This is a genomic window from Yinghuangia soli (assembly GCF_021502675.1).
GTDB lineage: Bacteria > Actinomycetota > Actinomycetes > Streptomycetales > Streptomycetaceae > Yinghuangia > Yinghuangia soli.
In genome coordinates this window covers 788,698-846,368 of record NZ_JAKFHA010000001.1, presented here as the reverse complement: position 1 = coordinate 846,368, position 57,671 = coordinate 788,698, and the positions used below count along the sequence as shown (strand labels likewise).

Here is a 57,671-nt window from a genome sequence, read left to right as displayed (position 1 = left end):
CCAATCCCGCGACGGTGTGGTGGGAGGCCTTCCCCAATACGCCCGTCCACCCGAACAACAGCACCGCGACGCAGAAGCGCATCATCGACATCGGCATCAACTCGCCGTCCACCGGCGCCCCGGTCAAGTGGGTGCGCGTGCTGCTGCCGGTCGGCTGGTCGAAGACCGCGACCCGCACCTGGCCCACGCTGTGGATGCTGCACGGCGGCGGCGACAACCACACGAGCTACACCGACAAGTCCAGCATCCAGCAGATGGTCCTGGACAAGGACGTCATGGTCGTCATGCCGGAGACCAGCCCCTGCAGCAGTTACTCGAACTGGTACAACGGCAACAACGAGGCGCTGGCTCCCGACTGGGAGGACTACATCATCGAGGAGGTCAGCCAGATCCTCGAGTCCCAGTACCGGGCGAGCGGCGACCGCGCCGTACTCGGCATCTCGATGGGCGGCGGCGGTGCGATGACGCTGGCCGGCAAGCACCCGGGCCACTTCAAGTCGGTGGCGTCGCTGAGCGGCGCGGTGAACATGCTGTGGCACCCCGGCGACACGTCGGAGCCGATCCTCGGCCCGTCCATCGTCTGGGCCAGCGGTCCGCTGTGCGCGCCCGGCGGCGTGGACTGGAAGCGCATCTGGGGCGAGCCGGGCTACCCGTTCTTCACCAACGACCCGACCGACCTGCGGCAGCGCAACTACTGGCTGGCGAATAGTGCCATCCACAACGCCGAGGGCCTGCGCGGGACTCCGCTGTATCTGTACTACGGCAACGGCTCCGACACCTCGGCCACCCAGCCGCCGGCCCTCGACCCGGTCACCGGAAAGCCGGTCCCGGACGGCGACATCACCGGCGCCGGCTGGGCGTGGGGCCAACTCGACGCCGCCGGGAACCAGGTGCAGCCGAACCCCCAGCGCTGCCTCGCGAGCCCGCCCACCGGCAAGCCCAGCCCTGCCGTGATCGACGCGGCGATGCTGGAGCGCGTGGACGGCAAGATGAACCAGAGCTTCGCCGACCGCCTGCGGGAGTTGGGCATCCCGTTCACCGAGTGCGCTGCGTACGGGCTGCACTCGTGGCCCTATTGGGACCGCGAGATCTACGCAGCGCTGCCCATGCTGCTGGGGTCGCTCGGGCTCTGACCGGCCGTCCGGTCGGTGCGGTGGTCCGTACGGCTGAATCCGGTGCGCGCGGCACGCGTCGCGCGCACCGGCGCCGGCCGGCCTCCGGCAGTGTTCGGTTCCGGGCGCCCGACCGGGGCGTCCGGGGCCGGCCGGAGGTTCGGGGACCGTGCTGAGGAAGAGACTTGCCGGCGTAGTGCTGGCGCTGGCGTTGACCGCCGGATCGCCCGCGGTCGCCGAAGCCGCGGCTGCCGACGGCGGTTCCGCGGCGTCGGTTCTGTGGGAGGCGTACCCGGAGTCCGCGGTGCACCCCGGGAACGGCGCCGGCGACCCGCGGGTCATGGACGTCGCGGTCGATGCCCCCTCGACCGGCGAACTCCTCACCACCGTACGCCTGTTGCTGCCACGCGGGTGGTCCAGGGACGCGCGGCGCACGTGGCCCACGCTGTGGATGCTGCACGGCGGAGGCGGCGACCACAAGCAGTACACCGAGTCGTCGCACATCGCCGAGATGGCCGCGGAGCGCGACGTCATCGTCGTGATGCCGGAGACCAGCCCCTGCAGCAGCTACACCGACTGGTACAACGGCGGCCGCGGCGGCACACCGCGCTGGGAGGAGTACCTCACGCGCGATCTGCCCCGGCTCCTGGAGAGCCGCTACCGCGCAGGCACCGAACGCGCAGTGCTCGGGCTGTCGATGGGCGGCGGCGGGGCGCTTTCGCTGGCCGCCCGCAATCCCGGCCACTTCCGGGCCGTCGCGGCGCTTTCGCCGGAGTCGCACACGCTCTACAAGGCACCCGGACTCGGCTTCAGCGGGCCCGACTTCGTGAAGCTCGGCGCTCTCGCGTGCAGCAAGGGCGGGGAGAAGACCGACTGGCGCCGGATCTGGGGCGAGCCCGGGTACCCGTTCGACACCTTCGATCCGGCCGATGTGCGGCAGCGAGCGGTGTGGGCGGCGAGCAATCCGTACGACATCGCCGAAGGACTGCGCGGCACACGCCTCTACCTGACCTACGGCAACGGCGACGGCTCCGCCGGACCCGGCTGGGACTGGAACGGCGGCAACCCGCCGCCGGTGCCCGCCTCGCGGTGCAGCGACCCGACCGCGGCCGGGACCGACGACCTCGGCGTGGAGAAGGCGTTCTGGGCGATGAACAACCTCTTCCGCGCGCGGCTGGCCGGACTCGGCATCCCCGCCGAGGTCTGCTCGGCGACGGGAACGCACAGCTGGCCGTACTGGGACCGCGAGATCCACTACGCACTGCCCATGCTCGTCGGGGCCCTGGACCAGGCCGGATAGCGGCCGCGCCGGGGCCGGAGCCGGGCGCCGCGCGATATCTCCACAATCCTCGCACCGGATCTCCGGCAGCGCGGCGGCGCGCGCCACCCGACTTCGGCTTCGCTGGGAGGACAGCCGGCAGTCCGGCCCGCGCGGGGCGTCCCGCGCAGGCCGGACGCCCCCTCGCCGGCCCCAGGAAGGGATCCGCCATGCGCGTCACGATGATCCTCCCGGCCCTCACCGAGGCCACCGGACCGGCCCGGCGCCCGGTGAAATACGCGCTGTTCCCGCCGCTCGGCCTGGCCACCTTGGCGGGCTACCTCGCCGCAGACGACGAAGTGGCGCTGTACGACGAGCACGTCGAGGCCTTGGACCTGCCCGCGATGCTGGACGCCCGCCCGGACCTGGTGGTGATCCAGCCCTACATAACCTCGGCGCGCCGCGCCTACGCCCTGGCCGACGCGTTCCGTGCGCAGGGCGCCTACGTCGCCCTCGGCGGGCTGCACGTGACCTCGCTGCCGGACGAGGCGGCGGCTCACGCGGACAGCATCTTCCTCGGCCCCGGCGAGGACATATGGCCGGTGTTCCTCAAGGAGTTCCGCGACGGCCATCCCGCACCGCGGTACACGTCCACCACCCGCACCCTCGCCGGACTCCCGCCGATCCGCCGGGACCTGATCAAGCGCGGCCGCTACCTGGTGCCGAACTCGATCGTCGTCTCGCGCGGCTGCCCGCACCACTGCGACTTCTGCTACAAGGACGCCTTCTTCGAGGGCGGCAAGAGCTTCTACACGCAGGCCGTCGACGACGCGCTCGCCGAGATCGAGCGCCTGCCCGGCCGCCACCTGTACTTCCTGGACGACCACCTGCTCGGCAACCGGCGCTTCGCGGAAGCCCTGTTCGACGGCATGCGCGGCATGGGCCGGGTCTGGCAGGCCGCCTCGACGGTCAAGTCGGTGCTGGAACCGGGCCTGCTGGAGCGCGCCCGCGACGCCGGCCTGCGCAGCCTGTTCGTCGGTTTCGAGTCGGTCAACGGCGGCAACCTCCCCGACACCCTCAAGATCCAGAACGTCGGCCGCGACTACAACCGCGTGGTGCGGCGCATCCACGACTGCGGCGTCATGGTCAACGGCAGCTTCGTCTTCGGGCTCGACCACGACCGCCCGGACGTCTTCGCGCGGACCGTCGACTGGGCGGTCGGCGCGGGCGTCGAGACGGCCACCTTCCACATCCTGACCCCGTACCCGGGCACCGGGCAGTTCCGGCGCATGGAGGCCGCCGACCGCATCGTGCACCGCGACTGGGACCTCTACGACACCCGGCACGTCGTCTACCGGCCGCACGGCATGACGCCGCGGCAGCTCGAAGACGGCTACTGGCAGGCGTACCGCGACTTCTACGCCTGGCGGAACATCTACCGCGGCGCGAACGCCCACGACCTGCCCCGCGAAAAGCTGCGGCACCTCGCGTACGCGGGCGGCTGGAAGAAGTTCGAGGGCGCCTGGGACCTGCTGATCCGGCGCGGCCACGTGCTCGACGCGCTGCCGCTGCTGGAGCGCACGCTGACCGCGTTCGGCCGCCACGCCGCGTCCTGACCGGGGTCGGTCCGGACCGGGACGGGCGTGGCGGCGTCCGCGGGGCCCTTGCGGGGAAGCCGGCCCGGGCCTACAGGCCCGGGATACGGCCGTTCCGGAACAGGTCCACGAAGATCGCGTGGTCGGCGCGCGTGCGGGCCGCATAGCCGTGCGCGAACTCGACGATGTGCGCGACGAATTGCTCTTCGTCCGGCTCGATCGCATCGCGGATCGCGTGCTCGGTGGAGAACGGCACGAGCGAGTGCCCGCTGCTGCCCTCGTCGGCGACCGCGTGCATGGTCGCGGTCGCCCGGGCCAGGTACTCGACCACGTCGCGGATGTCGTCGGCCTCGTTGAGTGCGGACCAGTCCAGGTCGTTCGCGTACGGCGAGACCTCGGCGACCAGCTGGCCGATGCCGTCGATGTCGGTGTAGCCGAGCCACGGATCGGCGTCGGCCTGCAGGGCGCGCTGCGAGATCACCGTGCGGTGGCCCTCGTGCGTGAAGTAGGCCCGCACCGCCGGGTCGGTCACGTGCCGGCTGGCGGCAGGGGTCTGGCCCTGCTTCATGTACAGGATCACGTCGTTCTCGAGGGCCTCGGTGTTGCCCTCGATCAGCAGGTTGTACGAGGGCAGCCCGGCGCTGCCGATGCCCACGCCGCGGCGGCCGACCACGTCCTTGACGTCGTACGTCTCGGGCCGCGACCGGGTGGTCTCCGTGGTGGTGGCCAGGTAGCGGCCGAAGGCCTCCAGCACGGTCTTGCGGGTGTCGTCGTCGAGGGCGAACGCACCGCCGGACAGCGCGAAGCGGCGGTCGTAGCCCTCGATCACGGTCTGCTCGTCGAGCAGCCCGACGCGGGTCTGCAGGCGCGCCCGGTGCAGCACGTCGAGCAGCGGGCCGGACGCGGTGGCCAGCGTCACCGCGGTCTGCGCGGCCGCCGGGTCGGTGGTGAGCAGCAGGATCTGGGTGCGGTACGCGCGGGCGTAGGCCGCGACGAGCTCGCCGATCAGGTCGTCGCTGAGCGCCTTGGCGTAGCCGATCAGGGCCAGGCTGGCGGCGAAGCGCTGCACGTCCCAGATGAACGGGCCGACGTAGGCCTCGTCGAAGTCGTTGACGTTGAAGACCAGCTTGCCGTCCGCGTTGAGGTACGTGCCGAAGTTCTCAGCGTGCAGGTCGCCGTGGATCCAGACGCGGCCGGTGCGGTCGTCGATGTACGGGTTGGCCAGGTTGTCGACGTCCGCGTAGTAGAGGCACGCGGTGCCGCGGTAGAAGGCGAACGCCGACGCCGCCATCTTGCGGAACTTCACCCGGAACGCCCCCGGGTCGCCGGCGATGAGCTCGCCGAACGCCCCGCCGAACACGTCGAGGATCCGCGCGCCGCGCTCCTCCTGGTCGATCTGCTCGAACACCCCACCGACTCCTTTGTCGCGCTTGTTGCTGTGCTGCCCTGCTTGCTCCGCAGCATGTCAGGCCGCCGGTAAAGGCCGGATGTGGGCCAGGGGAAGGGCAGGGAAAAGGGGATGGACGGCTGCGGACGGTCCCGGTCGGTCCCGGACGGCAGGAGGCCCGCCGCCCGGGGGGACGGGCGGCGGGCCTGGTGTGCTCAGTTGTCCTGCGCGGGGCGCGGTCAGCCCTTGCCGGTGCCCGTTCCCGAGCCCCAGCCGGTGCCGCTCGGAGCCGTGGTCGCGGTGGGGGCGCCGACGTTCTCCGGAACCGCGCCGTTCCCGGCGCCCTGCGCGGGCGTCGCCTGGCGGGTGGGCAGCGAGCCGGGGACGGCCAGGGACTGCCAGACCGGCGCCGAGGTGATCGCCTGCTGCTGCTCCAGCGTGAGCACCGCCGCCGGGCGGCCGGTGGTGCCGGACTTGTCGGTGGGGGTGCTGGTCGAGTACATGGTCACGCCGAAGCCGTTGGCGAGGCGGAGGTTCGCCGCGTGGGTCCACGCGCCGCGGCCTTCGGAGCCGGCTTTGCCGTCGTCCGTGGTGGCGCTCACCGGGTACTCGCGGTCCTTGCGCAGCTCGATCAGCAGCCCGCCGGCCAGGTCGGCCCGGGAGCAGGTCGCCACCGTGCCCGTGTAGTCGGGGCACTCATAGGCCGCCAGGTCGGAGGTCGGCTTGATCGAGAAGGAGACTTCGCCGGCGCCCTTGCCGTCCGGGTCGAAGACGAAGCTCACGCCGGCCGCGGACTGCATCTTGTGCGGGTTGTCGTCCCACACCGGCTCGTGGAGCTGGACGTTCGTGATGCTGCCGGGCGGCAGCAGCGGCTTGAGGGCCTCCCAGACCTGCTGGGCGGACAGCCGCGGCACGTTCGGAACCGGGGCGGTCGGCGAGGCGACGGTCACGGTCGGCTGCCTCCCGACCGTGGCGGCCGGGCCGCTGCCCCCGTCGGCCGCGGTCAGCGCGAGCGTGCCGCCCGCCGCCGCGACGACGACGGCCAGTGAGGCGCCTACGATCTGCATGCGGCGCACCGCGCGCATCCGGCGGCCGCGGGCGAGGCCGCCCTGGACGAGGCCGGCCGGTGCCTGGACACCGGTCGCGGCGGTGCGCATCGCGTCGGACAGCGCCTCCGCGTCGGGCGCGCCGGCCGTGCCGAGGTGGTCGGAGTTCATCGGTTCACCGTCTCCTGGATGAGTCCGGGGCCTGCATGGGCCCGGGGAGTGAAGGCACGGGGCCGTACGGGACCTGCCGGGCCTGGGTCGGTGGTGCCGGGTCTGTGTCGGGCCCGCCGTACGGCCGTGCCGGCGGTCCGTCCCCGGAAAGTGCGGTGGTGTGCGGGCCCGGTCATCAGGCCGCCGTGAGCAGGTGCAGTTCGCCGCCCAGGACCGTGCGCAGCTTGGCCAGCGCGCGCAGCGAGCGGTTCCGGACCGCCCCGGCGGAGCAGCCCATCTGCTGCGCGGTCTGCTCGACGCTGAGGTCCTCCCAGTACCGCAGCACGAGGACCGCGCGGTCCTTGGGCGGCAGTTCGGCGAGGCCCTTGAGCAGCGTGAGGCGCAGCGCCGGGTCGATCTCGCGGCCCGCCGAGTCCGGCAGGCTGCCGTACGGCTGCTCGGTGCTGCTGCGTCGGCGCCGGTAGGACAGGTAGCTGCGGACCAGGACGGTCCGGGCATAGGCGTCCGGGCTGTCCGCCGAGCGGACCCGGCGCCACGAGCGGTACAGCTTGCCGAGCGTGGTCTGCACGAGGTCTTCCGCCAGGTGCCAGTCGCCGCAGAGCAGCCATGCCGTCCGGAAGAGCTGCGAGCTCCGTGCCGTGGCGAATTCCAGGAATTCGTCAGGGTCTGTTGCCATCTCCCCGCCCTCGTTGCGTGCGTGCGGTGCTTCCACCCGTACCGACGCGGCTCCGCGCGGGCGTGTCACACATTCGGCCGGGATTCTTTTCGCACCGGCTTATCAGGGCGCGACCGGGTGCAGACGTACCCTGGTGCCAGATTGATCACCTTTGATCGAGGAGCGACCGTGGGTACGGATGTCGACCGGGTCTGTGCGCGGACCAGGAGCTGGGTCAGCGAGGCGGTCCGCAAGGTCAATGCGGATGCGAACCGCTCGGCCGACACGCACCTCCTGGTCTACCCGCTGCCTCCCGAGTGGGGCATCGACCTGTACCTGAAGGACGAGTCGACGCACCCGACCGGCAGTCTCAAGCACCGCCTGGCCCGCTCGCTGTTCCTGTACGCGCTGTGCAACGGCTGGATCCGCGAGGGCACCACCGTCATCGAGGCGTCGTCCGGCTCCACCGCGGTCTCCGAGGCGTACTTCGCGCGCATGCTCGGGCTGCCGTTCATCGCCGTGATGAGCAAGCGCACCAGCCCGGAGAAGATCGAGCTGATCGAGTTCTACGGCGGCACCTGCCACCTGGTCGACGACCCGGCCACCGTGTACGACGTCTCGCGCCGCCTGGCCGCCGAGACCGGCGGGCACTACATGGACCAGTTCACCTACGCCGAACGGGCCACCGACTGGCGCGGCAACAACAACATCGCCGAGTCGATCTTCGAGCAGATGGCCCAGGAGCGGCACCCGGTGCCGGCCTGGATCGTGGTGAGCGCGGGCACCGGCGGCACCAGCGCGACCATCGGCCGCTACGTGCACTACCAGTGCCACGACACCTGCCTGATGGTCGTCGACCCCGAGAACTCCGCCTTCTTCGACGGCTGGACGCGCAACGACCCGGCGACCACCGTCAGCGCCGCGTCCCGCATCGAGGGCATCGGCCGCCCGCGCGTCGAGCCGAGCTTCATCCCCGAGGTCGTCGAGCGCATGGTGAAGGTGCCGGACGCCGCGTCCATCGCCGCCATGCGGCACCTGTACCGGCTCACCGGCCACAAGGCCGGCGGCTCGACCGGCACCAACCTGTGGGGGGCGCTCCAACTCGTCGCCGAGATGCGGGCGGCCGGGCGCACCGGGTCGATCGTCACCCTGCTGTGCGACGGCGGTGCCCGCTACGCGCACTCGTACTACTCGGACGACTGGCTCGCCGAACAGGGCCTGGACATCGAGCCGTTCACCGCGGCGATCGAACACCTCCACGACACCGGCGAATGGCGCGAGCCGGCCTCCTGACCCTGCCCGCACCGGAGTTCCGCACCGCGTGACCGGCGACTACGCTCGCGGGACATGAGTGCAAACGTCGTGTACGACAAGCGTGAGCAGTTCGAGAAGATCCAGAGCGGCCTCATGCCCAACGAGCAGATCATCGCCGTCTACGACGCGATCGGCGCGGGCACCGGCTTCATCGGCCTCACCGACCGGCGCGTGATCATCCAGGACAACTCGTTCGTGGGCAAGAAGATCGCCATAACGAGCGTGCCCTACTCCAAGATCAGCAGCGTCAGCATGGTGAGCAACAAGTCCTTCGCGGGCTCGTTCTTCTCGTCCGGCCACATAGCGATCAGCGTCGGCACGCACACCTACCAGGTGGAGTTCCGCGGCGAGGAGAAGAGCCGCCACGTCCACAACGTGATCCTGCACTACATCTCCAGCTGACCCGTCGGCTCAGTCGTCCGACGTGCTTGGCGTGTCCGGCGTTCCCGGAGTGGCGGTCGGGCGGGCTGCGGTCATGCGGTTCAGCAGGCCGGTGAGGTGGCGGCGGTCGTCGGGGGAGAGGGCGGCGAACCACGCGGACTCCCGTTCGGCGTGGGCCGCGAAGGCCTCGGCGACCGCGTCCGTGCCGCGCGGGGTCAGTGCGATCAGGACGGCGCGCTTGTCCTCCGGGGTGCGGCGGCGCTCGACCAGGCCGTCGCGTTCCAGGGTGTGCACCGCGTTGGTGAGCGCGGACCGGGACAGCACGGACAGTTCGGCGAGCCGGGCGGGCTGCGTCGGGCCCAGCACCCACAGCTTGAACATGATGCGGAAGCCGGGCACGGTCCAGCCGCGCGGCCGGTGCACCGTCGACTCCAGGTCGGCGAGCAGCAGGTACGACAGGTGCAGGAGCTGGTAGCCGAGCGCGAAGACGTCCGGGTCGGCGTCCGGGGCCAGGTCGGCGAGCCGGGTGCGGGCGTGCTCGGCGTACCGCACGTCGGGGAGGCGCCCGTCGTCGGGCAGCCCGGCGTCGCCCGGGAGGCCGTCCGTGCCGGGCCGGCCGCCGCCCGCGGGGCCGCGGCCGGATCGGCCGCCGGGCTGCTGCGTGTCGTGCGTCATCGCCCTGCCTCGTGTCGTCGTGCCGCCGGGCCGCGGCGCGGTCCGGCCCGGCGCCCATCCTGCCAACCCTTGCGCAATTCGGGCCGAGGCCCCACCATGAGCAAAATTGTTATGGCCATAACAATGTATTTCGCAACACCGCGCTCACCCCGGAAGCCGAGGAGGACCCGTGCACGTCGTCGTGGCCGGAGGAGGCATCGGCGGGCTCGCCACCGCGCTGTCGCTGCACGCGGCGGGCATACCGGGCGTCACCGTGCTGGAAGCCGCCCCGGAGATCCGCCCGCTCGGCGTCGGCATCAACCTGCTGCCGCACGCCGTCCGCGAGCTGACCGAGCTCGGCCTCGCCGACCGGCTGGCGGGTCTGGGCGTGCGCACCAGCGCGCTGGCCTACTACAGCAGGCACGGGCAGGGCATCTGGTCCGAGCCGCGCGGCGTCGCGGCCGGCTACCGGTGGCCGCAGTACTCGGTGCACCGCGGCAGCCTGCAGATGATGCTGTTCGACGCGGTCCGCGAGCGCCTCGGCGCCGGCGCGGTCCGCACCGGCGCGGCGGTCGCCTCGTACGAAGACCGCGGCGCGGGCGTGCGCGTGCACCTCGCGGACGGCTCGCACGTGGACGGCGACGTGCTGGTCGCCGCCGACGGCATCCGCTCGTCGATCCGCAAGCAGCTGTTCCCGAGCGAGGGTCCGCCGCCGTGGAACGGGCTGGTCCTGTGGCGCGGCACCACGCGCGTCGCGGCGCCGGCGTACCTCGACGGGCGCACCATGATCATGGCGGGCGACGGCACCGAGAAGTTCGTCGCGTACCCGCTCACCGACACCCCCGACGCGGACGGCACGGTCCTGCTCAACTGGATCGCCGAACGCCCGCTCGACACCCCGCCGCCGGCCCCCGGGGACTGGAACCGGCCCGCCGACCAGGCCGAGATCCTGCGGTACTTCGGGCACTGGAAGTTCGACTGGCTGGACGTCCCGGCCGTCATCGCGGCCGCCGACACGGTCTTCGAGTACCCGATGGTGGACCGCGACCCGCTGCCGCGCTGGACGCACGGCCGCACCACGCTGCTCGGCGACGCCGCGCACGCCATGTACCCGATCGGTTCGAACGGCGCCTCGCAGGCGATCCTCGACGCCCGGGTCCTGGCCCACGCGCTGGCCACCTGCGCCACCGCCGAGGAGGGGCTGGCCCGCTACGAGGCCGAGCGCCGCCCCCCGACCACCGCGATCCAGCAGGCCAACCGCGGGCTCGGCCCGGAGGTCGTGATGCGCACGGTCCACGAGCGCGCCCCCGAAGGCTTCGCGGACATCGACGAGGTCCTGTCGCTCGCCGAGCGCGAAGAGGTCGCGGCCGCCTACAAGCGCACCGCGGGCTTCGACCCCGAGACCCTCAACAGCCGCGCCTCGTACGACGCGACGTGGCAGCCCGCGGCGAACGCGGAACCCGGCCCGCAGCCGCAGCCGCAGCCGCAGCCGCAGCCGCCGCGGCCCGGGCTGGAGCCGCTGGCCCGCTTCCGGATCCGCGTCGACCCGATCCTGGACCTCGGCGAGACCCCCTGGGGCGCGCGCCGGATCATCCCGATCGTCGGAGGTTCGTTCGAAGGACCGCGCCTGACCGGCGAGATCCTCTCCGGCGGCGGCGACTGGCAGGTCGTGCACCCGGACGGCGCCGCGGACATCGACACCCGCTACACGCTGCAGACCGCGGACGGGGCGCTCATCCACCTCACCACCACCGGCCTGCGGCACGGGCCGCCCGAGGTCATGGGCCGCCTCGCCCGCGGCGAGGCGGTCGACCCGGCCGAGTACTACTTCCGGCTCTTCCTGCGCTTCGAGACCTCGGACGAGCGCTACGCGTGGCTCAACCGCACGATGGGCGTCGCCGCGGGCATGCGCACGCCCGACGCGGTCGTCTACGACGCGTACACCGTGGCGTAGCCGACTGCCGGTCACCGGTTCCTGCCGGCTCTACTCCCCGGCGGGAATCCGCTCGATGGTCACCGGCGCGGCACTGCCCGGCGCGGGCGCGTCCGGTGCGGCGTCCGGCTCGGGGCCCTCGTCGTCGGCCGCCGCCTCCGGACGCCAGCCGACCATGGCGAGCGCCACAAGCGTGCACACGGTCAGGCCGACCAGCAGCGGCGCCAGCAGATGCGTGCTGTCCGAGCCGGTCATGGCCGCGTCGTGCGCGTGCACTTCCACGGACACCGCGGTCATCCCGGTGTAGTGCATGCCGCCGACCGCCACTCCCATGGCCAGCGCGGCACCGGCCATCGAGCCCAGCGTCCGCACGTTGAGCGCCGCGTACAGCGCAAGCGTCGCGGCGATCACCGCCACGCACACCGACAGCACGACGGTGCTCGGCTCGTACGAGACGTGCCCGCGCATGCGCAGCGCCGCCATGCCCATGTAGTGCATCGTCGCGACCCCGCACCCGGTGACCGCGCCGCCCATCGCCAGGAACCGGAACCGCGAGGCGTCGTGCGCCGCGATGCTCAGGCCCGCGCCGACCACCACGATGGCCACCAGCATGCTGACGAGGGTGAGCACCGCGTCGTAGCGGATCGGGCTGCCCTCGACCGCGAAGCCCAGCATCGCGATGAAGTGCATGGCCCAGATGCCGGTCCCGCCTATCGCGAACGCCCCCAGGACGAACCAGCGGCGGCGCGCCCACCCGTGCGCACCGTGCGCGCGGGTGGTGCACACCAGGCCGAGGACGGACCCGATGCAGGACACCGCGTACGCGGCCACCGGCGTGGTCAGGCCGGCGGAGAATTGGTCGATCTGACCCATGGAAGGGCCCCTTCGGGGACGTCGCAGCGGACGCACGTGATGCGTCCATGAGTTCGAGACGCGGGGCGCGGCGCGGCAGTTCTCGCCGGCCCGTGCTGATCGCGCTAGTTGCCCGGTCAGGCGACGGGGGACATCTCGTCGTCGTGCGCCTTGCGGACCACCAGGACCGCCGCGTCGTCGCGCAGCCGCCCGCCGGTGTGGATGGTGACGTCCGTGATGAGCTCGTTGGCGATACGCTGCGCGCCGTGGTGCCCCCAGCGGATCAGGCGCTCCCCGAACGGGTAGAAGCGGCCTGCGGGGTCCCGGGCCTCGGTGACGCCGTCGGTGACCACCACCAGGACATCACCGGGCACGTAGCTGACCCGGTATTCGGCGTATTCGATGCGGTCGTACAGTCCCGCGGTGCCCAGCGGCGGCGCGTTGATCGGCAGTTCCAGCTCGACCGCGCGGCCGCTGCGCAGGTGCAGCGGCGGGGTGTGGCCGCAGGACAGCATGCGCAGGTGGGTGGGCTCGTCGAAGGCGAACAGCACCGCGGTGGCGAAGCGTTCGTCGGCGGGGCCGGCCCGCTCCTCGTCGATCTGCGCGATGCGCTCTTCGAGGCGGGCGGCGAGACCGGGCAGGCTCGGCTCGTAGTGCGCGGCCTCGCGGAAGCAGGCCATCAGCGTGGCGGCGGTGGTGACGGCACCGATGCCCTTGCCGCGCACGTCGCCCATCAGGACGCGCATGCCGTGCCGCGAGCGGACCACCGCGAACATGTCGCCGCCGACCTTCGTCTCCAGGTCCGCGGGCAGGTAGAGCGCGGAGACTTCGTAGCCGGGCAGGTCGGTGGGTATCGGCTCCAGGACCGTGCGCTGCAGGATGAGGGTGGCCGAACGCGCCTGGCCCAGCTGGATGCTGTGCCGCACGCGGGTGGCCGACGCCCACACGCCGACCACCCCGAGGCCGACCACCACGCCCAGGTGGATGGCTTTGGTGGCGGTGCCGGTGTTCTCGTACTCCATGGTCAGGTACGCCGCGAACACCGCCGCGGCGGCGGCCAGGCGGGCCACCGCCCACGGCGGGCACAGCGCGGCGAACGCGGCCGGGACGATGCCGAGCGCGACCGCGCCCGGTATCTCCGCGTCCACGAAGACGCCGACCAGGAACAGCCCGACGAGGATCGCGTACGCGGCCGCACCGGTCCCGACCGCGGACCGGTTGCGGCTCAGCCAGTCGAGCACGGGCGGCCGCCGCACCGAGCCGGAGGGACGCGGCTGTCTCCGCCCAGCTTCCGGCGTCGGCCGTTCCGCTGACGGTGCGTCATCAGTGCTCAGTCCGAGTTCTTGCCGCGTCACACCGTCACCCTATGTGCTGAACTCCGGGCGCTCGTCAGCCCCCGGCCTCCGCCTTGTCCGACTCCGGTGCGACGGCCTTGCCGCCCGCCGCGCTTGACTTGCCATCAGGCGACTTCATGGTGGCCGCGGCGTCCTTGTCCCTGATCAGCAGGGCGAACGCGATGCCCGCCAAGGCCATCAGCGCCGCGGCTCCGAAGGCCCAGTGGTACGCCGAGTATTCGGGCTGCACGCCCTGCGGGGTGACGGTGAAGACACCGACCCCCGCCAGCACGCTGCCGAGCACTGCGACGCCGACCGCCGCGCCGAGCTGCCGCTGCACGTTGAACAGCGTGGACGCATTGCCCATGCGCTCCATGGGGATTGCCCCGAACGCCGCGGTCTGGGCGGGCATGAAGACATGCGCCAGGAAGATCCCGGTGAGGAACAGGTCGAGGCGCACCCACCACAGGCTGGTGTCCGGGCCGATCCGGGTGAGCAGCGCGATCATGACGGTGGTGCCGGCCAGTCCGGCCGCGGTCAGCCGGCGCGGGCCGATCTTCGGGTAGTACCGGACCACGAGCTGCGTGGCCAGCGTGATGCCGATGGCGGTCGGGAAGGTGGTCAGGCCGCTGTCGGTGGCCTCCAGCCCGCGAGCCCGCTGGATCATGATGGGCAGCACGTAGATCGCGCCCAGGAAGCCCGCCGTGGACGTCACCGTCACCATCGAGCAGGTGAGGAAGAGCCGGTTGCGCATCAGGCTCAGGTCCAGCATCGGGTGCTCGGCGCGCGTCTCGGCCACCACCAGCAGGCCGAGCAGCAGCAGGCCGCCGATGCCGGTGCCGAGGATCAGCGGGGACGTCCAGCCCTCCTGGGCGCCCTCGGTCAGCGCGTACAGCACCGCGGCGAGGCCGCCGCCCGCGAGCAGGAAGCCGGGCACGTCGAACGGGCCGACGTCGGGCTGCTTCTGCTCGCGCAGGAACATCGCACCGAACGCCAGCGCGAAGACCCCGACGGGCAGGTTCAGGTAGAACACCCACTGCCACGACGCGTGGTCGACGATGAGTCCGCCGACGATCGGGCCGAGCGCGGGCGCCAGCGCGGTCGGGACGATGAGCACGCGCGAGGCGCGCATGCGCTCGGCGGGCGGGAACGTCCGCATCATCATCGCCATGCCGACCGGGGTGAGCAGGCCGCCGCCGATGCCCTGCAGCACCCGGAAGCCGACCAGCTGCGGAAGGTCCTGGGCCAGCCCGCACAGCGCGGACGCGGCGGTGAACAGGCCGAGGGCGAAGAGCAGCACGCGCTTCATGCCGAACCGGTCGCCGAGCCAGCCGGCCGCGGATATGCACACCGCGAGGCTCACCAGGTAGCCGACGTTGACCCCGCCGATGGAGTCCGGGGACTCGCCGTACTCGGCGGCGATGGCCGGGATGGCGACGTTGACGATCGTCGAGTCGAGCACGGTCACGAACATCGCGACCACGAAGACGATGCTGACGACGATCTTTTGTTCGAGGCGGCTGGGATGCAGAAGATCTGCGATGCGCATGGGACGGCCCCCGGGCTGTGGCTGATGTGCACGTGTCGACCAGCGCGGAAGCCGCGCCGACGGAAACACGTTCTACCTCAGTGGCGCCGCGTTGTCCGCCCCGAAAGCCGGACCAACCGGACAGGCGGCCGAATCGGGGCGAAGGTCCGTTCGGCCCCCGATATCCGTTCGGTCCCGGGCTGCGCCGGCCCGGTCCGGGGTGCCCGGCACTCAGCCGGTGCCGCGCAGCGGCAGCCCCGCCTTGCGGTAGACCGCATCGATCAGCCGCATCGTCTCGACCGCGTCCGAGGCCGGGGTGGCCGGCTCGGTGCCGTGCCGGATGGCATCCGCGAAGGCCTGCAGCTGGTACTGGTACGTGGACGTCTTGGCGGCCTGCCCGAAGTGCTCGCGGCGCTTGCGGCCGCCGGCCGTGACGGTGAACTTGTGCCGGTAATGCGGCGCGACGTAGTTCATGACCTGCATCTCGCCGCGCTCGCCGACCACCTTGGCGCTGATCCCGAAGACGTGCCGGGACAGCATCGAGCAGCGCACGGTCGCGGTGCCGCCGCCGGGCAGTGCCAGGCGGGCCTCCATGGACCGGTCCACCCGCGGGTCCCGGCGCAGCGTCTCGGCGTGCGCGGAGACCACCTCGATACGGGCCCCGGCGGCGTCCGGCGCGCCCGGGGCGGGCGCCGGGGCGAGGTGGCGCACCGCGTTCACCGCGTAGCAGCCCGCGTCCATGAGCGAGCCGCCGGCCAGCGCGTAGTTGTAGCGGATGTCACTGAGGACCGGCAGCGGGAAGCACATGGTCGCCGAGATGTGGCGTACCGGGCCGATCTCGTCCTCGTCGAGGATTTCGCGCATGCGCCGGGCCACCGGGTGGTATCGCCAGTGAAAGGCCTCCATGCACACCAGGCCGGTGCGCTTGGCGGCCTCGGCCACGTCCCGGGCCTCGGCCTCGTTGGCCGTCATCGGCTTCTCGCACAGCACGTGCTTGCCCGCCTCCAGGGCCCGGATGGTCCACTCGGCGTGCAGGCCGTTGGGCAGCGGGATGTAGACGGCGTCCAGATCGGGGTCGGCCAGCAGCTCGGCGTAGTCGCGGTGCACGGTGCGGATGCCCTGGCGGCGCGCGAAGGCCTCCGCCTTCTCCGGGTCGCGGGCCGCCACCGCGGCCGCGGTGACCTCCGGGATGAGCCGTGCGGGCCTGGTCAGCGCGGTCGGCGCGATCCGCGCCGCGCCGAGCACACCGATGCGGATCCGGTCCATGGCAGCCCCCCTGGTGGTGTGGCACGTTGCGCGCATCGTAGGGCGCTGCTCGGATGCAAAGAAGGCGTAGAGTAGAGTTCTCTCGACGTCAAGATAAACGTAGGGGCCCCGCCGCCTGGCCGCTCAGGATGCCGACCGGTGGAACCGAGATAGGAGCAGTCGTGTCCGCGAACAGCTTCGACGCCCGCACCACGCTGAACGTGGGTGACGAGTCGTACGAGATCTTCAAGCTGGACAAGGTGGAGGGCAGCGCCCGACTGCCCTACAGCCTCAAGATCCTGCTGGAGAACCTGCTCCGCACGGAGGACGGCGCGAACATCACCGCCGACCACATCCGGGCCCTCGGCGGCTGGGACCCCAACGCGGAGCCCAGCGAGGAGATCCAGTTCACCCCGGCCCGCGTGATCATGCAGGACTTCACCGGCGTGCCGTGCGTGGTCGACCTGGCCACCATGCGCGAGGCGGTCAAGGAGCTGGGCGGCGACCCCGGCAAGATCAACCCGCTGGCGCCGGCCGAGATGGTCATCGACCACTCGGTCATCGCGGACGTCTTCGGCCGCCAGGACGCCTTCGAGATCAACACCGACATCGAGTACGGCCGCAACAAGGAGCGCTACCAGTTCCTGCGCTGGGGCCAGACCGCGTTCAACGAGTTCGCCGTCGTGCCGCCCGGCACCGGCATCGTGCACCAGGTCAACATCGAGCGCCTCGCCCGCACCGTCATGGTCCGCAACGGCCAGGCCTACCCGGACACCTGCGTCGGCACCGACTCGCACACCACCATGGTCAACGGCCTGGGCGTGCTGGGCTGGGGCGTCGGCGGCATCGAGGCCGAGGCCGCGATGCTCGGCCAGCCGGTCTCGATGCTCATCCCGCGCGTCGTCGGCTTCAAGCTGACCGGCAAGCTGCAGCCCGGCGTGACCGCCACCGACCTGGTGCTCACCATCACCGACATGCTGCGCAAGCACGGTGTGGTCGGCAAGTTCGTGGAGTTCTACGGCGAGGGCGTCACCGCGGTGCCGCTGGCCAACCGCGCCACCCTCGGCAACATGTCGCCCGAGTTCGGCTCGACCTGCGCGATCTTCCCGATCGACGGCGAGACCATCAACTACCTGCGCCTGACCGGCCGCTCCGACCAGCAGCTCGCGCTCGTCGAGGCGTACGCCAAGGAGCAGGGCCTCTGGCACGACGCGGCGAGCGAGCCGGAGTACTCCGAGTACATCGAGCTCGACGTCTCGACCGTCGTCCCCTCCATTTCCGGCCCGAAGCGCCCGCAGGACCGCGTCGTCCTGTCCGAGGCCAAGGCCAAGTTCCGCGCCGCGCTGCCGGACTACGTCAAGGACGTCGACGAGGCGGGCAAGGAGTCCTTCCCGGCCTCCGACGCGCCGGCCAACGGCGTGCGCCCGTCGTCCCCGACGACCGTCACCGCCCCCGACGGCAAGACGTACGAGATCGACCACGGCGCGGTCGTGATCGCCTCGATCACCTCCTGCACCAACACCTCGAACCCGTCGGTGATGCTGGGCGCCGCCCTGCTCGCCAAGAAGGCCGTCGAGCGCGGCCTGACCGTCAAGCCGTGGGTCAAGACCACGCTGGCGCCCGGGTCCAAGGTCGTCATGGACTACTACGAGAAGGCCGGCCTCCTCCCGTACATGGAGAAGCTGGGCTTCAACCTGGTCGGCTACGGCTGCGTGACCTGCATCGGCAACTCGGGCCCGCTGCCCGAGGAGGTCTCCGCCGCGATCAACGCCGCGGACCTCGCCGCGGTCTCGGTGCTCTCCGGCAACCGCAACTTCGAGGGCCGGATCAACCCGGACGTCAAGATGAACTACCTGGCCTCGCCGCCGCTGGTCGTGGCCTACGCGATCGCCGGCTCGATGGACCTGGACATCACCACCGAGCCGCTCGGCGTCGACGCCGACGGCAAGGCCGTGTACCTGGCCGACATCTGGCCGTCCGACCAGGAGGTCGCGGACACCGTCGCGTCCTCGATCGACCAGGACATGTTCGCCAAGTCCTACGCCGACGTGTTCGCGGGCGACCACCGCTGGCAGTCGCTCGAGGTGCCGACCGGCGACACCTTCGAGTGGGACCCGAACTCGACCTACGTGCGCAAGCCCACGTACTTCGAGGGCATGACGATGGACCTGACCCCGGTCGCGGACATCGCCGGCGCCCGCGTGCTGGCCAAGCTGGGCGACTCGGTCACCACCGACCACATCTCCCCGGCCGGCAACATCAAGGCCGACAGCCCGGCCGGCAAGTACCTCGCCGACCACGGCGTGGAGCGCAAGGACTTCAACTCGTACGGCTCGCGCCGCGGCAACCACGAGGTGATGATCCGCGGCACGTTCGCGAACATCCGCCTGCGCAACCAGATCGCGCCGGGCACCGAGGGCGGCTTCACGAAGGACTTCACGCAGGCCTCCCAGGCTGCGGACGCGCCGGTGTCGACCATCTACGACGCCTCGGTCAACTACCAGGCCGCGGGCATCCCGCTCGTCGTCCTGGCGGGCAAGGAGTACGGCTCCGGCTCGTCCCGCGACTGGGCTGCCAAGGGCACCTCGCTGCTCGGCGTCAAGGCCGTCATCGCCGAGTCGTACGAGCGCATCCACCGCTCGAACCTGATCGGCATGGGCGTCATCCCGCTGCAGTTCCCGGCCGGCCAGACCGCCGACAGCCTGGGCCTGACCGGCGCCGAGACCTTCGCATTCACCGGTATCGAGGCGCTCAACGAGGGCACCACGCCGAAGACGGTCAAGGTCAGCACCGACACCGGCGTCGAGTTCGACGCGGTCGTCCGCATCGACACGCCGGGCGAGGCGGACTACTACCGCAACGGCGGCATCATGCAGTACGTGCTGCGCTCGCTCGTGGGCAAGTGACCCGCACGCGTTAGCCGTTGAACGAAGGATGGGCCGGTTCCCCGCGGGGGCCGGCCCGTCTTCGTGTGTACGCAAGAGCGTGCTGGTGCTGGTGCTGGTGCTGGTGCTGGTGCGCCGGGCCTAGGTTGCCGCGAGGGCGCGGACCCAGGCTGCCCACTCCTGCTCGAAGGCCAGGATGTCCTGGCCGATGACCGTCTTGAGCAGGCCGGCCAGTTCGTCGCCGCGGGTGGTGTTCACCGCGCCGGCCACGAAGCGCCGCAGCTGGTCGGTGCCGTACCGCTCCGCGATGAACTGCACGGCGAGCGCGCCGGCGTGGTCGCCGGGGAAGGCCCGGCTGTCGGAGAAGTACAGCAGCTGGGTGCCGACCAGGCGGGCGACGAAGAAGTCGGACCCCACCAGCACCCTGGCGCTGTTCGCGACCGCGTCGGGCCGCTCGGCCAGCTCCCAGGCCCGGGCGCGGGCATACCCGGTCACCGCCCACGACGAGCCGTCGCACGTCCGCGTGCAGAGCGGCACGAGCAGCGCCTCCGCGACGGCCTGGCGCAGCGCGGTCGCGGCGACGTCGGGCTGCGCGGCGAACGCCGGGTCGGCGGTGTTCACCACCAGCCGTGCCACGCCGGGCTGCTCGGGCGGGCAGCCGATCGGCCGGTCCTGGGAGAACGACATGACCCGGCAGACGGCCAGGCCCTCGTTTTCCCGCGGGAACGCGTACGTCCGGTCGAACGCCAGGCCGTCCGCGGCCGCGTACACCAGGAACCGCCGACCGGTCGGGCCCGGGCCTTGCCATGCGGCCACCTCGCGGGCCGCGATCGCCTCGGCGGTGTCCGCCCAGGCGCCGGCCCGGCCGCGCTCGGACTCCGGGGCCAGCAGCAGGACATGCGGCCGCGACTCGGCCACCAGCGGCTCCCGGTCCCACGGCGCCGGATTCCCGGCCGCCGGTCCTGAGCCGCCCACGTACACGATCTGCAAGGGCGCCCCGGCCGTCTCGCGCACGATGCGGTACTGGTAGCCCTCGTCGATCGGCGACGGGTCGATGCCCGCCACCTGGTGCCGGAAGGCCACCAGCAGGTTGACCTCCGCGACGTCGCCCGCGGCGGGGGCGCGCGCTTCGGGGACGGCCGGGGCCACGAACTTGGCCACGGTGAGCGGCAGCAGCTGCAGGTTGGCGAACAACTGCCGCCGCTCGGCGAGCACCCCGGACGCGGCGTTCTTGTACGGCGCCATGAAGGTGGCCTCGTCGCGGATGGCCAGGGCCCGCGTCTGCGCGTCGAGCAGGGCCTCCACTTCGGCCTTGGTGATCCGCGGCGGCCCGGTGGGCACGGCCGGCGAGGCGGACACCCCCGCGGCGCGCAGCCCGGCCTCCTGGTCGGCGGCCGCCTTCGCGTCCCCCGCCGCACCGTTCCCCTGGCAGCCGGCCGCCGCGACGGCCGCCAGCGCGGCCCAGAGGGCGCCGGCCCGCAGCGCTTTCCGCCCGCGCCGGAGCCGGTGCGGACCTTGCGAAGTGCCGTACATGCGACCTCGCTTCCCCTGGCCGCGGCGAGCTCGCGCCACCGCGGCCAAGCCAGGCTAAGGCGTGCCGGAACCCCCGGGACACCCTGCCGGTCAGGCCTTCGCCCGGACCCAGGCCGCCCAGTCCTTCTCGAATGCCGCGAGGTCCGTACCGGTGGTGCTCCGGAACAGCGCGGCGAACGCTGCGTCGTCGGGTGTGCCGAATGCCCCGGCGGCCACGGTGTGGGCCTTCTCCGCCCCGAACTTCTCGGTGAGGCGGTGCATCGCGAGTGCGGCGGCATAGCCGTCGGCGTCCAGGCTGAGCACCGAGCTGCCCGACCTGTCCAGGCTGGGCAGCTTGCCGGTGAACTCCCTTTGCTTGAAGAGCTCTTGGACGGTGCCCCGGACCATTCCGTCATCGTTCCCCAGGCCCCAGTCCTGCACCAGGGAGTACCCCTCCAGCACCCACGACGCGCGGCCCTTGCACGTCTCCTTGCACAGCGGGCTGAGGAGTGCGTCGGTCAGCGGGCCGACGAGCGCCTCCGCGGTCGCGGCCGGCTTTCCGGAGAAGTCCACGGTGAGGCGGGGGCTGCCGGCCACGGCAAGAGAGCAGGGCGTCGCCGCTCCGGCGGCCGTCGCGAGCCGGCAGTCGGTCGAGGCGTTCCGCGTGCCCTTCTCACCGCCGAACATCTTGGCGTAGCCGATCCTTTCGGCGGTCCCGTACACCAGGAAGCGGCTTGCGGTCCCGGCCGGGCCGCGCCACGTCGCGACGCCTGCCGCGGCCGCCGTCTCCGCGGTGTCCGCCCAGCCTTCGGCCTTGGCCTGGTCGGCCTTCGCGGCCAGCAGCAGGACATGCGGGCGCGCCACGACGGCCATCTCGCCCTGGTCCCAGGGAGCGGGGTACCCGACACTTCCGCCGCCGCCCTCGGCGTGCGCGATGCGCAGCGGCCCTCCGGGCGCGGTACGCACGATGCGGTACCGGTAGCCCTCCCCGACCGGCACGGCGTCGATCCCGGTGATCCGGTGCATGAACACCACCGGGACCTCGAGCTCGGCGGGCCCGCTCCCTTCCGCGGCCTTGACCTCGGGCGCGGTCGGCGCGGTGAACTCCACGCTGTCGAAAGGCACGAGGCGCAGGTTCGCGAAGGTCCGCCTGCGCTCGGCGAGCACCGCCGCGTCGGCGCCTTCGTACGCCGCCAGGAAGGCCGCCTCGTCGCCCGCCTTCAGCGCCTGCGTCTGGGCGTCGAGCAGCGCCTTCACCTCGGCCTTGGTGATCTGCGCGACCGCACCTTGCGCCCCGGCCGGGGCAGCCGCGGAGCCGGACGGCTTCACATCCTTCGCGTCCTTTGCATCGCCGCCCCCGCACCCCGCGGTGAGCACGGCCAGCGCCGCCACTCCGGCCAGACCGGGCAGCAGCCTCCCGGCGCGCCGCCTGCGGACGGCCCCGGACACGAACAAACCGACAGGCACGACGTTCTCCCTCGAGCGTGCGGGAGTACGCACCCCCACGTTGATTGCCCCGCATGATCAAGAACGCGGTGGCTCCCGCCCCGGGTTGACGCACCGGAAGAGAGAATTCCGCTCGGCCGGGCTGCTCCGCCCAGGCGGCTCGCTGCCGAGTCCGGTCGGTCAGCCGGTCTCCGAGACCCAGGCGGCCCATTGCGCCTGGAAAGCGCTGCGGTCCAGGCCGGTGAGGCGTTTGAGTGCGGCCTCGGTGCGGGCGTCGTCGGCCCAGGCGACCTCGGACACGAACTCCTGCGCCTTGGCGGTGCCGTACTTGGCCACGAGGTACTGGAAGGCGAGCGCGGACGACGCATACGCCACCTCGACGTCCTCTTCGGAGCTCCAGTCCAGGCTCCCCATGTCCGGGAGCTTTCCGGTGTAGGCGCGCGCCTGCAGGAGCGAACGGGCGCTGAGCCGGTGGGTGTTCGGCGCCGCTGCGTACTTCCACGCGAAGGCGGTGGCGAATCCGTAGAGGGCCCAGTCGGGGTCTTCGCACTTGCTGCCGCACAGCGGGCGCAGCATTGCCAGGGCCACGCCGAAGCGCATACCGATGTCGCCCTCTTCGGCGCGGAAACCGGGAGCGCCCGTGTCGAGCACGATCCGGGCGACCCCGCGGTAGCTGTCGGTGCAGGGGCGGTGCCTGCCGCTCATCTCCCACGAGACCCGGCACTCGACAGGCTCGCGCGCGGCGGTGGGGGTGCTCGGGTAGACCGCCAGGAAGTCCTGCCGGTTCGACGCCGCGTACACCAGGAAGCGCTTCCCGATGTCGGACGGCCCCTGCCACGCGGCGACGCTCTCGGCTGCGATGCTCTCGACCCGGTCGGCCCATGCCGCGGCCGCCTTCGCATCGGCCTGCCGGGTCAGCAGGACCACATGGGGGCGTTCCAGCACGGCCAACTCGCCGCCGTCCCAAGGCGACGGGTGGCCGCCCGACTCTCCGGCGCCGACGACCTCGGCGATCCGCAGCGGTGCCCCGGGGGCGGTCCGGGTCAGGCGGTAGCGGTACCACTCGGCGGCGTATGCCGTGTCGACGCCTTCGATCCGGTGGTGGAAAGCGACCGCGACACTTGCCTCGGCGGGGCCGGTCACGGCAGCGGGTTCGTTCACTATGTCCGCGGCGAACTTGGCATCGGAGAAGGGGATTTTCCGCAGATTCGCGAAGGTCCGGCGGCGCTCGGCCGCCATCTCGGCGGGCGCGCCTTCGTACGGTGCGAGGAACGCCGCCTCGTCGCCGGCCGCCAGCGCCCTGCTCTGCTCGGCGAGCAGGGCGTGGACGTCCTCCTTGGAGATCGACCGCTTGGGGGCCGACGGGTCGGCGGGCGACGCGGAAGGCGCGGGGGCGGTGCCGCGGGGCGCGGTGGAAGACGCCGGCTCCGGCCGCGCGTCCTGCTGCGACTCGGCCAACGGGCCGGCCACGGGTACGGCCGCGCAGCCGGAACCCGCCAACACCACCGCGAGCAGCCCGGCTATCGCCGCTGTTCTCCGCCGTGGACTTCCCCCACTGCGCCGCATGCGTCCTCTTCCGCCCCGACGGGGAGGCTCTGCCGCTCCCCGGGACGCGGAAGACTACCGGCCGGCCGCGGCCAAATGATCACTGCGGGGCGGGGGCGTGCCCGAAGGGCGCGGCGCTAGAGGCGCGGGGTCCAGCGGCGGCCGGTGAGGGCTTCTTCCACGAGGGAGACCTCGCGTTCGAGGGCGGCGGCGCGGGAGCCCTCGTATTCGTACATCCGCAGGACCGACTCGACGACGTGCACCTCGACGCGGTCGCGCAGGTCGACGCGGGCGGTGCCGTAGCCGTACCGGGCGGCCTGCAGGGCGGCGGCGACGTGCTGGCGGGCCATCCGGGCGAGCAGTTCGGGGTGCCGGCGCAGGACCTCGTGGCGGCGGTAGCCGGGCGGGACCAGGTCGTACAGCCAGCGCACCGCGGTCTCCTCCCAGCCCTCCACGCCGGGCGGCCGGACGCCGCGCGGCCAGCCGGGGGGAGCGACTCCGTCCTGCCCGCCCGCGGCGCGCTCGAAGCGGCCGGGGCGCTCCCAGGCGGGCCGGGCGGCGGAGTCGGATGCGGAGTCGCTCATATGTTCGATCATGGCACAGGGTCTGCGTATCCGGATACGCAGACCCTGCGGTTTCGTGCGGTCATCCAAATGGGGGTAATTCTGAGTAATTCTGACTATTTATAACTTTTTTCACTCTGACGTGGGCATGGAGGGACTCGGAAAGATCCAAGTGATGCAGGTTCATCCAGGAGGTCCCAGGTGCGGACGGCGCGGACGGTGCTTCGAGGCGTGGCGGCGGGCGCGGCCGCGGCGGTCCTGCTGTTCGGCGCGGCCGCCTGCGGCACGTCCGACGACACCGACAAGGCGGACAAGGCCGGGCAGGCCCAGGGCGGCACCGGGCTGACCGTGGCCCAGGGCTTCAAGGTCGGGCTGCTGCTGCCGGAGAACAAGACGGCCCGGTACGAGCGCTTCGACAAGCCGTTCTTCGAGGCCAGGGTGCGCGACCTGTGCCCCAAATGCGAGGTGCAGTACGCCAACGCCCACCAGCAGGCCGGCACCCAGCAGCAGCAGGCCGAGGCGATGCTCGCCGGCGGCGTGAACGTCCTGGTCCTGGACGCCGTGGACACCAAGGCCGCGGCGGCGACCGTGGCAGCGGCGAAGGCCAAGAACGTCCCGGTCATCGCGTACGACCGGCTCGCCGAGGGCCCGATCTCCGGATACGTCTCCTTCGACAACGAGGCGGTCGGCAAGCTCCAGGGCACCGCTCTGCTCGAAGCGCTCAAGAAGGGCGGCGACCCCAAGCGCGCGCCGATCATCATGGTCCACGGCTCGCCGACGGACCCCAATGCCGGGGAGTACAAGCGCGGCGTGCACCTCGCGCTGGACGGCCAGGTGATCATCGGCCGCGAGTACGACACCCCGGACTGGTCCGGCGACAAGGCCCAGAAGGCCACCGAGCAGGCCATCACCGCGCTCGGCGGCCCCGGCAAGGTCCTCGGGGTCTACGCCGCCAACGACGGCATGGCCGGCGGCTCGATCGCCTCCCTCAAGGCCGCGGGCTTCGCCCCGGTGCCGCCGGTGACCGGGCAGGACGCCGAACTCGCCGCGATCCAGCGGATCGTCGCGGGCGAGCAGTACATGACCGTGTTCAAGCCGTACCAGCCGCAGGCCGAGGCCGCCGCCGAGATGGCGGTCGCCGCGGCGGTCGGCAAGAAGTACGAGGACGCCACCGGCAAGAGGAACAACGGCACGGTCGAGGTCGACGCGACCATCCTGGCGCCGCTCCCGGTGACGAAGGCCGACGTCAAGGCCACCGTCGTGCGGAAGCCCTACTACACGGCCGCGGAGATCTGCACGCCCGAGTACGCGGCCGCCTGCAAGGCCGCCGGCCTGGGCTGACGGCCCGCCGCCCGCCCTGGTGATCTTTCTCGCGTTCGCCGCGGCGGGCCGCTGCCGCATGTGCCGTTCGCGACCGCCCGTACACCCGACTGCGCCGAGGCGAACCAGGAGACGCGTTCCGCGCGTCTAGACTCGATAAGTGCGTTTCCCGCCTGGGGGACGGGCGAGGACCGCGACAGACCGAAGAAGGAGGTACGGGTGGGCCTGCTGGAGAGCATTCGAGGACCCCGTGATCTCAAGGCGCTCTCTCCCGAGCAGCTCACCGTGCTCGCCGGCGAGATCCGCGAATTCCTGGTCGACTCCGTCTCCCGGACCGGCGGCCACCTCGGCCCCAATCTGGGCGTCGTCGAGCTGACCCTGGCGCTGCACCGGGTCTTCGACTCGCCACGCGACAAGATCCTGTGGGACACCGGGCACCAGTCGTACGTCCACAAGATCGTCACCGGCCGGCACGACTTCACCGCGCTCCGCCAGGAGGGCGGCATCTCGGGTTACCCGAGCCAGGCCGAGTCCGAGCACGACATCATCGAGAACTCGCACGCGTCGACCGTGCTGTCCTACGCGGACGGCTTCGCCAAGGCGTACCAGGTCCGCGGCCTCGACGACCGGCACGTGGTGGCGGTCATCGGCGACGGCGCGCTGACCGGCGGCATGGCCTGGGAGGCGCTCAACAACATCGCCGCGGCCAAGGACCGCCCGGTGATCATCGTGGTCAACGACAACGAGCGTTCGTACGCCCCGACCACCGGCGGCCTCGCGAACCACCTCTCCACGCTGCGCACCACGCGCGGCTACGAGCGGTTCCTCGACTGGGGCAAGGGCGTCCTCGGGCGCACCCCGGTGGTCGGCGGCCCGGTGTACGACATCCTGCACGGCGCCAAGAAGGGCCTGAAGGACTTCGTCGCGCCGCAAGGCCTCTTCGAGGACCTGGGCCTGAAGTACATCGGCCCGGTCGACGGCCACGACACCGAGCAGGTCGAGCAGGCGCTGCGCAAGGCCAAGGGCTTCGGCGGCCCGGTCATCGTGCACGCGCTGACCCAGAAGGGCCGCGGGTACGACCCGGCCCGCAACGACGAGGCCGACCAGTTCCACGCGGTCGGCGTGATCAACCCGGAGACCGGCCTGCCGGTCGCCAAGGCCGCCGGTGCGTCGTGGACCTCGGTCTTCGCCGACGAGATGGTCAAGGTCGGCGCCGAGCGGCAGGACGTGGTGGGCATCACCGCGGCCATGCTGATCCCGGTCGGCCTGCACAAGTTCGCGGCCGCGTACCCGGACCGCACCTTCGACGTCGGCATCGCCGAGCAGCACGCCGTCACCTCGGCGGCGGGTCTCGCGATGGGCGGCCTGCACCCGGTGGTCGCGGTCTACGCGACCTTCCTGAACCGCGCGTTCGACCAGGTCCTGATGGACTGCGCGCTGCACAAGTGCGGCGTCACGTTCGTGCTGGACCGGGCCGGCGTGACCGGCGACGACGGGGCCAGCCACAACGGCATGTGGGACATGTCGATCCTGCAGGTCGTGCCCGGCCTGCGGCTCGCCGCGCCGCGCGACGCCGCCCAGGTCCGCGCGCAGCTGCGCGAGGCCCTCGACGTCGACGACGCGCCGACCGTGGTGCGCTTCGCCAAGGGCATCGTCGGCCCCGAGATCGAAGCGGTCGGCCGGATCGGCGGCATGGACGTCCTGCGCCGCACCGGTCCGGAGCGCAACGGCGGCGGCGAGGGCGGCGACGTCCTCATCGTCACCGTCGGCACCATGGCCGAGGCCGGCATCGAGATCGCCGACCGGCTGGCCGACCAGGGCATCGTGTCCACGGTGGTGGACCCGCGCTGGGTCAAGCCGGTCGACCCGGAGCTGCCCGGCCTCGCGGCCCGGCACCGCCTGGTGGTCACCATCGAGAACAACGGCCGCGCGGGCGGCGTCGGCGCGGCCATCGCGCAGTCGCTGCGCGATGCGGGCGTGGACGTCCCGCTGCGCGACTTCGGCATCCCGCAGGAGTTCCTGGACCACGCCAAGCCGGGCGCGATCCTGTCCCGCATCGGGCTCAACGCGCAGGACATCTCCCGCAAGGTCGTCGAAGAGGTCGCCCGCCTGTCCGGCGACCCGGTGACCCCGGAGGACGAGGCAGCCCAGCAGGCTTCCTGACCTGACGGCCTGACGGCCTGACGGCCTGACGGCCTGACGAACAAACGATCGGACGGCCCCCTCCGCTTGTGCGGAGGGGGCCGTCCGCCGTTGCAAAGCCGCAGCCTCCCCGTCACCCGCACGAGCGACCACTCCCCGGAAACTCCCCGACCCCCGTCACCCGTTGTGGCCACACAGGGGGCCCACCCGCTTTGCCTCCACCAGACCCCGTTCTCCACCACCCGTGACCCGCCGCGCGCAGCCGCCCGCGGATTCACTCGTACGCGCTGCGCTCAAATCTGCGTGAGTTCGTACAAATCGGTTAATCATGAGCTGACGCCGAGTGAAGCGGGGGTCAGCCATGACCACGTCCAGTCCCTTCCGGACCAAAACGGTCGAGCAGTCGATCCGCGACACCGAGGATCCGGAGCACGGGCTCAAGCGCGCGCTGTCCGCGCTCGACCTCACCGTGTTCGGCGTCGGCGTCATCATCGGCACCGGCATCTTCGTGCTCACCGGCACCGTCGCGCGCGACACCGCCGGCCCGGCTGTCGCGCTCTCCTTCGTGGTCAGCGGCATCGTGTGCGCGCTCGCGGCGCTCTGCTACGCGGAGTTCGCCTCGACCGTCCCGGTGGCCGGCTCCGCGTACACCTTCGCGTACACCTCGATCGGCGAGCTGCCGGCCTGGATCATCGGCTGGGACCTCATCCTCGAACTGGCCCTGGGCGCCGCGGTCGTGGCGGTCGGCTGGTCCGGCTACGTGCAGTCCCTGCTGGCCTCCGCCGACATCACCCTGCCGAACGCGATCAACGGCGGCACCGACGACGACTGGGGCTTCAACCTCCCCGCCGCGCTCCTGGTCCTCCTCCTCACCCTGATCCTGGTGTACGGCGTCAAGCTCTCCTCGCGCTTCACCGCCGTCATCGTGTTCATCAAGGTCGCCGTCGTCCTCATCGTGATCTTCGCGGGGCTCTTCTTCATCAAGGGCTCGAACTACTCGCCGTTCATCCCGCCGAAGCAGAACCCCGGGGGAGAGGACGACGGCCTCAAGCAGCCCCTCATCGAGTGGATGAGCGGCTTCGAACCCTCGTCCTTCGGCGTGATGGGCATCTTCTTCGGCGCCGCGACCGTCTTCTTCGCCTACATCGGCTTCGACATCGTGGCCAGCGCCGCCGAGGAGACCAAGAAGCCGCAGCGCGACCTGCCCATCGGCATCCTCGGCTCGCTCGCCATCTGCACGGTCCTGTACGTCGCGGTCTCCATCGTCGTCACCGGCATGCAGAAGTACACCGAACTCTCGATCTCCGCCCCGCTGTCCGACGCCTTCAAAGCCGTCGGCCACGGCGGCTGGGCCTGGGTGATCAACGTCGGCGCGGTGGCCGGACTCACCTCGGTCACCATGATCATGCTGCTCGGCCAGAGCCGCGTCTTCTTCGCGATGAGCCGCGACGGCCTGATCCCGCGCTTCTTCAGCGAGACCCACCCGACCTACCGCACCCCGTACCGCTCGACCATCGCGCTCGGCTTCGTGGTGGCCTTCGTCGCGGGCATCATCCCGCTCAAGGAACTCGCCGAACTGGTCAACATCGGCACGCTGTTCGCCTTCGTCGTGGTCTCCATCGGGGTCATCGTCCTGCGCCGCACCCGCCCCGACCTGCCCCGCTCGTTCCGCACCCCGTGGGTCCCGTACCTGCCGATCGCGTCGGTCCTCGCCTGCCTGTGGCTGATGATCAACCTGCCGGTGGAGACCTGGTGGCGGTTCCTGGTGTGGATGGCGCTCGGCTTCGTCATCTACTTCCTCTACAGCCGCAAGCGCAGCCGCCTGAGCATCGTGGAGACGGACCTCCCCGGCATCTCCCCGGTCGTCAACGAGCAACTCCCGCCGCTCCCCGGCGACCGCGACGACAAGAACTGACACACCGCGCGCGCCCCTTCGCCTCCGGTACGACCCGGACGCGAAGGGGCGCGCGGCGTTTCCTCAGCCCGCGGCGGCCGGAACCGGCGCTGTCGCTCGTGCCGCCTCTGCCGCCCCTGCCGGCATCGGAGGCGGCGGCGCGGCGGCTCCGCGGCGGAACTCGCCCGGGCGTACGCCGCGCAGCCGCGTGAACGCCGCGCTGAAGGCGTAGCCGTCGCTGTAGCCGACCTGGCGGGCGATCGCCGCGACGGTGCCGTCGGTACGCCGCAGCAGATCGGCGGCGAGCGACACCCGCCAGCCGGCCAGGTAGGCCATCGGCGGCTCGCCGACCACCTTCGCGAAGCGCTGCGCGAAACCGGCCCGGGACACCCCGACCCGGGCGGCCAGCTCGGCGACCGTCCAGGCATGCGCCGGGTCTTCGTGGATCAGCCGCAGCGCCCGGCCCGCCACCGGGTCGCCGAGTGCCTGGTACCAGGCGGGTGCGTCGGCGCCCTGGGCGTCGAACCAGCAGCGCAGCGACGACACGAGCAGCAGGTCGAGCAGCCGGTCCAGGAAGACCTGCTGGCCGGCGCGTTCGACGCTGATCTCGGCGAGCAGCAGGCTCACGAGCGGATCGTCCGACTCGTCGACGGCCAGGACCGCGACCGGCGGCAGGCCGGCGAGCAGGCGCCCGCTGATGTCGCCGTGCACCTGGTAGCTGCCGGTGATCAGCACGGCGTCCGAGTCGGGGCGGTCGCCCCACGTGCGCGGGCCGAGGGCCGCGGGGCCGGCCAGCTCGCGGCCCAGTTCGTCGGTGCACTGCTCCTCGGCGTGCACGATGACGCGCGGACGCGAGTCGGGGGAGTCCGCGACGGTGAAATGCGCCGGGCCGCGGACGATGGCGGCACTGCCGCTCGGCAGGCGTACCGGCGGGTGGTCGTCGTGCAGCACCCAGCCGGACCCGCGCGGCATGGTGAGCAGCGTCAGCGGCACGCCGTTCGCGAAGCGCACCGCCCACGGCGGATCGACGAGCGAGCGGCAGAAGTGCGCTCCGTGCGCCCGGGTGTCGTAGAGCAGCGAGGCCAGCGCATCCATGGCGGCAGCCTAGACGCAGGCACATCGAATCTGGATGGATGCACATTTCCCGTCCAGGGCCGACCCGGTTGGCTGGAGCCATGAGCAGCCAGCGCCCCACGGTCACCGACACTCACGCCCGCACCCACTCCCACACCGCGTCCGACTCCGCCGAGAAGCCTGCGCCCATCGTCGTTCTCGGCGCCACCGGCAAAACGGGCCGCCGTGTCGTCGAGGCCCTTGCCCGCAAGGGCGTCCCGACCCGCGCGGTCGCGCGCTCGACCACCCCGCTGCGCTTCGCCTGGAACGAGCGCGCGACCTGGTCGCCCGTGCTGACCGGCGCCGCCGCCGTCTACCTCGTCGAGCCGGACGAAGAGCAAGTGCCACTCGCGGAGTTCGTCGCCCAGGCGGTCGAGCACGGGGTACGGCGCCTCGTCCTTCTCTCCGCCCGCAGCCGCGACGCCGTCAACCTCGCGATGAAGGAACCCGCCGAGAGTGCCGTACGCGCCTCCGGCACGGCCTGGACGATCCTGCGGCCGGCCTGGTTCAACCAGAACTTCACCGACCTCCCGCTCTTCGCCGTCCCCCTGGAGCACAGCGGCGAACTGCGCCTGCCGACCGGCGAAGGCCGCGAACCCTTCATCGACATCCGCGACATCGCCGACGTCGCCGCCGAGGCGCTCACCACGGACGGCCACGCCGGCCGCACCTACGAACTGACCGGCCCCGACGACCTGACCTTCGGCGAGGCCCTTGCGCAATACGCCCGCGCCGTGGGCCGCGACCTGCGCTACGTCCCCGTCAGCGAAGCGGAGTACGCCGCCGACTACACCGCAGCGGGTGCCCCCACCGAGGAAGTAGAGCTGGTCAACAGCCTGTTCCGGGTCATCCGCGAAGGCGGCGGCGCGGGCGTCACCGACCACGTACGCGAGGTCCTGGGCCGCGGCCCCCGCCCCTTCGCAGCCTGGCTGGAGACACCGCCAGAGTCCTGACTCCTCCGCGGCACCCGTCCAGGCGGCTACCAGCAGGAGTGCTCAGGGCCGCCCGCTCCGTGGTTCGGGTCGTCACCACAGCAGCGGTCCGCTCAGGGGCCGGCCCACGGCGGGTAGTACCGCAGGTCGCCGGGCAGCGCCGACCAGACGTCCCAGTAGTCGGTGAAGTACTCGCGGCAGGGGTCGGCCTGAGTGCCGTTGCCGGCATGGGCGCTGTGCACGCCGAGCATGGTGATCGTCCCGTTGGCGCGGACTTGGTAGACCGGCGCGCCGGAGTCCCCGCCCCTGGCACAGGCGCCGGTCTTGGTGCCGTACACCATGTTGCGGGCGACCTGGCCGCCGATATCGGCGAAGTTCACGCCGTTGTTCTGCACGGTCCAGCCGCACAGTTCGCCGCTGAAGGAACCACCCGTGCAGTAGGGCCTTCCCGCGGTCGACCGGCTCGGCGCACGAGCCGTGACGACAGCCGTCGAGTCGGAGTCGACGGCTCCCCGGTAGATGTAGTACCCGGCCGCAGGGCCCGAACTGCTGATGGTGATCATGGCGATGTCGCCGCGGAAGTCGGTCTGGCCCGGGAAGAACACGGTGCCGAACCCGGGCGCCCAGTTCTCGCCGGTGTCGCTGTAGACCGCGCCGAACAGCCCTGTGGGCGTCGAGACCCAGGCGCCGTCGAGGCCGCAGTGGCCGGCGGTGATCAGGTACGTGCTGGTTCCTGCCTCCCAGGGGATCCCGGACGTGCAATGACCCGAGCCGACGTTCCCGTGCATGGTGAGCCGCGCGCCGCCACCGAAGTAGTCCGGACCTTCGCTGAGCCGACTCTGGAAGTGCGGACGGCTTCCGGGACCGTTGACGCGCACCGCGACCGCGTCGGGGCCGTAGCGCTTCGCCACTGCCGTCAGGAAGGCATCGCTTGCCTGCTCGACGTCGATGATGACGCGGTTGTTCTCGGCATCGACCTGGGTACGGAAGACGCTGCCCGCATCGGGCACGCCGACGGTGCCGATGGTGATCGCCTCGTCCTTGATGCGCTCCAGGGCGCCGAGGCTGCGCGACACCGTCCGGGCTTCCGCGCCGATGCCCTTGGCGCGCGAAGTCCTTTTGTCCACCATGGACTTGCCGGCCGACTCGACCACGCCGATGCGAACTGCGCCGGATTTCCGGTCGTACCAGGCGTGGCTGAAGTCCTCGGGAGCCGAGGCGGCGAGCTTGCCCGCCTCGGACAGCGTGGCCTCTGCCGCGGCGGGCAGACCAGGCGGGACGAAAACTTCCTTGGCCAGAACCGTCAGGCCGCTGCGGTGCCGGGACTCCCCGTCCGGGCCCGGCACGGCTCCGGCATCGGACTGGAGACCCGACGCGGCCACGGCGAGCGACAACCCCGCCACGAAGACCCACGATCTCCTTCTGCGACGCGACATGCGGTACCTCCTGGAGCGCGAGTCGTGCCTGGGAGTGCAGAGTCCGGTCATGAATCCATAGAGACGCGATGTTTTCAAGAAGCGGACAACCGCTGGGTCGGTGGGCCTGGCGGCAACTCGCTTCCACAGCAAGCTCGTTATGTGGCCATTGGCATGACGGCATCCGGGTATGGCCGCGGACATTACGGCAGGGGCCGGGTACGACCAGTGACAGGCCATAGAAAGTCCTTGGCTGTCGGCAGCGCCTTCCTATGCGGCCCGCCACCCCGATCCGCAGACTTTCAGATGATCGGACTTCCTTTCCTGGCAAGGTAGTTCGCTCCGCAGCGGCTACCGTTTCCGTGTGCTCCGTCGCGTACTCCGGGTGTTGCTCCGGCCGCCTGTCACCGCCTTGCTCCTCGTGTCCGTGGCCGTGGCGACGCACCTGCCGTCGTTTCTCCGCGCCTTCTGGAACCCGGACGAGGGGTTCCTCGCCACCCAGGCGCGGATACTCGGAGCCGGCGCCGACCTGTACAGCGGAGTGGTCGACCGCAAACCGCCGCTGCTCCCGTACCTGTACGCCGCGGTCTTCGGCATCTTCGGCGACGACCGACTCTGGCCGGTCAAGGTCCTCGCCCTGGGCGCGCATGTCCTCACCGCAGTACTGCTCCTCCTCCTCGCCCGCCGCCGCTACGGCCCCACCGCAGGCCTCGCCGCCGGGCTCCTCTACCTCGTTGCCAGCACCGGCCTCTCCCCGCCCGACGCGCACGCCGCCAACTTCGAGGTCTTCATGCTCCCGGCGACCGCGGCGGCCGTACTGCTCGCCGACCGGGGGCGGTACGGGGCCGCCGGAGTGGCCGTCGCCGTCGCCGCGCTGACCAAGCAGTCCGGGGGCGCGGTGCTCATCCCGGTGCTGTGGCTGGCCTGGCGTACCGCGGGCCGGGGCGGCGTATCGCGTGCCCTCGTCGGTACGGCATTGCCGTTCCTCGCGATTGCGCCGCTGTTCGGGGTCGGCCGGTTCCTGTTCTGGGTGGTGACCGGCTCCGGCGGCTACCTCTCCCTCGAAGGCGGCTGGCTCCGCGCGCTGGCCCGGGCGTCCGTGAACCTCGGCATCGTGGTCGCGGCCAGCCTGCCCCTCGTCTGGGCCGCACTCCGCGGACGCCGCCTCCGCGCGGACGCTGACCTGTGGCTATGGCTGGCCGCGTCCTTCATCGCGATCAGCGCAGGCACACGCTTCTTCGGCCACTACTTCCTGCAACTGCTGCCCGCCCTGGTCATGGTGGGCGTGGCCGGCATCGCCCGCGGTGCCTTGCGCTGGCGTACCGCCGCGGTCTACGCGCTGCTCTCCGCCTGCGTGTTCAGCTGGCTGGCCCTCAACTGGCCCGAGTCGCGCCTCCGCCACATCCAGGAAGTCGGGCGCGCCGTACGGGCCGAGACCCACCCCGGCGAACACGTCCTCATCTGGGGCATGAACCCAGCGCTCTACTACTACTCCGAACGCCCGCCCGCGACGCGCTTCCTGACCGCCGGCTTCCTCACCAACTTCTCCGGGGGCCGCCCGGAGAAGTTGGTCACCGAAGAACTTGCCGTACGCGGCGCGTGGGACCAGTTCGCCGCCGACCTCACCCGCACCAGACCCGAGTTGGTCATCGACGACTCCGGCCAGGCCGCGTACCGCCCGGACCGCATCCCCAAGTTCGACGAGTTCCTCCGCGAGAACTACAAGGAGGAATCCCGCAGCGGGCATGTGGTGATCTATCGGCGCATCACCCCGTAGGGCCGGCCCGGCCGACGCCGATCTGCTGAATCACGATGATAGAATTGATTCACGGAGGTGGCTCGCATGGATCTCGGCAAGGTCGGAGAACGGGTCAGGCGCGCCCGAGAGGCTTCCCGCTACACGCAGCGCGAGCTGGCCCCGCTCGCCGGGCTGTCGCAGCCGACTCTTGCCCGCATCGAAGCCGGTACGCGTTCCCGTGTCACGCTGGCGGAGCTGGACCGGATCGCCGAGGTCCTCGAAGTGTCGCTGCGCGAGCTCACCCAAGGCAGCTCAGTGCGCAGCCGGGTCGTCGTCGCCGCGCGCATGGCCGATGTGGACGAAGCCACGCGGGAGGCTGCCCTCGGCGCGGTGGTGGACCTGCTGGTTCTCGACGACCGCATGGACAGAGCCGGTGCGTCGCGAGTGGGTACGGACGAGGCGGGCAGGCGCGACGGTTTGACGACAGCGCCAGTGGATCTCCCGGACAGCGCGCTACCCCCGGAAGACCAGGGTGCGCGGCTGGCCAAGGCGGTTCGTGACAGGCTCGACCTGGCCGGTGCGCCGATCACTGATGCCGCAGAGCTGCTGGAGCGCCTGACCGGTGCGGACACTGCTGTTCTCGACCTGCCGGAAGGCGTGGACGGGTTCTCGGTGGCAGACCCCGAACGCGGGGTCCTGGTAGTGGCGTTGGCCACGAGTTCCTCCCCGGAACGCCAGCGGTTCACCAGCTGCCACGAGCTGGGGCACGTGCTGTTCGGGGACTGTGCGGAGGCTCACCGCACGGACGGTGACTGCACGCCCAAGGAGCGTCGTTGCGACGCCTTTGCCCGGCATCTGCTGGCACCGACGGACGGCATTGCCGCATGGCTCCGCCCGCTCGAAGGCGGTGGGAGCGGAGCCGCAGCGGTACCGGAACCGGACTTGCGTACGTGTGCACTGCTGGCGCGGCATTTTCGTGTGAGCCTCCCCGTCGTGCTCTTCCAATTGCGGGCCATGGGCCTCCTGACCACTGCGCGGGTGCAGGCCCTCCGGGGGCAGACCGGTGCCCAGCTTGCTCAGAGGTTCGGCTGGGGGCCGCAGTATCTGGCGGAACGGGACGCCGCCCTGCGCCCCAAGCCGCCCCGGCGAATCCTGGAGCGGGCTGTGCAGGCGTACACGGAGGGCAGGGTCGGCGTGCGCGTGGTCGCCAGACTCGCGGGGGAGGGCGTCGGCGAGGTCCAAGCGCGCCTGGACGACGCAGGGCTGACCCCGGCACCGCAGCAGGTACGGAGGGCGGCAGTCTCGGACCTGCTCGCCCGTGCGCAGCACAAGGGGTGAGTGCATGGACGAGGGGAACGAGGAGTTATCCGGGGATTCGTGCTGCGTCCTCGACGCTGTCATATGCGTGCATTTCGTCGGCGCGAACCTGCACGGCCTGCTGATCGACGTCCTCGCTGCAGTACAGCTCGTGGTCCTGGTCCCGGAGGAGGTGGTCGGCGAGGTCGCCGGAAAGGGCCGCAAGTACCGGGGGTTGGAGCAGCGTTGGAAGCGCTTGGTTGCGAGCCGTCATGTCCGGGTGCTGCCCAGGGTCGAGTTGGCCACTGGCTTCGCGCGGGTGATCGAAGTAATCGAGGACATCCGCGAAACGGATCTGGAGCAGGCGGTGCGGCAGCACCGGGATCTCGGTGAAGTAGTGGTGGTCGCCCACGCCGTCCACTTGGCCGAACAAGGGGTCGACGTCAAGGTGCTCATCGATGACCACGGCGGGCAGCGCCTGGCCGCACGCTGGGGTCTTGAGGTCCTCGCCATCGAGGACATCCTGACCATGGCCGTGGAACTGGGGTTCTTTCCGAACGCTGCGGACCTGGTCGGCGCGTACGCGAAGCTACGTGCCTTTGGCGACGGGATGCTTCCCTTCGAAAAGAGCGGGCTCAAAGAGACGCATGCCCTGTGGAAGTCTCGGCGTCCGACGGGGTGAGGAAAGGGGACAGGGCGGGACCTGTGCAGGTCGCCGCCCTGTCGGGGGAGTTCGGTGCGGTCTACCAGAGCTGGTCGGTGTAGGTGTCGCGGCCCGGGATCGTCGGGATCCACGGGGCGGCGAAGGTCACCGTGCCGATGCCGCTCGCGTTGATGGTGTCGGCCCACGTACGGAACGAGTCCCAGCTGTCGCGCGGGTCCCCGCCCAGGAAGTACAGCTGCATGCTGCGGGTGGCCGCGTTGGGGTCGCGGGGGACGAAGGCCGGGGCGTCGTCCGAGAGCGGGAGCGCGGTCCAGGCGGCGACCGACTCGACGGCGGAACCGTCCAGGAACTTGGGGAGGTTGGCGTCGAACCAGGTCTCGAGCTCGTCCTGGGAGACGCCCTCGGCGCGCTGCACGGTGAGGGACACGAGGCCCTGGTAGCCGTGGTCGAGGGCGAGCTCCAGCGGGACCGGGTCCTCGTCGCGGTACCAGCGCTTGTCGTGCAGGTACATGCCGGTGTGCGCGTGGATGCGGTTCGGGAAGCCGCGGTCGTTGGAGTAGAGCCAGTTGACCTGCTCGACGGCCCAGGCGTTCCACTCGTCCCACTGGCCCTCGTTGACCCAGTAGACGGCGAGGTACGAGCCCGCGTCGATCGCCGGGACCAGGTCCGACTCGGCGGGGAACCGCAGGTCCTTGAGCTCGCGGGTGGCGACCCAGCGCTTGCCGGCCAGCATGCCGGGGCCGATCATGCAGCCCGCGTAGAAGTGGTCGCGCTCGTACCAGCGGTGGTACTCGACCTCGTGGCCGCGCTCCGGGTCCACCGCGGTGAACAGCATCCCGGTCGTGCGGATCGGGTACTCCTTGAAGCCCATGTTGGTCCTTTGGTCCTTGTCGACGAAGATCCAGGTCGTGTCGGCCTGGCTGACAGTACGTCAGAACTGATGAGGTGTCAGCACTTGCTGACACGCGTTTGGATCACACCGTTCACGCCCGCCACACCGGTCATGAAGCCGCCGCCGCGTCGACCGGCGGCCCGAAGGCCGACCGGCCGGCTTGTCGGCGTGGCGGCCCCGTCACGCCCCCGTTGCGCCCCGTCACGCCCCCCCGTCACGCCCCCGCGTTGCGCAGCTTCGTGGTGCGGTGCTCCGGGTCGGTGTCGATCTTGGGGATGATGTGCTCGCCGAACAGCCGGATCGTGCGCAGCGTGTTCTCCGGGGTGTCGGCGCCCAGGCCGAGTGTCAGCTGGTCAACGCCGGCCGCCTCGTACGCCTTGATGGCCTTGATCGCGGTGTCCGGGTCGCCGACGATCATGGCGCCCGCGTCGGCCGCGAATTCCACCGCCTCGTACGTCAGGTCGGGGATCGTCTCCGGCCAGAACGGAATGCCCTCCGGGTGCGGGAACGTGTCGTGGTACCGGAAGACGTTGCTGGTCAGGTACATCAGCCGCGAGTCGACCGCGGCCTGGTACGCGGCCTCCTTCGTCTCCGCGACGAACCCGGTCGAGGTCACCATGACGTTGTCGTTGACGAACGCGCCGATCGGCTCCGCGTCCACGATCTGCCGCTTGTAGTCGGCGACCGCGCGCTCGGCCTGCTCGACGTCGCCGATCGAGAAACCGAGGACGCCCAGGCCCAGCTTCGCGGCCATCGCGTACGAACTGGGCGAGCCCGCGGCGTACCACATGGCCGGGTGGCCCTTGCCGTACGGCTTGGGCAGGATCTTGCGGGGCGGGAGGGACCAGAAGCGGCCTTCGTAGCCCTCGTACTCGTCCTGCAGGAACATCTTGGGGAACTCGCGGATGACGTCTTCCCAGATGTCCTTGGTCTGGTTCATGTCCTCGATGCCGGGCAGGAAGCCGAGGATCTCGTGGCTGCCCGCGCCGCGGCCGGTGCCGAACTCGAACCGCCCTTGGGAGAGGTGGTCGAGCATCGCGACGCGCTCGGCGACCTTGGCGGGGTGGTTGACCTGCGGCAGCGGGTTGAAGATGCCGCTGCCGATGTGGATCCGCTCGGTCGCGTGCGCGAGGTAGCCGAGCATCACGTCGTTGGCGGACAGGTGCGAGTACTCGTCGAGGAAGTGGTGCTCGCTCAGCCACACGTACTTGAAGCCGGCCTTGTCGGCGGCGATCGCGTACGCCATGTCGTTCATGAGTGCTTCGTGCTCGGCGTTCGGATTGCCGTCGCGCCGGAACTTGGGGTTGTACCCCTGCAGAAAAATGCCGAATTCCATGGGGCTCCCTTGCACGGGCGGGTGGGTGGGGCCTGGCGTGGTGGTTCGGTCGGGGCGGGAGATACCGCGGTCCGCACCGTGCGGACCGCGGCAGAGGCCGGGTGGCTGCGGCTACGGCGTCCAGACTCCGTCCGGGCGGCGCGTCCATCCCGAGGCGGCGTGGGTGCCGCCGTCGACATGCAGCGTCGTCCCGGTCATGAAGCCGGACATCGGCCCGGCCAGGAACACGATCGGCGCGGCGCAGTCGTCCGGCGTACCCAGCCCGAACGGCACCTTGGCTGCGTAGTCGAGCCCGCCGACCGACTCGGCGAGGCCCTCGTCGCCCGGCGTGGGGATGGCGTCCGGGGCGACGCAGTTGACCCGGATCCGGCGGTGCGCCAGCTCCAGCGCGAGCGACTTGGTGAGCTGCTCGACGGCGGCCTTCATCGCCGCGTACACGGCGAAGCCGGGCGCCGCGCGGTGCGCCTCGACGCTGGTCACGTTCACGATCGAGCCGCCGTCGTTCATGAGCGGGACGCCGCTGCGGACCACGTTGGCGACGGTCGTGAAGTTCTCGTCGATCAGCGCCCGCTGCCCCTTCGGGCTGACCTCCAGGAAGGGCGCCCAGAAGCCGCCGCCCGCGTTGTTGACCAGCACGTCCAGGGCGCCGAGCTCGGCGTGCGCGCCCTGCACGAACGCCTCCACCGCCTCCGTGTCGCGGACGTCGAGCGTGCCCGCGTACACCTTGCGGCCGGTCTCCTCGAGCGCCTTGAGCGTGGTGCTCTGGTCCTCCTTGTCGCAGATCGCGACATCGGCGCCGAAGCGCGCCAGGGCCACCGCGGTCGCCGCGCCGATCCCGCGTGCGGCGCCGGTGACGACGGCGACTTTGCCGGTGAGCAGGCTGCTGGACGCATCGAGAACCACGTTCGTACCTCTTCTTGCCGTCGGACCCGCGCGTGCGGGGGCGCACGGCGCTCAGCTCACCATGCCATCTGACGGCGCGTCACTAAAGAGTGATCGGACGCGATTTAGGTCGCGGGACGGCGGGGAGGCGCTGGATTCCGGCGGGCCCGCGACGTACTGTGACGCCGCTTCACCGCCCCCGACCTGCTCGCCGCTCCGTCCTTTGTGAGGTGCCCATGGCCCCGGAACGCCAGCCCGGCCACATCGCTGTCCCCAACCTCGTCGCCCTGTACGCCGAGGGGATCGACGCCGGCGACTTCGACGCGGTCGCCGACCTGCTCGCCGACTGCGTCGTCACCACCGACGCCTCGCCCGACAAGATCGTCGGCCGCGAGGCGATCCACGCCCTGTACGCGACCTGGACCCGCCGCTACGAGGACGGCACGCCGCGTACCAAGCACGTCACCACCAACCTCATCCTCGACATCGACGAGGACGCGGGCACCGCCTCGGCGCGCTCCTACTTCACCGTCCTGCAGGCCACCCCGGACCTCCCGCTGCAGCCCATCATCACCGGCCGCTACCGGGACACCTTCACGCGCGACGCCGGCGGCGCCTGGTCGTTCGCGAGCCGCCACATGGTCACCGAGCAGGCCGGGGACCTTTCGCACCATCTGATGCTGCCGCTGGGCTGACGGCTCCGGCTGACGCCTCCGGCTGGTGCCTCCGGCTGGTGCCTCGAGGCGCCGCCTCTGGGTACCGCTAGACGCCCGGCGCGCCTTCGCCGCCGTCCGCGCTCCCGTCCTCGTCGTCGCCTTCCCCTGCCCCGACCCTTTCCCCTTCCGCTCCCCCCTCCGCTTCCCCTTCGTCTTCGTCGGCGAAGGCTCCGGGCGGGAGGGACGCCAGGACGTCGAGCGCGTTGAGGAAGCCCCGGCGGTCGGCGGGGGAGAGGCGGGCGAGCAGGCGATCCTCGCGTTCCCGGATGCCCGCCCGGATGCTGTCGCGGACCCGCCGCCCCTCCGCGGTCAGCGACAGCAGCCGGGCGCGCCGGTCGGCGGGGTCGGGCTCGCGCCGGATCAGGCCGCGGGCGTCCAGGTCGTCCAGGACGCCGATGATGCGCGTCTTGTCCGCGCCGATCTCGCGGGCCAACGCCGCCTGCGTGCGCACCGGTTCGTCGCCCGCGTCACCCAGGCCGAGGAGCACCACATACGCCCACATCGACGTCCTGTGCGCGCGCAGCACCGGCATCTCGGCGGCCATCAGGTGGCGGCCGAGCGGGACGATCATCGCGGCCAGGTCGCGGCGCGGCGGGTCGGGGGCGTTCGCGGACATGCGCCCGAACATAGCCGTTGACCAATCAGTAAGCACCTGCCTACGGTAAGCAAATGCCTATCAAGCTGGATGCCGTCAAGTGGTACGACGCGCGTACGGTGAAGGCCGGCGTCGCCGTGGTGGAGCAGGTCACCGCCGACGACCTCGACAAACCGACGCCCTGCACCGGCTGGTCGCTCGCCGACCTGCTGGCTCACATGACCGCCCAGCACCGCGGGTTCGCCGCCGCGGCCCGCGGGGACGGCGCCGATCCGCGGCACTGGGCAACGGAACCCCCGAGCATCGCCCAGTACCGCGAAGCCGCCGCCGACGTCTTCGCCGCCTTCGGCGAAGTCACCGACCGCGAGCAGGACTTCATGCTTCCGGAGATCACCTCCGCGATGCCCTTCCCGGCTTGGCAGGCCATCGGGTTCCACTTCATCGACTACGTCGTGCACGCCTGGGACGTCGCCCGCACCCTCGGCCTCCCGCACGCCCCCGAACCCGACATCGCCGAAGCCGCACTGCCCATCGCCCTCGCCGTCCCCGACGGCCCGTCACGCCTCGCCCCGGGCGCGGCATTCGCCCCGCCGCTCCCACCTGTTCCGGCGCGGCCGGCGCCGCGGGGATCTCGGGGGACGTCCGCCGGCACCGCACCCTTCGCCGAGATCCTCCGGGCGCTGGGCCGCAACCCTGCATGGTCGCCGACGAATCGCTGACACACACTCACCACGCCTTGTGCCAAGGTGCGTTCCATGACGGCGAACACCAAGTTCCCCCACCTCTTCGGCCTGGGCAGCAACCCGGCGCTCCCATACGACCTGGCCTTCCGCCTCCTCGGCCACCCGGTCGGGCGGCAGTCGATCGCCGCGTCCTACGCCGGGATCGACGACGTCATGCGCGCCGTCATCCTCGAAGCGGACGAACCTGGGGCGCTGCAGGAACTCGCCGCGAGCCCGCGCACCCCGACCGGCGTCCGCTGGACGCTCGCCTCCCACCCCGACCTTTGGGTCCGCGTCGCGGGGCTGCGCAGCAGCGGTCCGGACGAGCTCCCGGGCTGCGAGACGCCGGACGAACTCGTCGCCCACATCGCCGCCGACCCCGAGGTCCGGAAGCTGGACTATTTGGGGAGAGGCTTCCCGCTCGCCATCAAGATGTCCCGCGCGGTCGACCCGGACCCGGGGGTCCGCGCCGCCATGGCCGGGACCTGGGCCGACCCGCCCGAGGAGCAACGCCGGGCGTTCTTGACCGACCCTGACCTGCGGGTGCGCCTCGCAGCGCTTGGCAATGCGTGGCGCTGGGACATCCCAGCCGACCTCGTCGGCGCGCTGCTGGCTAATCCGGCGACCCGGGTGGCCGTCGCCGGCCGAGTCACGCTCACTCCGGAACAGGCCCGGGAACTCGCGCACGACGAAGACGAGATGGTGCGCCGCGTCGCCGCCGCGTCTTCGCAACTCCAGGATGCGTACCGGCTGCTGCGGAACGACCCCAGTCCACGGGTGCGCCTGGCGCTCCTCACCCAAGAGGAACTGTCGGATGAGCAGCGCGTCGAGATCTGGGAGGAACTCGACGCAGAAGGCCCGCGCCATGACGGCGAGCGCCGGTACCCGGTCAGGGCCGGCGTCGACATGATGTGGGCCCACTCCAGCATGATGGAGTGGCTCCGCACCGCCCCCGTGGAGACCCGCGAGCGCCACGCCCGGTCGCCGCTCTACTTCATCCGTTGCGTCGCGGCCTCCCAGGGAGACCTCTCCCTCGACACGGTCATCGAGATGTTGGCCGAAGCGGACCAGTTCGATGCCCAAGTCATCGCCGTCTGCCATGCCGAACGCCTGCCCGGCCACGTGCTGCGCAAAGTCGTCGAGGCATACGGCGAATCCATGAAGCTCCATCCCCCTCTGACGTCGATGCCGCAATTTCCGGCGGAGGCGTACGACGACTGGATCACCCGCACCAGCCCCGAGGATGCGGAGCTGTACTACTTGGCAGCAAAGAACGGAACGCACGCCGCCGGCATCGCAGAGCAACTCGCCGTCGACGAGTCGTCATCGCTGCGGTCCGCCGCCATCGGCCAGGCGTCCCTCTCGACCAGCACCCTCGAACGCCTGCTCGCCGACGCCGAGCCGTACGTCGCGCAGGCCGCCGCCGCGTCTCCCCGCCTGCCGCTGTCAGCCATGCACAAGATCCTTGCTGACGCCGGTCTCTGACCTCCCTGGCCGCCCATAAAACGTCCGGTTGCGACTTGGTTGCTGTCCCGGCACCGCCCTGGAGTCCCCACCCGCCGTTTGGCATCATGATCGACTCAATCTCGGCGGGGTGGGGAGCATGATGGGGATTCGGCGCGGAATCGGCGGGGTCGCGGCAGTGGCACTGGGGGTCGCGCTGCTGGGGGCGTGCAGCAGCGACGACAAGAAGACGAATACGACACCGCAGGCACAGGACGTCTCCACCCTGGACTGCGCGAACCCGAACATCCCGATGGGCGAGTTCAGGAAGCGCTGCGAGACCCCGGCACCCGGCGCACCCGGCACGCCCGGCACGCCCGGCACGCCGAGCGGGGCACCCTCCGCATCCGCCTCGGCATCGTCGTCCGCAGCACCCTCGGTCGCGAACGTCGGAGACACGCTCAACGTCTCCCACAGCGACCAGGACTTCCAGGTGACGCTGGTTCAGATCGTCGACCCGGCAACGCCGGCGAACGAGTACAGCAAGGCCGACGACGGCGGACGCCTCGTCGCCATCCAGTGGCGCGTCACCAACACCAGCAGCAAGCCCCTCTCCGCGTCGCCCGCGTCGTTCAGCAAGCTGATCGACGACCAGGGCCAGGTCTTCGACTTCTCCATCGGCGGCCGCGCCCAAGGCGTCGAATACCCGGCGATGGTCCAAATCCCCCCGGGCGACTCGCGCCTGGGCTTCGTGACCTACGAAGTCCCCCAGAACACCAAGCTCGTCAAGGTCGAATTCTCCGGCGGCTACGGCAAGCCCAACGCCGAGTGGCGCCTGTCCTGACTCTGCGCGGCGACACTCCTCGGGCCGGGCGCCTCTCGCCCTGCCCGAGGAGTCTGGTCGGCCGCCGGCCGGTGAACTGCTGCTGCGTCCATCGGTCGATCCGAAGTCCCTTTCGGGGGCGGCCTGGTAGGCGAGACTGTGCGACATGCGAAAGCTCGAGGCGCACGAAGTGGCGCTGCACAAGGTGTTCTGCGCCGACTACGACTTCCGGATCCCGCGCTACCAGCGGCCGTACGCATGGGAAGTGGAACAGGCCGAGCAACTGCTCGCCGATCTGGATGACGCGCTGCAGCGGGACGGGGATGAGCCCTACTTCCTGGGCTCCATCGTGCTGGTCAAGGAGGCGGACAAAGCAGCCGCGGAGGTCATCGACGGCCAGCAGCGCCTCACCACGCTGACGATCCTGCTCGCCGTGCTCCGCGACCTGACCGACGACGGCGAACTGCGCGGCGAGTTGGCCCGGATGATCGCCGAACCCGGCAGCAAGATGCTCGCGCTCGAGCCCAAGCCCCGGTTGACGCTTCGCGAGAAGGACTCCGACTTCTTCCGCAAGCACGTCCAGGACGACGGCGCCACGTCTGGACTTGACGCCGTGGACCCGTCCTACGTGCCGACGGACGCGCAGCGCGCGGTCATCGCCAACGCATCGGCGCTGCGCCGACGGCTCGCCACCTGGACGGAGGAGCAGCGGCTGGCGCTGACCCGGATGCTGTCCCAGCGGACATTCCTGGTCATCGTGCGGACGCCGGACCTGGTCAGTGCCCACCGGATCTTCAGCGTCATGAACTCGCGGGGGCTGGACCTGTCTCCCGCGGACATCTTCAAGTCCCTCGTCATCGGCGATCTCGAGGACGACCCCAAGGCCGCGGAGATGTGCGCGGCGCACTGGGAGGACGCCGAGGAAGCACTCGGGCGCGCGGACTTCGCAGACCTGTTCATGCACCTGAGGATGGTCTTCGTCAAGGAACGCGCCAAGGTCGAACTCCTTAAGGAATTCGACGAGTTGGTTCTGAAGAAGAATTACCTTCCGGGGCGGGCGAAGGAGTTCGTCACCGAGGTGCTCGACCCGTACGCCGCGGCGTACGGCGTCATCCGCGACTTCGACTACAGCGCGCCCGCCGGGGCCGAGAAGGTCAACGCCTGGCTGCGCCGCCTGGACCAGCTCGACAACAGCGACTGGATCCCGCCGGCTCTGTGGGCGCTCAAGGAGCACCCGAACGACCCGGTCTGGCTCGACCACTTCTTCCGCGCGCTGGAACGCCTCGCCGCGAGCATGTTCGTCCGCCGCATCTACACGACACCGCGCCTCCAGCGCTACGAGGCCCTGCTCAAGGAACTCGCTGCGGGCCATGGTCTGGATGCGCCGGCCTTCCGGCTCGACGACGAAGAGCGCCAGGCCACCCGCGACCAGCTCGACGGCGACATCTATAGGGAGAAGAAGACCCGCAGGTACGTACTGCTGCGCCTGGACGAGGTCCTGGCCGACGCCTCCGGAGCCGTGTACGTGCACCCGCTGGTGACCGTCGAGCACGTACTGCCGCAGAACCCGACTCCGGGCTCGCAGTGGCTGACGGACTTCACCGACGACGAGCGCGAACTGTGGACGCATCGGCTCGGCAACCTCGTCCTGCTCACCCGGCGCAAGAACTCCGAGGCGCAGAACTACGACTTCACCGTCAAGAAGGCGAAGTACTTCGGCGGCAAGCACGGGACGACCACCTTCGCGCTGACGGGCCAGGTGCTGGCCGCCGAGCAGTGGACCCCCGCCCACCTCAAGGAGCGGCAGGAGTACCTGGTCACGCGCCTGTGCGAGGAATGGGGGCTGTGACCGAACCGGCGCCGTGATCTCCGCCGTCCGCGCCCCGCGGGTGCCAGGCTGGCATCATGGCCGGTCCGACTGAGTGGGGTGGGGAAGTATGACGCGGGTGCGGGGCAGAGCGGCAGGTACCGGGGCAGGGCACCGACGGGCGGGTGGTGTTGCGGCGGTGGCGGCGGGGGTCCTGCTGCTGGCCGGATGTGGCGGGGACGACAAGAAGGCGGGTGCGGGGGCGACGACCCCGGCGGCGTCGGCTCCGGCCGGGACGTCTCCGGCTCCTGGTGCGGGTGCTTCGACGACGGGGGCGGGCGCGTCTGCCACTTCGTCCGCATCCGTGTCTCCGTCCGCGACGACGACGGCTCCGTCGGTGACCGTCACGCCGTTCGTGGGGCCGGCGCGGATCGGGGAGCCCGTGCGCATGCTGGACGGTGCGAAGCAGCCGGTCGAGGTGACGCTGCTCCGCGTGGTCGACCCCGCGCCGCCGCAGAGCGAGTCGACCAAGGCCGAACCGACCGGCCGCCTGGTCGCGCTCGAATGGCGCATCACCAACTTGGGGGCCGAGACGCTGGATGCCTCGCCGTCTGCGGACGTCAAGGTCCACGATGCGCAGGGCAAGGCGTACGACTACTCCATCGGCGGGCAGGCCTTCGGCACGCCGTTCCCCGCGACCGCCCAACTGGCCCCGGGCGAGTCGCGTACCGGTCTGGTGACGTACGAAGTCCCCCTGAACGCCAAGCTCGTCAAGATCCAGCACCGCGGCGGCTTCGACCAGCCCCCGGTGCAGTGGCCGCTGCCGTAGGGCGGCCTGGAGGATCTCCGTGCCGCTCGCGGCGATCGGTGTCGGGCCCTGAGGCTCGGGGTTGCCGAAGGCCGACGTCCACGGTCAGGTTGCTCGCACGCCGCCGGGTTCGAGGAGCAGCCTGCGGCTTCCCGGGGGACGCGTCTTGAGGGCTTCTTGGATGTGTACGACGAGCAACTGAAGTGCCGCAGTCGCGGGCTCGGCGCTCGGGAAGACCTGGACGGCGTCTGCGGCGGTCGCCCGCAGGCGGTCGCCGAGTGAGGCAGGGCTGACTTCCAGGACCATGGGGTCGGGGAGGTCGGTGCCCGCCCAGCGGCTGATTTCGATGGCTTCGCCGCCGGGCCGGGGCGCGGCTGCGCAGTCGTCCGCATTCAAGCGGCGCAGGAGTTCGCCGAACATCCGGGTGTCGTCCATGTGGCGGGTTTCTTGTCGTGGTCGTACGAAATGCCGTAGTCGGCCGGGGCCTTGCCGTGCAACGCGGATGTCGTGGTAGCGAACCGGGCGGTACTCCGCCTTTCGGTGGAGGCCCGTCACACCACGTCGAGGATGAAGAACAGCACGATCGGCACCGCGACGAGCGCGGCAAGGAGGTTCAGCGGCAGGCCCCACGGGCCGAAGAGGGCGAGGCAGACGAGGCCGGACACCGCGGCGGCACCCAGGACGAGGAAGAGCGGCGCGGCCATCCGGGACAGCAGGGAGACGGCCCACGCGGGGGTGCGGACCAGGCCGGACGGCGGCTTCGTGTCGCCGGTCAGCACGTACTTGGCGATGCCGTCCAGGTGCTGGGGTTCGAGGGCCGCGCTGTGGCCCCCGTCGTGGTAGTAGACCTCGGTCTTGGTGGCCGGGTCGTCGTTGAAGCCGTCGACGCCGCCGGTGCCGATATCGCGCATTCTGAAGCCGCGGAGGCCGGCGCACAGGACCGCGACAGGGACATCGCGCGACGCCCGGTCGTTGCGGATCCAGCCCACCTGCCCCTGGTCGATGCGCTCTGTCCAGCCGTAGGACGGCGGCAGGACGCTCCCGGTCAGCAGCACGCGCTGGAAGCGCATGCCCGGGATCCGCTTGAGGCTGTGCCCGAGCAGGTAGGTGCCGTTGCTGTGGCCGACGAAGTGGAACGTCGCCTTCGGGTTCCTGGCGAGTTGTTCGGCGTACATGTCCTCGAGCCAGCCGATGTACTTGCGGCGGGTGATCGGAAGGACGAATTTGCGTGCCGAGAAGCGGCCGTAGGTCGCCGCCACCACCTCGGTGTCCGGATCCTGCGCCTTGAGGAGCTCCTTCAGGTCCTTCACCCAGGTGGTGTTGCCCGCGCGGATGCCGTGCAGCAGTATCACGACGCGCTTCTCCGGCTTGCCGATCTCCGGGATGACGGCGGTGGGGCGCGGGGTGGTGAACGCCTCGGCGATGAGCCGGAACCGGGTCTCGGGGTCCGGTGCGAGGTCCACCTGCAGCAGGTTGTTGTGGGTGGCACCGGCGAGGGGCACTTCTTCGCCGGTGGGGAAGGCGCGTACGTCGCTGCTGTCGTCGTCGGTGACGAGGTTGTCCTCGGTGCCGAGGAACTGCCGGATCAGCGGCGGGTGGTCCAGGGCATTGATCTCGCGGATCCACGAGATGCGCAGGTTGGTGATGAAGTCCGAGCCGCGCAGAAGGTCGTGCACCAGCCAGCGCCGGAGCACCGGCAGGACCCGCGCGGACCACGCCGCTGCGGGTAGCCACCACGCCCGGTGCCGCGACACGTCGACGCCCCGGTTGAGGCTCGCGAAGAGCACGATGCGGTCGACCTTCGCCGCCCACGGCCGACGCCCGGTGGGCCCGTTCGCGCCGAGGGCGTCCAAGTACGCCTGGCGCAGGACGAGTCCGCCCATGCTGTGGCCGACCAGCACCACGTCGCCGTAGTCGCCGGTCGTCCAGAGCTCGTGGATGTGCGCCCCGACGGCCTTGGCCAGATCCTTGACGGAACCGGGCTTGTAGCTGCGGCCGCCGTGCGGCACGACCCTGTAGTCGCAGTCCGCTGCGCTGTACCCGTCCAGCTCGGCCAGCCGCTTCTGCAGATCGGTCCACGCTTCCGTACGGCCGGTGATCGCCGGTACGAAGACGACAAGTCGCCGCGCCACGGTGCCCCCTTTCCCGCGCCTGACGGCACCCACCGCGTGCCGCCTTGCCGATCAGGGTGGCATCCGCGCGGGGGAGGCGTCGGCATTTCCCCGAACCGGGCAAGTCGTCGGCTCGGCCGCCCTGTTCGGATCATCCGACCATCGGATCGGAGCTGCGGGCGTCCCCCGAAAGGGACGCCTGCGCGCGGCGGTTCCGGTCGGCTCAGGCCTCGGGGGCGAGGGAGGTTTCGCCTTCCCAGGTGGACAGGCCGAGGTGCGAGCGGATTTCGGCCGGGGGTTCCCAGAAGGCGCGGACGGAGTCGACGAGGCCTTCGTCGTTCACGCGCCAGAGTTCGATGCTGTCGACCCACGCGGGCTTGCCGGCCACGGAGCCGTGGTTGCGCATGTGGACCTGGGCCTCGCGGCCGCAGGCGATGATGAGGACCGGTTCGAGGATCCAGGTCTTGGTGGGGGTGAAGGACTTGTCCCAGGCCTGGACGGACATGACGTCGCGGCCGATGCCGGCGACGGTGCCGGGCGGGTCTTCGTAGCGGACGTCGTCGGCGAGGATCTTGAGCCAGGAGTCTTTGTCCTGGTTGTTCCAGTGGCGGACGTGGGCGAGCACGGCTTCGCGGGCGGCCGCGGCGAGGTCTTTCGCGTCATCTGTCACGCCGTCAGATGTAGCCCGCGCCGGTGCAAGTATCAATGGCGAGCGGTAGGGCGGATTCCGTTTGCGGCGCCTTTTGTGATCTTGCCTGGCCCGGGCAGCGGTCAGGTGCCTGCGGTGACGCCGGCGGCGCGGCGGGCTTCCGAGCGGCGGGCCAGGGGGTCGGCCGCGGCGAGGGCGACGCCTGCGACGGCGGACGCTCCGGCGAGGGCGACGATGGCGGCGCGGGTGCGGGGGAGGCCGTCCCAGTGGCGGCGGGTGATGAGGGTGTCGCCGAGGTCGGCGCCCGCGGAGGCCAGGGCCCAGGTCGTGAAGCCGCGGCCGGTGAGGGCGGAGACGGCGGTGCCCGCGCCGAGGGCGATGTCGCGTACGCCCAGGGCCTTGGCGAAGACGGTGCCGCCCGGGTTCTCGACGTCGCGGCCGACCCAGGGGCGGGAGGCGACGGGCGGGGCGGTGATCGCCAGGACGCCGAGGGCGACCCGGGCCGCGCCCCAGGCAGCGGAGGCTTGGCGGACGCGCAGCGGCCATTCGCTTCGGTTCATCGCCTCATCATGCCTGGTGGGAGGGGGAGGAGTGGGCGGGGATGGCAATGGTGGGTGCAAATCGGCTGGCTGAAGGCCCCCTTGGTCCAAGAACGCGTGGGGTGGGATGGGGGTTCCGGGTCGGTAGGGTCCGCGCATGTTCGAGTCCCACGGGTGAGTTCCTCGGTAGGGTCCGCGCATGTTCGAGTACCACGGGTGGGTTCATGTGCTGGAGAGCGCGGGCGCCGAGGACGAGGATGACGGGCGGCTCCAGGGCATCGCCGCGGAGCTTCGGGACCGCATCCGGGAGATCGACAGCCCCTACCTTCTGGATCTGCGCTGGATGAACGGCGAGCTGTTTGTGCACTTCGGCGGGATGCCGAACCACCGGCATGCGGGTGTCATCGCCTTTTTCGGCGAGGTCGGGCGCCGAGCGCCGGGGTCATACGGCCTGCTGCATGTGCACGACGACGAGTGGCGCGGACACGAGAACGAATTCCGGGTGTTCAGGATGGTGCGGGGGAGCGTGGCCGAGTGTCCGGATGCGCTGCTGTCGCCCTGTATCCCGCTGCTGGAGGACCCCTTCCCCGCCACGGACTGAGCTCGGCGGGCCGCCGCGAGCCCCGCGCACGGCGAAGGCGCCGCCCCCTTGCCGAAGGGTGGCGGCGTGCCTTTTGCGCTGTCCGGGTGGTCGGGCCTTTCGAGTGGTCGGCTGGTGAGCATTGTCGGAAGGTGGACCTTGTGGCGGCAGATCTCGGTGATGCGCAACGTGCCCGTCGGGCTTGCGGGTGAGGGACGGTGGCGGGCGTGGATGATCCGGTCACCGCGGCCTTGGAGGAGTTGCACGGCCGGCTGGCCGTGCTGCGGGACGGTGAGGTCGCGGCGTACATCCCGCAGCTTGCACTGGCCGATCCGGATGCCTTCGGGCTGGCACTGTGCAGCATGGCCGGGCACCGGTACCAGGCCGGGGAGGCCGATCTGCCGTTCACCATCCAGTCGGTGTCCAAGCCGTTCGTGTACGCCTTGGCCGTGGGCGACCTGGGACCGCAGGAGATGCTCCGGCGCGTGGGGGCCGAGCCGAGCGGCGACTCGTTCAACGCCGTCAGCCTGGAGCCGGGCACCGGTCGACCGGCCAATCCGATGGTCAACGCCGGGGCGATCGCCACGACGGCCTTGGTGCGGGCCGAGAGCCCGGCGGAGAGGTTCGGGCGCATTCTGCGGGTGCTGTCGGCTTTCGCCGGACGGGAGTTGGACGTCGACGAGGACGTCTACGCCAGCGAGGCCCGGACCGGGGACCGCAATCGGGCCCTGGCGTACCTGATGCGCTCGGCCGGTTCCCTGGACGGCGACCCGGACGAGGCGGTCGACGTCTACTTCCGCCAGTGCGCCGTCCGCGTCACCGCGGCCGATCTGGCGGTCATGGCCGCCACCCTCGCCGGCGGCGGCCGCAACCCGGTCAGCGGCGAGCAGGTCGTCGCCGAGCCGGACGCGGTCAGGACCCTGGCGATCATGGCTACCTGCGGGATGTACGACGGGGCCGGGCAGTGGTTGCTCGATGTCGGCCTGCCGGCCAAGAGCGGGGTCGCGGGCGGTTTGATCGCGTGCAGTCCCGGGCGTTTCGGCGTCGCCGTCTACAGTCCCCCGCTGAACCAGGCCGGGAATCCGGTGCGGGGTGTGGCGGCCCTCACCGAGATGTCGGCCCGCTTCGGGCTGCACTTGATGCACAAGTCCGGGGTCCATGCGGCGACCGTGACCGGTGCGCAGCGGATCGAGCGGGGCGGCCGGAGCATCGCGGTCGTCAGCGCCCAGGGGACGCTGGAGTTCACCGAGATGGAGGCGGTTCTGCGGGCGGTCCGGGAGGTCACGCCGCCGGTTCCGGGCTGGGTGCTGCTGGATCTGACCGCGGTGACGGGTGTCGTGGCGGGCCAGGCCACCGCGTTGGCAGCGGTTCTGGCCGACCTTGCCGCCCGCGGACACCATGTCGCGGTCGCCGCGCAGCAGACGTTCCTGGCAGTGGCCCGGGACCGTCCAGTGCCCTGGAGGAGGTTCACGACCCGCGATCAGGCCTTGGCCTGGTGCGAACTGGGCGAGCCGGGGGAGCCAGGGGAACTGGGAGAGCCGGGGGAGCTGGGAGAGCCGGGGGAGCCAGGAGTCCCGTAGCAGGGGTGTCGCGCGGGTTGCCGCCGGCGCGCGCTGTCCCGCATGACGCGCATCGCCGCAACGGCGAAGGCGCCGCCCCCTTGCCGGAGGGGGCGGCGCCTTCGTGTCCCGCGGTGATGCTGCCGGAGCGGATCGGTTCGGCCCGGTCAAGATCATTCAGGACCGGTCCGATCCGCTCAGGACGTTCAGACCGAGGCCACGCCCGGGTCCAGGAAGCGCTTGCCGGTGACCTTCTCCGACACGCCCGCGCGGTCCAGGTACGGCGTGATGCCGCCCAGGTGGAACGGCCAGCCCGCACCGGTGATCATGCACAGGTCGATGTCCTGCGGAGCCTGGACGACGCCCTCGTCGAGCATGAGGCGGATCTCGGTGGCCAGCGCCGCGAGCGCGCGCTCGCGGACCTGCTCGGAGGTGAGCGGCGCGGAGCCGACCTCCATGAGCGCGGCGACCTCCGGGTCGACCTCGGGGGCGCCGGACGCCCAGGTCAGGAACGAGCGCTTGCCCGCCTTGACCACGCGCTCCAGGTTCTCCGAGACGCCGAAGCGCTCCGGGAACGCGGCGTTCAGGGTGCCCGCCACGTGGGCCGCGACCGCCGGGCCGACGAGTTCGAGGAGCACCATCGGGGACATCGGCAGGCCCAGCGGCTGCAGGGCCTTGTCGGCGACCTCGATCGGGGTGCCCTCGTCGACGGCCGCGAGGACCTCGCCGAGGAAGCGGGTCAGGATGCGGTTGACCACGAAGGCCGGCGCGTCCTTGACCAGCACCGCGGTCTTCTTCAGCTGCTTGGCGACGCCGAACGCGGTGGCGAGCGACGCGTCGTCGGTCTGCTCCGCGCGCACGACCTCGAGCAGCGGAAGCACCGCGACCGGGTTGAAGAAGTGGAAGCCGACGACCCGCTCCGGGTGGTTCAGCTTCGACGCCATCTCGGTGACCGACAGCGAGGAGGTGTTGGTGGCCAGGATGCAGGTGTCCGAGACGACGGCCTCGACCTCGGCGAACACCTGCTGCTTGACCGACATCTCCTCGAAGACGGCCTCGATGACGAAGTCCGCGTCCGCGAACGCGTCCTTCGACAGCGAGCCGGAGACCAGGGCCTTGTAGCGGTTGGCCGCGTCCGGGCTCAGGCGCTTCTTCGCGAGCTGCTTGTCGATCTCGGCGTGCACGTAGCCGACGCCCTTGTCCACGCGCTCCTGGTCGATGTCTGTCAGCACGACCGGCACACCCAGGCGGCGCGCGAAGAGGAGGGCGAGCTGCGAGGCCATCAGGCCCGCACCGACCACGCCGACCTTGGTCACCGGGCGGGCCAGCGCGCGGTCCGGAGCCCCGGCCGGGCGCTTGGCGCGCTTCTGGATCAGGTCGAACGAGTAGAGCCCGGCGCGCAGTTCGTCGCCCATGATGAGGTCCGCGAGGGCCTCGTCCTCGAGCGCGAAGCCGGCATCGACGTCGCCGCTGCGGGCCGCGTCGATGATCTCCAGCGCGCGGTACGGGGCCGGCGAGGCGCCCGACACCTTCATGTCGGCGATGAACTTGCCGGTCGCGATGGCGTTGTCCCAGCCCTCGCCGCGGTCGAACTCGGGCCGCTCGACCACGATGTCGCCGGACAGCACGCGCGAGGCCCAGCGCAGCGACTCGGCGATGAAGTCCGCCGGGTCGAGCAGCACGTCGGCGATGCCGAGCTCGAACGCCTTGGGGCCGTTCAGCTGCTTGTTCTGGTTCAGCGCGTTCTCGATGACGACCGTGATCGCCTTCTCGGGGCCGATCAGGTTGGGGAGCAGCGTGCAGCCGCCCCAGCCCGGCACCAGGCCGAGGAAGCACTCCGGCAGCGAGAGGGCCGGCACCGCGGACGAGATCGTCCGGTACGTGCACGCGAGGCCGATCTCGACGCCGCCGCCCATCGCCGCGCCGTTGTAGAACGCGAAGGTCGGCACCGAGAGGTTCCGCAGGCGGCGGAACGCGTCGTGCCCGGCCTGGCCGATGGCCAGCGCCTGGTCCCGGTTCTTGATGACGCCGACGCCCTTGAGGTCGGCGCCCACCGCGAAGATGAACGGCTTGCCGGTCACACCCGCGGCGACGATCTCGCCGGCCGCGGCGTACGCCTCGACCTGGTCGAGCGCCGCGCCCAGCTCGGCGAGACCCGCCGGGCCGAACGTGGTCGGCTTGGTGTGGTCGAACCCGTTGTCCATCGTGATCAGCGCGAACTTGCCCGCGCCGTACGGGAGGTCGAGAAGCCGCACCGGGAAGTGGGTGACGAGTTCGTCGGGGAAGATCTCCTCGGCGAGCTGCTTGAGGTCCGTCACTTGTCGCCCTCCCAGTGGGGGTTCTCCCAGATGACCGTTCCGCCCATGCCGAGGCCGATGCACATCGACGTCAGGCCGTAGCGGACCTCGGGGTGCTCCTCGAACTGCCGCGCCAGCTGCGTCATCAGACGCACGCCGGACGAGGCCAGCGGGTGGCCGAACGCGATGGCGCCGCCGTACTTGTTGACCCGCGGGTCGTCGTCGGCGATGCCGTAGTGGTCCAGGAACGACAGGACCTGCACCGCGAACGCCTCGTTCAGCTCGAACAGGCCGATGTCGTCGATGGTCAGGCCGGCGCGCTCCAGCGCCTTCTCGGTGGCCGGCACCGGGCCGATGCCCATGACCTCCGGCTCCACACCCGCGAACGCGTACTGCACCAGGCGCATCTTGACCGGCAGGCCGAGCTCGCGCGCGGTCTCCTCGGACGCCAGGATCGCGGCGGTCGCGCCGTCGTTCAGGCCCGCGGCGTTGCCCGCGGTGACCCGGCCGCGGACCCGGAACGGGGTCTTCAGCGCGGCGAGGTTCTCCAGCGTGGTGCCGGGGCGCGGCGGCTCGTCCTCGGTGGCCAGGCCGTAGCCCTTCTCCGCGGAGCGCACCGCGACCGGGACCAGGTCCGGCTGGATCTTGCCGTCGGCGTACGCCTTCGCGGCCTTGTCCTGGCTGCCGACCGCGAACGCGTCGGCGCGCTCCTTGGTCAGCTGCGGGAACCGGTCGTGGATGTTCTCCGCGGTCATGCCCATGCTCAGCGCGGACATGTCGACCAGCTTCTCCGCGATGATGCGCGGGTTCGGGTCGGCCTGCTCGCCCATCGGGTGGCGGCCCATGTGCTCCACGCCGCCCGCGATGGCGATGTCCAGCGCGCCCAGCGCGATGCCGCCGGCCACGTTGGTGACCGCGGTCATGGCGCCCGCGCACATGCGGTCGACCGAGTAGCCCGGGACGGTGTTCGGCAGGCCGGACAGGAGAGCCGTGGTGCGGCCGATGGTCAGACCCTGGTCGCCGATCTGCGTGGTGGCCGCGATTGCGACCTCGTCCACCTTCTCGCCCGGCAGCTGCGGGTTGCGGCGCAGCAGCTCGCGGATGCAGGCGATGACCAGGTCGTCGGCGCGGGTCTCGTGGTAGATGCCCTTGGGGCCGGCCTTGCCGAAGGGGGTTCGGACACCGTCGACGAAGACGACGTCCCTGGGGTGACGAGACACAGTGGCAGCACTCCTCGTGGAAGGGTTACGGGCACATGCTACTCATGAGTAACCAGATCGCCTAGGGGGCTGTTCCCGCCCGGGCCGGACGCTCGGTCCTGTCGGCCTGCCAGGCGTCCGGGCCGTCGCCGCGGCGGCGCAGCCAGAAGTAGACGGGCAGGCCCAGGACCAGTGCGGCCAGCCCCTTCCACACCGTCTCCCAGCCCGAGCCGTAGATCGCCCAGGCCGAGTACGCGGCGGCCAGCACCGCGATGGCCGTGTACTTCGCGAAGGCCGAGCCCGGGAACTGCGACCGGTCGGCGCGCATCACCTTCAGCAGTGCCAGCGCGGTCATGCCGTACGGGATCAGCGAGGACAGCGTGGCGATCAGGATGATCTCCTTGAACTGGCCGGCCAGCCCGCTGTTCGCGGTCATCAGGATCAGCACGGTCACCAGCACGTTCGAGAACACCAGGCCGTACGCCGGGGAGCCGTGCCGGTTCACCGCGCCGAACCGCTTCGGGAACAGCCCGTCCCGGGCCAGGGCCATCGGCACCTGCCCCTGCAGCATCACCCAGCCCGACATCGCCCCCAGGCACGCGATCAGCCCGCCCGCGGCCACGATCGAGCCGCCCGCCTTGCCCACGATCACCTCGGCGGCGTCCGCGAACGGCGCGCTGGACGACTCCAGCTGCCCGGCCGGCACCAGCGTCATCACCACGAACGTGCTCAGCACGTAGACCGCGGACGCCACGCTCACGCCCAGGATCGTGGAGCGCGGGATGGTGCGCCGCGGGTCCTTCACGTCGCCGGCCGGCACCGTGGCCGACTCCATGCCGATGAACGCCCACAGCGTGAGCGCCGCCGCGGCCGTGATGCCCTGGAACGCCGAGCCGCCGGTCGGGTTGAACTCCGGCACCGCGCCGCGGTCCAGGAAGAACAGCCCGACCACCGCGATGCCCACCAGCGGGATCAGCTTGAGCGCGGTGGTCAGTATCGCGACGAAGCCCGCGTCCTTCACGCCGCGCACGTTCAGGTACGTCGCCGCCCACGACAGGGCGACCGCCACCAGCGCGGAGGACAGCGCCCGGCCTTCGAGCGCGGGCACGAAATAGGCCAGGTAGCCCACCGCGGCGATCGCGATCGCCGCATTGCCCACCCAGACCGCGATCCAGTAGCCCCAGCCGATCATGAAGCCGGTGAAGCGGCCGAACGTGCGCTCCACATAGGCGTACGGGCCGCCGGTGTGCGGCTGCAGCCGGGCGAACCGCCCGAACACGAGCGCGAGGAGCAGCGCCCCCGCGCAGGTGAAGCACCACGCCACGATCGCCAGTCCGCCGTACGGCGCCAGCGTGCCGGGGAGCAGGAAGACGCCCGAGCCGATCATGTTGCCGATCACCAGCGCGGTGCAGGCCAGGAGGCCGAGGCTGCCGCGGGCGGGCCGCGGGCCCTCCGGCCGCGGTCTGCCGGAGTCGGAGTCGGGATCAGGATCGGGACCGGGCTCGGCCTCGGTCCCTGGGTCCGAGATGGTCACGGTGCCGCACTCCCGTTTCGGATGCTCGCCGGGCGGAGGGGGATTCCACCCACGTCGCGAGGACGGGTACGACTCTATATGGATAGAACAGGGCAACTCGGGGCGTAAGACACGTACGGCAGGGACGAAAGTCCTGTTGCCCAAGGGCACGGGCAGGGGGAGGGGCAGGGGCACGGCAGTGTCCGTGGCCGGGCCGGGGGGGGGGGGCGCCCCCCCCCGGGGGGGGGCGGGCGCCCGGGGGGGGCGCCG

General features: G+C 71.2%; 47 protein-coding genes (1 of these 47 running past the window's edge). 22 read left to right on the top strand and 25 right to left on the bottom strand.

Translation table 11 applies throughout. The features are described from left to right. The 3 genes from LZ495_RS03640 to LZ495_RS03630 form a co-directional block, all read left to right on the top strand. Positions 1-1,133, top strand: the 3' portion of a protein-coding gene (locus LZ495_RS03640) for an alpha/beta hydrolase (protein WP_235050357.1). Its footprint begins 133 nt before the window's first position; the window shows 1,133 of its 1,266 coding nt (coding positions 134-1,266); its start codon lies beyond the left edge, outside the window; the stop codon is at positions 1,131-1,133. Between the two features lie 148 nt (positions 1,134-1,281). Next, positions 1,282-2,412, top strand: coding sequence for an alpha/beta hydrolase (locus LZ495_RS03635; protein WP_235050356.1), 1,131 nt, complete (start codon positions 1,282-1,284; stop codon positions 2,410-2,412). 188 nt (positions 2,413-2,600) lie between these two features. Continuing rightward, the gene (locus LZ495_RS03630; RefSeq protein WP_235050355.1) at positions 2,601-3,986 is read left to right on the top strand and encodes a B12-binding domain-containing radical SAM protein; all 1,386 of its coding nucleotides are present in this window, start codon (positions 2,601-2,603) and stop codon (positions 3,984-3,986) included. Positions 3,987-4,056: 70 nt separating this feature from the next. On the opposite strand, the gene LZ495_RS03625 is transcribed toward LZ495_RS03630, so the two are convergent. The 3 genes from LZ495_RS03625 to LZ495_RS03615 form a co-directional block, all read right to left on the bottom strand. After that, positions 4,057-5,373, bottom strand: coding sequence for a DUF2252 domain-containing protein (locus LZ495_RS03625; protein WP_235050354.1), 1,317 nt, complete (start codon positions 5,371-5,373; stop codon positions 4,057-4,059). Positions 5,374-5,591: 218 nt separating this feature from the next. Next, on the bottom strand, positions 5,592-6,569 hold the full coding sequence (locus LZ495_RS03620) for a hypothetical protein (protein ID WP_235050353.1): 978 nt from the start codon (positions 6,567-6,569) through the stop codon (positions 5,592-5,594). A gap of 175 nt (positions 6,570-6,744) precedes the next feature. Beyond that, a complete protein-coding gene (locus tag LZ495_RS03615; RefSeq protein ID WP_235050352.1) occupies positions 6,745-7,245 on the bottom strand; it encodes a SigE family RNA polymerase sigma factor in 501 nt (166 codons plus the stop codon). A 168-nt stretch (positions 7,246-7,413) separates the two neighbouring features. Here LZ495_RS03615 and cds1 point away from each other — a divergent pair, with 168 nt between their 5' ends. Together cds1 and LZ495_RS03605 are read left to right on the top strand one after the other, a co-directional pair. After that, the gene (cds1, locus tag LZ495_RS03610) at positions 7,414-8,517 is read left to right on the top strand and encodes an L-cysteine desulfhydrase Cds1 (protein WP_235050351.1); all 1,104 of its coding nucleotides are present in this window, start codon (positions 7,414-7,416) and stop codon (positions 8,515-8,517) included. A gap of 54 nt (positions 8,518-8,571) precedes the next feature. After that, on the top strand, positions 8,572-8,940 hold the full coding sequence (locus LZ495_RS03605) for a PH domain-containing protein (RefSeq protein ID WP_235050350.1): 369 nt from the start codon (positions 8,572-8,574) through the stop codon (positions 8,938-8,940). Positions 8,941-8,949: 9 nt separating this feature from the next. Here the strand turns inward: LZ495_RS03605 and LZ495_RS03600 are convergent, their stop codons facing one another. After that, entirely contained in the window at positions 8,950-9,594 is a 645-nt protein-coding gene (locus tag LZ495_RS03600) for a MarR family winged helix-turn-helix transcriptional regulator (protein ID WP_235050349.1), read from the bottom strand. Positions 9,595-9,763: 169 nt separating this feature from the next. Here LZ495_RS03600 and LZ495_RS03595 point away from each other — a divergent pair, with 169 nt between their 5' ends. Continuing rightward, a complete protein-coding gene (locus LZ495_RS03595) occupies positions 9,764-11,527 on the top strand; it encodes a DUF3237 family protein (RefSeq protein WP_308267567.1) in 1,764 nt (587 codons plus the stop codon). A gap of 30 nt (positions 11,528-11,557) precedes the next feature. Here the strand turns inward: LZ495_RS03595 and LZ495_RS03585 are convergent, their stop codons facing one another. From LZ495_RS03585 to LZ495_RS03570, 4 genes are all read right to left on the bottom strand, one after another. Further along, positions 11,558-12,379 (bottom strand): MHYT domain-containing protein, encoded by an 822-nt coding sequence (locus tag LZ495_RS03585; RefSeq protein ID WP_235050348.1) that lies wholly within the window; start codon positions 12,377-12,379, stop codon positions 11,558-11,560. 116 nt (positions 12,380-12,495) lie between these two features. Beyond that, the gene (locus LZ495_RS44640) at positions 12,496-13,599 is read right to left on the bottom strand and encodes a PP2C family protein-serine/threonine phosphatase (protein ID WP_235050347.1); all 1,104 of its coding nucleotides are present in this window, start codon (positions 13,597-13,599) and stop codon (positions 12,496-12,498) included. 148 nt (positions 13,600-13,747) lie between these two features. After that, on the bottom strand, positions 13,748-15,241 hold the full coding sequence (locus LZ495_RS03575; RefSeq protein ID WP_235050346.1) for an MDR family MFS transporter: 1,494 nt from the start codon (positions 15,239-15,241) through the stop codon (positions 13,748-13,750). A gap of 210 nt (positions 15,242-15,451) precedes the next feature. Beyond that, a complete protein-coding gene (locus LZ495_RS03570) occupies positions 15,452-16,486 on the bottom strand; it encodes a Gfo/Idh/MocA family protein (RefSeq protein ID WP_235050345.1) in 1,035 nt (344 codons plus the stop codon). Positions 16,487-16,647: 161 nt separating this feature from the next. On the opposite strand from LZ495_RS03570, the gene acnA reads away from it, so the two are divergent. Beyond that, on the top strand, positions 16,648-19,371 hold the full coding sequence (acnA, locus tag LZ495_RS03565) for an aconitate hydratase AcnA (protein WP_308267566.1): 2,724 nt from the start codon (positions 16,648-16,650) through the stop codon (positions 19,369-19,371). A gap of 120 nt (positions 19,372-19,491) precedes the next feature. Here acnA and LZ495_RS03560 read toward each other — a convergent pair whose 3' ends face one another. From LZ495_RS03560 to LZ495_RS03545, 4 genes are all read right to left on the bottom strand, one after another. After that, positions 19,492-20,883 carry a hypothetical protein gene (locus LZ495_RS03560; RefSeq protein WP_235050343.1) on the bottom strand — a complete coding sequence of 464 codons (1,392 nt, stop codon included), beginning with the start codon at positions 20,881-20,883 and terminating at the stop codon, positions 19,492-19,494. A 90-nt stretch (positions 20,884-20,973) separates the two neighbouring features. Further along, positions 20,974-22,329, bottom strand: coding sequence for a hypothetical protein (locus tag LZ495_RS03555; RefSeq protein ID WP_235050342.1), 1,356 nt, complete (start codon positions 22,327-22,329; stop codon positions 20,974-20,976). Positions 22,330-22,488: 159 nt separating this feature from the next. Beyond that, entirely contained in the window at positions 22,489-23,874 is a 1,386-nt protein-coding gene (locus LZ495_RS03550; RefSeq protein ID WP_235050341.1) for a hypothetical protein, read from the bottom strand. Between the two features lie 116 nt (positions 23,875-23,990). Beyond that, a complete protein-coding gene (locus LZ495_RS03545) occupies positions 23,991-24,437 on the bottom strand; it encodes a hypothetical protein (protein WP_235050340.1) in 447 nt (148 codons plus the stop codon). 180 nt (positions 24,438-24,617) lie between these two features. On the opposite strand from LZ495_RS03545, the gene LZ495_RS03540 reads away from it, so the two are divergent. The 3 genes from LZ495_RS03540 to LZ495_RS03530 all read left to right on the top strand — a co-directional run bounded on the left by LZ495_RS03540 (position 24,618) and on the right by LZ495_RS03530 (position 29,793). Then, positions 24,618-25,757: a substrate-binding domain-containing protein gene (locus LZ495_RS03540; protein WP_235050339.1), complete on the top strand. Its 1,140-nt coding sequence runs from the start codon at positions 24,618-24,620 to the stop codon at positions 25,755-25,757. 198 nt (positions 25,758-25,955) lie between these two features. Further along, complete coding sequence (gene dxs / locus LZ495_RS03535) at positions 25,956-27,899, top strand: 1-deoxy-D-xylulose-5-phosphate synthase (RefSeq protein WP_235050338.1); 1,944 nt, start codon at positions 25,956-25,958, stop codon at positions 27,897-27,899. Between the two features lie 340 nt (positions 27,900-28,239). Next, entirely contained in the window at positions 28,240-29,793 is a 1,554-nt protein-coding gene (locus LZ495_RS03530; RefSeq protein WP_235050337.1) for an amino acid permease, read from the top strand. Positions 29,794-29,856: 63 nt separating this feature from the next. On the opposite strand, the gene LZ495_RS03525 is transcribed toward LZ495_RS03530, so the two are convergent. Beyond that, positions 29,857-30,867, bottom strand: a complete 1,011-nt coding sequence (locus LZ495_RS03525) for an AraC family transcriptional regulator (RefSeq protein WP_235050336.1) — start codon at positions 30,865-30,867, stop codon at positions 29,857-29,859. 80 nt (positions 30,868-30,947) lie between these two features. Here LZ495_RS03525 and LZ495_RS03520 point away from each other — a divergent pair, with 80 nt between their 5' ends. Then, positions 30,948-31,838, top strand: coding sequence for an NmrA family NAD(P)-binding protein (locus LZ495_RS03520; RefSeq protein WP_235050335.1), 891 nt, complete (start codon positions 30,948-30,950; stop codon positions 31,836-31,838). Between the two features lie 92 nt (positions 31,839-31,930). Here the strand turns inward: LZ495_RS03520 and LZ495_RS03515 are convergent, their stop codons facing one another. Then, complete coding sequence (locus tag LZ495_RS03515; protein WP_235050334.1) at positions 31,931-33,253, bottom strand: chymotrypsin family serine protease; 1,323 nt, start codon at positions 33,251-33,253, stop codon at positions 31,931-31,933. Positions 33,254-33,596: 343 nt separating this feature from the next. Here LZ495_RS03515 and LZ495_RS03510 point away from each other — a divergent pair, with 343 nt between their 5' ends. The 3 genes from LZ495_RS03510 to LZ495_RS03500 all read left to right on the top strand — a co-directional run bounded on the left by LZ495_RS03510 (position 33,597) and on the right by LZ495_RS03500 (position 36,948). Further along, the gene (locus tag LZ495_RS03510; protein WP_235050333.1) at positions 33,597-35,009 is read left to right on the top strand and encodes an ArnT family glycosyltransferase; all 1,413 of its coding nucleotides are present in this window, start codon (positions 33,597-33,599) and stop codon (positions 35,007-35,009) included. A 66-nt stretch (positions 35,010-35,075) separates the two neighbouring features. After that, positions 35,076-36,308, top strand: a complete 1,233-nt coding sequence (locus LZ495_RS03505; protein ID WP_235050332.1) for a helix-turn-helix domain-containing protein — start codon at positions 35,076-35,078, stop codon at positions 36,306-36,308. Positions 36,309-36,312: 4 nt separating this feature from the next. Beyond that, entirely contained in the window at positions 36,313-36,948 is a 636-nt protein-coding gene (locus LZ495_RS03500; RefSeq protein WP_235050331.1) for a PIN domain-containing protein, read from the top strand. 61 nt (positions 36,949-37,009) lie between these two features. Here LZ495_RS03500 and LZ495_RS03495 read toward each other — a convergent pair whose 3' ends face one another. The 3 genes from LZ495_RS03495 to LZ495_RS03485 all read right to left on the bottom strand — a co-directional run bounded on the left by LZ495_RS03495 (position 37,010) and on the right by LZ495_RS03485 (position 40,061). Further along, on the bottom strand, positions 37,010-37,801 hold the full coding sequence (locus LZ495_RS03495; RefSeq protein WP_235050330.1) for a hypothetical protein: 792 nt from the start codon (positions 37,799-37,801) through the stop codon (positions 37,010-37,012). A 235-nt stretch (positions 37,802-38,036) separates the two neighbouring features. Beyond that, positions 38,037-39,158, bottom strand: a complete 1,122-nt coding sequence (locus LZ495_RS03490) for an LLM class flavin-dependent oxidoreductase (RefSeq protein ID WP_235050329.1) — start codon at positions 39,156-39,158, stop codon at positions 38,037-38,039. 111 nt (positions 39,159-39,269) lie between these two features. Beyond that, entirely contained in the window at positions 39,270-40,061 is a 792-nt protein-coding gene (locus tag LZ495_RS03485) for an SDR family NAD(P)-dependent oxidoreductase (protein WP_235050328.1), read from the bottom strand. 215 nt (positions 40,062-40,276) lie between these two features. Between LZ495_RS03485 and LZ495_RS03480 the strand changes: the two genes are divergently transcribed. Continuing rightward, entirely contained in the window at positions 40,277-40,735 is a 459-nt protein-coding gene (locus tag LZ495_RS03480; RefSeq protein ID WP_235050327.1) for a nuclear transport factor 2 family protein, read from the top strand. 67 nt (positions 40,736-40,802) lie between these two features. Here the strand turns inward: LZ495_RS03480 and LZ495_RS03475 are convergent, their stop codons facing one another. Next, the gene (locus tag LZ495_RS03475; protein WP_235050326.1) at positions 40,803-41,372 is read right to left on the bottom strand and encodes a MarR family winged helix-turn-helix transcriptional regulator; all 570 of its coding nucleotides are present in this window, start codon (positions 41,370-41,372) and stop codon (positions 40,803-40,805) included. Between the two features lie 53 nt (positions 41,373-41,425). Here LZ495_RS03475 and LZ495_RS03470 point away from each other — a divergent pair, with 53 nt between their 5' ends. From LZ495_RS03470 to LZ495_RS03450, 5 genes are all read left to right on the top strand, one after another. Then, positions 41,426-42,070 carry a TIGR03086 family metal-binding protein gene (locus LZ495_RS03470; protein WP_235050325.1) on the top strand — a complete coding sequence of 215 codons (645 nt, stop codon included), beginning with the start codon at positions 41,426-41,428 and terminating at the stop codon, positions 42,068-42,070. 36 nt (positions 42,071-42,106) lie between these two features. Then, the gene (locus LZ495_RS03465; protein ID WP_235050324.1) at positions 42,107-43,558 is read left to right on the top strand and encodes a hypothetical protein; all 1,452 of its coding nucleotides are present in this window, start codon (positions 42,107-42,109) and stop codon (positions 43,556-43,558) included. 118 nt (positions 43,559-43,676) lie between these two features. After that, the gene (locus LZ495_RS03460; RefSeq protein ID WP_235050323.1) at positions 43,677-44,360 is read left to right on the top strand and encodes a DUF4352 domain-containing protein; all 684 of its coding nucleotides are present in this window, start codon (positions 43,677-43,679) and stop codon (positions 44,358-44,360) included. A gap of 145 nt (positions 44,361-44,505) precedes the next feature. Then, positions 44,506-46,188, top strand: a complete 1,683-nt coding sequence (locus tag LZ495_RS03455) for a DUF262 domain-containing protein (RefSeq protein WP_235050322.1) — start codon at positions 44,506-44,508, stop codon at positions 46,186-46,188. Between the two features lie 406 nt (positions 46,189-46,594). Then, complete coding sequence (locus tag LZ495_RS03450) at positions 46,595-46,975, top strand: DUF4352 domain-containing protein (RefSeq protein ID WP_235050321.1); 381 nt, start codon at positions 46,595-46,597, stop codon at positions 46,973-46,975. A gap of 84 nt (positions 46,976-47,059) precedes the next feature. Here the strand turns inward: LZ495_RS03450 and LZ495_RS03445 are convergent, their stop codons facing one another. The 4 genes from LZ495_RS03445 to LZ495_RS03430 all read right to left on the bottom strand — a co-directional run bounded on the left by LZ495_RS03445 (position 47,060) and on the right by LZ495_RS03430 (position 50,274). After that, positions 47,060-47,389: a hypothetical protein gene (locus tag LZ495_RS03445; RefSeq protein ID WP_235050320.1), complete on the bottom strand. Its 330-nt coding sequence runs from the start codon at positions 47,387-47,389 to the stop codon at positions 47,060-47,062. A 116-nt stretch (positions 47,390-47,505) separates the two neighbouring features. After that, complete coding sequence (locus LZ495_RS03440; protein WP_235050319.1) at positions 47,506-49,086, bottom strand: alpha/beta hydrolase; 1,581 nt, start codon at positions 49,084-49,086, stop codon at positions 47,506-47,508. Between the two features lie 202 nt (positions 49,087-49,288). Continuing rightward, entirely contained in the window at positions 49,289-49,735 is a 447-nt protein-coding gene (locus LZ495_RS03435; protein ID WP_235050318.1) for a nuclear transport factor 2 family protein, read from the bottom strand. 101 nt (positions 49,736-49,836) lie between these two features. Then, positions 49,837-50,274 carry a hypothetical protein gene (locus LZ495_RS03430; protein WP_235050317.1) on the bottom strand — a complete coding sequence of 146 codons (438 nt, stop codon included), beginning with the start codon at positions 50,272-50,274 and terminating at the stop codon, positions 49,837-49,839. A 178-nt stretch (positions 50,275-50,452) separates the two neighbouring features. Here LZ495_RS03430 and LZ495_RS03425 point away from each other — a divergent pair, with 178 nt between their 5' ends. Further along, a complete protein-coding gene (locus tag LZ495_RS03425) occupies positions 50,453-50,854 on the top strand; it encodes an Imm7 family immunity protein (RefSeq protein ID WP_235050316.1) in 402 nt (133 codons plus the stop codon). 206 nt (positions 50,855-51,060) lie between these two features. Further along, positions 51,061-52,413 carry a glutaminase A gene (gene glsA, locus LZ495_RS03420; RefSeq protein WP_235050315.1) on the top strand — a complete coding sequence of 451 codons (1,353 nt, stop codon included), beginning with the start codon at positions 51,061-51,063 and terminating at the stop codon, positions 52,411-52,413. Positions 52,414-52,598: 185 nt separating this feature from the next. On the opposite strand, the gene LZ495_RS03415 is transcribed toward glsA, so the two are convergent. From LZ495_RS03415 to LZ495_RS03405, 3 genes are all read right to left on the bottom strand, one after another. Beyond that, a complete protein-coding gene (locus tag LZ495_RS03415) occupies positions 52,599-54,710 on the bottom strand; it encodes a 3-hydroxyacyl-CoA dehydrogenase NAD-binding domain-containing protein (RefSeq protein ID WP_235050314.1) in 2,112 nt (703 codons plus the stop codon). Beyond that, positions 54,707-55,909 carry a thiolase family protein gene (locus tag LZ495_RS03410; RefSeq protein WP_235050313.1) on the bottom strand — a complete coding sequence of 401 codons (1,203 nt, stop codon included), beginning with the start codon at positions 55,907-55,909 and terminating at the stop codon, positions 54,707-54,709. The genes LZ495_RS03415 and LZ495_RS03410 overlap by 4 nt, the downstream gene beginning before the upstream one ends. A 61-nt stretch (positions 55,910-55,970) precedes the next feature. Then, the gene (locus tag LZ495_RS03405) at positions 55,971-57,422 is read right to left on the bottom strand and encodes an amino acid permease (protein ID WP_235050312.1); all 1,452 of its coding nucleotides are present in this window, start codon (positions 57,420-57,422) and stop codon (positions 55,971-55,973) included. Between the last annotated feature and the right edge of the window lie 249 nt (positions 57,423-57,671).

What these genes read in the sequence shown, in the direction of transcription:
- LZ495_RS03425 (WP_235050316.1), top strand. Translation starts at nt 50,453, where the DNA reads ATGTTCGAGTACCACGGGTGGGTTCATGTGCTGGAGAGCGCGGGCGCC.
- LZ495_RS03470 (WP_235050325.1), top strand. Translation starts at nt 41,426, where the DNA reads ATGCCTATCAAGCTGGATGCCGTCAAGTGGTACGACGCGCGTACGGTG.
- LZ495_RS03575 (WP_235050346.1), bottom strand. Translation starts at nt 15,241, where the DNA reads ATGCGCATCGCAGATCTTCTGCATCCCAGCCGCCTCGAACAAAAGATC.
- LZ495_RS03605 (WP_235050350.1), top strand. Translation starts at nt 8,572, where the DNA reads ATGAGTGCAAACGTCGTGTACGACAAGCGTGAGCAGTTCGAGAAGATC.
- LZ495_RS03525 (WP_235050336.1), bottom strand. Translation starts at nt 30,867, where the DNA reads ATGGATGCGCTGGCCTCGCTGCTCTACGACACCCGGGCGCACGGAGCG.
- LZ495_RS03455 (WP_235050322.1), top strand. Translation starts at nt 44,506, where the DNA reads ATGCGAAAGCTCGAGGCGCACGAAGTGGCGCTGCACAAGGTGTTCTGC.
- LZ495_RS03450 (WP_235050321.1), top strand. Translation starts at nt 46,595, where the DNA reads ATGCTGGACGGTGCGAAGCAGCCGGTCGAGGTGACGCTGCTCCGCGTG.
- LZ495_RS03520 (WP_235050335.1), top strand. Translation starts at nt 30,948, where the DNA reads ATGAGCAGCCAGCGCCCCACGGTCACCGACACTCACGCCCGCACCCAC.
- LZ495_RS03615 (WP_235050352.1), bottom strand. Translation starts at nt 7,245, where the DNA reads ATGGCAACAGACCCTGACGAATTCCTGGAATTCGCCACGGCACGGAGC.
- LZ495_RS03465 (WP_235050324.1), top strand. Translation starts at nt 42,107, where the DNA reads ATGACGGCGAACACCAAGTTCCCCCACCTCTTCGGCCTGGGCAGCAAC.
- LZ495_RS03430 (WP_235050317.1), bottom strand. Translation starts at nt 50,274, where the DNA reads ATGAACCGAAGCGAATGGCCGCTGCGCGTCCGCCAAGCCTCCGCTGCC.
- LZ495_RS03600 (WP_235050349.1), bottom strand. Translation starts at nt 9,594, where the DNA reads ATGACGCACGACACGCAGCAGCCCGGCGGCCGATCCGGCCGCGGCCCC.
- LZ495_RS03560 (WP_235050343.1), bottom strand. Translation starts at nt 20,883, where the DNA reads ATGTACGGCACTTCGCAAGGTCCGCACCGGCTCCGGCGCGGGCGGAAA.
- LZ495_RS03505 (WP_235050332.1), top strand. Translation starts at nt 35,076, where the DNA reads ATGGATCTCGGCAAGGTCGGAGAACGGGTCAGGCGCGCCCGAGAGGCT.
- LZ495_RS03550 (WP_235050341.1), bottom strand. Translation starts at nt 23,874, where the DNA reads ATGCGGCGCAGTGGGGGAAGTCCACGGCGGAGAACAGCGGCGATAGCC.
- LZ495_RS03530 (WP_235050337.1), top strand. Translation starts at nt 28,240, where the DNA reads ATGACCACGTCCAGTCCCTTCCGGACCAAAACGGTCGAGCAGTCGATC.
- LZ495_RS03630 (WP_235050355.1), top strand. Translation starts at nt 2,601, where the DNA reads ATGCGCGTCACGATGATCCTCCCGGCCCTCACCGAGGCCACCGGACCG.
- LZ495_RS03545 (WP_235050340.1), bottom strand. Translation starts at nt 24,437, where the DNA reads ATGAGCGACTCCGCATCCGACTCCGCCGCCCGGCCCGCCTGGGAGCGC.
- LZ495_RS03500 (WP_235050331.1), top strand. Translation starts at nt 36,313, where the DNA reads ATGGACGAGGGGAACGAGGAGTTATCCGGGGATTCGTGCTGCGTCCTC.
- LZ495_RS03495 (WP_235050330.1), bottom strand. Translation starts at nt 37,801, where the DNA reads ATGGGCTTCAAGGAGTACCCGATCCGCACGACCGGGATGCTGTTCACC.
- LZ495_RS03490 (WP_235050329.1), bottom strand. Translation starts at nt 39,158, where the DNA reads ATGGAATTCGGCATTTTTCTGCAGGGGTACAACCCCAAGTTCCGGCGC.
- LZ495_RS03475 (WP_235050326.1), bottom strand. Translation starts at nt 41,372, where the DNA reads ATGTCCGCGAACGCCCCCGACCCGCCGCGCCGCGACCTGGCCGCGATG.
- LZ495_RS03570 (WP_235050345.1), bottom strand. Translation starts at nt 16,486, where the DNA reads ATGGACCGGATCCGCATCGGTGTGCTCGGCGCGGCGCGGATCGCGCCG.
- LZ495_RS03460 (WP_235050323.1), top strand. Translation starts at nt 43,677, where the DNA reads ATGATGGGGATTCGGCGCGGAATCGGCGGGGTCGCGGCAGTGGCACTG.
- LZ495_RS03585 (WP_235050348.1), bottom strand. Translation starts at nt 12,379, where the DNA reads ATGGGTCAGATCGACCAATTCTCCGCCGGCCTGACCACGCCGGTGGCC.
- LZ495_RS03445 (WP_235050320.1), bottom strand. Translation starts at nt 47,389, where the DNA reads ATGGACGACACCCGGATGTTCGGCGAACTCCTGCGCCGCTTGAATGCG.
- LZ495_RS03480 (WP_235050327.1), top strand. Translation starts at nt 40,277, where the DNA reads ATGGCCCCGGAACGCCAGCCCGGCCACATCGCTGTCCCCAACCTCGTC.
- LZ495_RS03620 (WP_235050353.1), bottom strand. Translation starts at nt 6,569, where the DNA reads ATGAACTCCGACCACCTCGGCACGGCCGGCGCGCCCGACGCGGAGGCG.
- LZ495_RS03515 (WP_235050334.1), bottom strand. Translation starts at nt 33,253, where the DNA reads ATGTCGCGTCGCAGAAGGAGATCGTGGGTCTTCGTGGCGGGGTTGTCG.